This is a genomic window from Streptomyces sp. NBC_01317 (genome assembly GCF_035961655.1).
GTDB lineage: Bacteria > Actinomycetota > Actinomycetes > Streptomycetales > Streptomycetaceae > Streptomyces.
Genome location: NZ_CP108393.1, coordinates 4,658,875 through 4,716,545, shown reverse-complemented (window position 1 = coordinate 4,716,545; position 57,671 = coordinate 4,658,875). Strand labels below are relative to the sequence as shown.

Sequence of the window (57,671 nt, the reverse complement as noted above, 5' to 3'; positions counted from 1 at the left end):
AAGATCCTCGACCTCAGCGAGTACCTGGACCGCAAGCCGAAGGCGCTCTCCGGTGGTCAGCGCCAGCGTGTCGCGATGGGCCGCGCCATCGTCCGTGAGCCGCAGGTCTTCCTCATGGACGAGCCGCTGTCGAACCTCGACGCCAAGCTCCGCGTCTCCACCCGTACGCAGATCGCCTCGCTCCAGCGCCGCCTCGGCATCACCACGGTGTACGTCACCCACGACCAGGTCGAGGCCATGACCATGGGCGACCGCGTCGCGGTGCTCAAGGACGGGCTGCTCCAGCAGGTCGACTCGCCGCGCAACATGTACGACCGCCCCGCCAACCTCTTCGTCGCCGGCTTCATCGGCTCCCCCGCCATGAACCTGGTCGAGGTCCCCATCACCGACGGTGGTGTGAAGTTCGGCAACAGCGTCGTCCCCGTCTCCCGTGAGGCGCTCTCCGCCGCCACGGAGAAGGGCGACAAGACCGTCACGGTCGGCGTCCGCCCCGAGCACTTCGACCTCGCCGCCGAGGCCGAGGGCGCCAAGACCCTCTCCAAGGACGCGCCGGCCGGCCTCGCCGTCACCGTCAACGTCGTCGAGGAACTGGGCGCCGACGGGTTCGTCTACGGCACCGCCGAGGTCGGCGGCGAGACCAAGGAACTGGTCGTCCGCGTCAACGGCCGCGCCGTCCCCGACAAGGGCACCAAGCTCCACGTCGTCCCCCGCCCCGACGAGCTGCACGTCTTCTCCTCCTCCACGGGCGAGCGCCTCAGCAACTGAGGAACGAGAAGACGAGAAGACGGGAAGACGGGAAGAGCTGACGCGCCCACCTCGCGCCTCGGCCCTAATTCCTCCGCACGGCCCCGCACTCCGGTGCGGGGCCGTCCGCGTTTCCGCACAAATACCCCGGCACACACGTCATTTCGGACACGCCGCGTCAACCTCCGATTCGAAAGGACCGGTCGAACCGTCCCCCGAGTGAGTGACTAAATGTCGCCAAATCATTACTGGCCGCTACGCTCGCCTGCGTGACCCACTCTGCCCGCCGTATCGGCCGAACTCTCGCTCTCGTACTGCCCGTCGTCCTGGTGCTCTCCGGGACCCTCGCGGTCGCCCGTGTTCCGTGGGCGACCAGCACCACCGAGTCGCAGGTCCTGACCGCCGCCTCGGACACCGCCTCGGTACGGGCCAAGTCCCGCGCCCCCCAGGACGTACTCCGCGACAAGCTCCTGGTGGAACTCCAGGAGAAGGACCCGGGGATCGCCCTGACCCACCTCCAGCGCCAGGTCGAGGAGCGCCCGTCGCTCGCGAAGCACTGCATCTCGATCGCGCGGGCCCTCGGCCGAGCCGCCGTGGCGCACTACGGCCCCACCCGGGCGCAGTCCTTCTCGCGTCCCGTCTGTGACACGTCGTTCGCGTACGGGGTGTCCCAGCAGACCGCGGGGAGCTGACCGCCGCCTCCCTGACCGCCCCGCATATCGTTCACGGCATGCATACGTATCCGACGCAGGCCGTGGTCCTGGCGGGCGGCCAGGGGTCGCGGCTTCGCCCGTACACCGACGACCGTCCGAAGCCGATGGTCGAGATCCCCGGCACGGGGACCCCGATCATCGGCCATCAGCTCGCCTGGCTGGCCGCGGAGGGGGTGACCGACGCCGTCGTGTCGTGCGGTCATCTCGCCGAGGTGCTCCAGGAATGGCTGGCCTCGGCGGATCTTCCGCTGCGCGTCACCACCGTGGTCGAGCCCGAACCGCTCGGACGCGGTGGCGGCCTCAAGTACGCCGCCGCGCGGCTGCCCGAGCCCGGGCAGCCCTGGTACGCCACCAATGGCGACATCTGGACACGTTTCTCGCTGCGTGACATGGCCGCGTTCCACGCGGAGCGGGACGCCACCGCCACCCTCGCCCTGGCCAGGCCCCGGATTCCCTGGGGGGCCGTCGAGACCGACGAGTTCGGGCACGTCCTCGACTTCATCGAGTCGCCACCGTCGCCGTATCTGATCAACGCCGGTGTGTACGTGTTCTCCCCCGGCTTCGTCGCCACGCTGCCCGACCGCGGCGACCACGAACGTACGACGTTCCCGCGCCTCGCCCGCGAGCGCATACTGGCCGGCTATCCGCTGCCCAACGGCGCGTACTGGCGGGCGATCGACACCGCGAAGGACCTCACCGAGGCGGCGAAGGAGCTGGCCGCCGGGGCCGGTGCCGGCGCCGACGCGGGAACGGCTCTGGGTACGGGGACCGGTAGCGGCAGCGGTACGGGGGGCTCAGCGCCCCTGTAAGGGCCAGACCCGCCCCCGTACCCAAGAGCCCCTCCCGTACCGCCCTGAGGCGCCCCACGGCCCCTCGTGGGCCACAACCACGGGCCACAACCACGGGCCGCACCACACCAAGAGACGGTCCGGTCCGGAACTCCGCCGCCCTACAGCCGCGTTGTCCCGGACCGGACCGTCTCTTGTACGTCTCCCCCGCTGTACGTCTCTCCTGCGCGTCCCCGCGCCGGGGCCTCAGCCCAGCAGCCCCCCGATCGGGTTCCGCGCCCCCGTACCGCCCGACGACGAGCCGCCCGTCGTGGACGAGCCGCCGTCCGTGCCCCCCGTACCACCGCTGCTGCCGTCGCCCGTGCTGCCGCTCGACGACGGGCCCTGGCTGGTGGGCGGGGGCGGAGGGGCCTGCTCGGACGTGCGCGGCGGCACGGCGCCGGTGCCCTGGGTCTGGCTGGGCTGCTGCTGCCCGCTGTTCTGCCCGCTGCCCGCGCTCGCCGTCTCCCGCGCGGGCGTACGCGCCGGTGCGGACTCCTGCGCCGCCGGGGCGCTGGAGCGGGTCGCGGACGGCTCCGCCGGCTTCCCGGACGCACGGCTGCCGCCCGACGGGGTCCCCGACGCACTCGCGCGGCCGCTGGACTCGCGCGGGAGCGGGACGCCGGGCAGCTGGTTCACCGGGTCGTCGTTCGGACCCGGCACGGTGACCATGTCCGAGGACCGTACGGCTCCGCCGAGGACCGAGCCGATCAGGAACGTCAGGCCGATCACGACGGACGCCAGGACCGCGCCCCGGCGCAGCACGCGCCGCCGCAGGTCCCAGATCTCCGAGCGGGGGCCGAGCCTGCGCCAGGCCTCGCCCGCGAGGCGGCCGTCCACCGAGTAGACGGGCGCGCCCGCGATGATCAGCGGCGACCAGGCGGCGAGGTAGATGATGTCCGGCGCGTCGTACGCCGGTACGGTCCGCCAGCTGACGGTCAGCAGCAGCGCCGCCGAGAGCACCGCCCCGAAGGACGCCGCGACCCGCTGCCACAGGCCGAGGACGGTCAGGACGCCGACGACGATCTGGAGGAACGCGATGCTGAGGCCCGCGCCCACCGGGTGCGAGAGCGCGAAGTCCCTGAGCGGCTCCGCGAGCGCCCACGGGTGCAGCGAGTGCAGCCACTTGACCATCGAGCCGCGCTCGCCGCCGTCGAAGTAGACGGGGTCGCACAGCTTGCCCATGCCGGCGTAGATCGAGATGAAGCCGAGGAAGACGCGGAGCGGGAGGAGCACCACGCCCAGGTTCATCCGGCGGCCGGGGTAGTACGCGTGCCGGACGGTGTCGGCGCCGTGGCGCTGGGCGCGCGGGCGGTCGTCGTCGGGGTCGAGGGCGTCGTACAGCTCCCGCTCGGACAACTCCCGGTCGGAAAACTCCCGGTCGGAAAACTCCCGGTCGGAGAAATTGCCTTCGGACGGCGCGTCGTAGGCGCCGACCGCCTGCCGCATGGGCGGCAGGAGCGGTCCTGAACGCCCGCCGCCGGGCCGGCCTCCCGCACCTCCGCCTCTGCCCCCGCCCACGACGGGCGTCAGGGTCGTGGCGTCGTCGTCCAGGGCGATGCGGGGGATGACCTGCGTGGCGCCGGTGTCGTGCCCCTCGTACCCCCCTTCGGGTACGGATTCGTAGGTGCCGCCCACGCCGACCGCACCGCCCGCGCGCACGGCCGCGGAGGTCCTGGCCGCGGTGGAGTTCCGTACGGCCTGGAGGAGTCCGGTCGCTCCGGGGTCACCGGGCTCGGACCTGCCGCTCCACACGACGGGCGCACGACGGCGCGCGCCGCCGGCGGCGGGTGCGCCGCTCATGGCGGGGATGCGCGCGGTGTCCGTGAGGGCGCGGGCGGGGGCGGTGCGCTGGGGCGATGCGAGCTTCACCCGGAAGCTGGCGTGGTTCACGATGACCTGCGCGGGATCGGAATCCACCTTGAGCATGCTCAGCGGGGGCTGATCGTCGAACCCGGGCCGGGGCGTTCTGGTGTCCACACTCATCTAACCGAGTGACTTGTGTTTAGGACACTGCCTTGACGCGCGGGAAATGTCCGAGACCCGTCAAGATCATCGGGCGGCGGGGATCCTGGGCGGATCAAGGGCGGACAAGTCATCTGATTCGCGACTGTGGGCGGGTTCGGGCAGAGTTGAGGTCTTCTCCCGAGAGGCACGCATGAGTACCCCCAAGGTGAGTGTTGTCGTCCCCGTCTACGACCCGGGCGTCCACATCGAGGAACTGATCGCTTCCTTACTGCGACAGACCATGGCCGCCGGTGAGTTCGAGGTGATCTTCGTCGACGACGGGTCCACGGACGGCACCGGCGAGCGGCTCGACGCGCTGGCCGCCGCGCACGCGCACATCGGCGTCGTCCACATCCCCAACTCGGGCTGGCCGTCGCGCCCGCGCAACATCGGGATCGAACGCGCGCGCGGCGAGTACGTACAGTTCGCCGACAACGACGACTGGTTCGGGGACGAGGCGCTCCAGCGGCTCTACGCGTACGCCAAGGAGAACGACGCGGACGTCGTCATCGGCAAGATGGCGGGCCGGGGGCGCGGCGTCCCGAAGGAGCTGTTCCGGCGCAACCATCCGCGGGCGACGCTCGCGACGGCGCCGCTGATCGACAGCCTCACCCCGCACAAGATGTTCCGCAGGTCGTTCCTGATGGACCACGGACTGCGCTTCCCCGAGGGCAAGCGGCGCCTGGAGGACCATGTCTTCGTGACGGCGGCGTACTTCCTCGCCGAGCGGATCTCGGTCCTCTCCGACTACGTGTGCTACTTCCATGTCGCCCGCCCCGACGCGTCGAACGCGGGCTTCCGGCCCTTCGACCCGGCCGGGTACTTCGGCAACCTGCGCGAGGCGCTCGACATCGTGGACGCGCACACCGAGCCGGGCGCGCTGCGGGACCGGCTGCACCGGCGCTGGCTGCGGGTGGAGATGATCGGGCGCCTGACCGCGCCGCGCTACCTCGACGCGCCGGCCGCGTGGCGCGGCGAGTTCTTCGGGGAGGTACGGTCCGCCCTCGCCGAGCGCTTCGCACCGGGGGTGGCCGCGGGGCTCCCCGCGCCGCAGCGGGCGGTGGCCGCCCTGGTCGAGCAGGGCCGGCCCGACGCGGTACGGGAGCTGGCGCGCTGGGAGTCGGCGGTACGGGTGAAGGCGTCGGCCCGGGTGACCGGGGAGCTGGAGATCACGGCGACCGGCGAACTGATGGGCGCGGAGGGGCCGTTGACGTTCCTGCATACGGAGGGCGGGGATTCGCTGCGGCCTTCGGTGACCGGGGGGTCGCTGTCGCTGTCGCCGGAGACCCTGGACGTGACCGCGCGTCTGCGGTCGGCGCGGATGGATCTGTTGGTACGGAGGCGGGGTGGCGGGGGCGAGGAGTTCGTGCTGCCCGCCACCACGACGACGGAGCGGGTTCCGCTGGTTGCGGGTGCGCCGGGTGCGGGCGCGCCGGGTGCGGGCGCGCCGGGTGCGTTTCGGGTGGTCCATCGCACGGTGGCCCGTCTGACGCCGGAGGCGATCAACGCGGGGCGTAACGCTGGGCGTTGGGAGGTGAAGGCGCGGGTCGTGAGCTGTGGGTGGACGAAGGAGACGGAGCTTTCTCTGTCCCTGACGATCGCGGACGGCTCGCGGCCGGTGCTGCGGGAGCGGTCGGGGGCGCCTTTGCTTGTCCGCGTGAAGCGACGCGTGCGGAGGGCGTTGGCGCGGTGATGGTTGCGGCCCGGTGGTGGGCGCGGCTTCCTTCTTGTCCTCAAGCGCCGGACGGGCTTGGGTTGGCCTCTGCCCGGTGCGCGGGCGCGGGTTACTGATGTCCTCAAACGCCGGACGGGCTGGGTGTGTCGTGGTGACGGGGGCCGGGGCCTGCGGAGGTACGTATGTCCGGACTGCATGTTTTACGGCGCCTCAGGAACCCCGAACATTCACGGTAGCCACGCGCCACAAAACACGCTTTACGTCCGGACACACGCACCTCCTCCGACCCCACCCCCCTCACGCCGACGGGAGACGCAACGACCCCGCCCGCCCGGGGCACCTCACCTCCGCCCGGTGGACAGTGCCGCTTACCAACGTCCTCAAACGCCGGACAGGCTTGATTTTGGCCTCTGCCCGGTGCCGGGTGCGGCTTACGGATGTCCTCAAACGCCGGACGGGCTTGATTTGCCTTGACGCGGGCGTGGAAGGGGGACGGGCAGGGGTCGTGTCCGGAACGTAGAGCGTGTTTTGTGTCGCGTGGCTCCGGTGAACTGAACGACCCGCCGAACGCGACGTAAAACATGCAGTGCAGGACACGACCCCTGCCCGGCCCCTGGCAACAACCCGCGCATACGCAACCGGCCCGCAGCGGGCACCACCAAGCCCGTCCGGCGATTGAGGACAATCAGTAAGCCGCACCCGAGCGCACCGGGCAGACGCACGAATAAAGCCGTCCGGCGATTGAGGACAAAAGCACGGCCACCACGCCGGTCACCGACGCACGGTCACCGCGACGCACGGCGGCGCGACGCCTCGTACAGGACGACCCCCGCCGCAACCCCCGCGTTCAGCGACTCCGCGCCCCCGGGCATAGGAATCCGGACACGGAAGTCGCACGTCTCGCCGACCAGGCGCGACAGGCCCTTGCCCTCGCTCCCGACCACGATGACCACAGGGCCCCCGAGCGCCGCGAGATCCCCCACCTCCGCCTCCCCGTCCGCCGCCAGCCCCACGATCGTGAGGCCCGCCTTGCGGTACGCCTCCAGCGTGCGGGTCAGGTTCGTGCAGCGGGCAACGGGCGTACGGGCCGCCGCGCCCGCCGAGGACTTCCACGCGCCCGCGGTCATCCCGGCGGCGCGCCGCTCGGGGACCACCACGCCGTGGCCGCCGAACGCCGAGACGGAGCGGACGACCGCGCCCAGGTTCCGCGGGTCGGTGACGCCGTCGAGCGCCACGATCAGCGGGTCCTCGTGGTCGTCGAAGGCCGCCGCCGCGAGGTCGTCCGGGTGCGCGTACTCGTACGGCGGGACCTGGAGCACCATGCCCTGGTGGTTCAGGCCGTTCGTCATCCGGTCCAGCTCCGGCTTGGGCGCCTCCATCAGGTGGATGCCCCCGCGGTCCGCCGCGAGCTGGAGCGCCTCCCGGACGCGCTCGTCGTTGTCGATGAACTGCTGGACGTACAGCATCGACGCCGGTACCCCGTCGCGCAGCGCCTCGAAGACCGGGTTGCGGCCCACGACCATCTCGCTCGTGCCCTTGCCGCCCCGGCGGGCGACCTGGCGCCGCGCGGTCAGCTTGGCCTTGGCGTTGGCGCCGCGGTTCTGGACATGGCCCTTGCGCGCGGACGCGGGCGGCGTCGGTCCCTTGCCTTCCAGGCTGCGGCGTCGCTTGCCACCGCTGCCGACCTGCGCGCCCTTCTTGTTGGACGTGCGGCGGTTCCTGCGCTGGCTGTTCCCGGCCATGACCTACCTGTTTCGTTGCTTTCAGAGGTGCTCTGCGTGGTGCTTCGGACGGCGTACGCGGCGTACGCGGCATTCATATCTGTAACAGGGTACGTAAGTGTGCCGCCCGGTCGTCCCGGGCGGCACACCCATGACCCTCGTGGGGACGGGGTTCAGCGTGGCCCCAGCGTCCAGCGGGGGCCGGACGGGCCGTCCTCGATGACGAGGCCGGTCTGCTGGAGCTGGTCCCTGATGGCGTCGGCCGAGGCCCAGTCCTTACGGCCCCGGGCGGCCTCGCGCTGGTCCAGGACCAGTCGTACGAGGGTGTCGACCACGCCGTGCAGATCCTCACCGCGGTCGGTCTCCCCGCCGGACCAGTGCGGGTCTAGCGGGTCGAGGCCGAGGACGCCGAGCATGGCCCGTACCTCCGCGAGCCGGGCGACGGCCGCTTCCTTGTCGTCGGCGGCGAGGGCCGAATTGCCCTGCCGTACGGTCGTGTGGACGATCGCGAGGGCCTGCGGAACGCCCATGTCGTCGTCCATCGCCTCGGCGAAGGCCGGCGGCACCTCGGCGGCGGGCTCGACGGCCCCGCCCGCCTTCTCGACCACGCGCTGCACGAAGCCCTCGATCCGCGCGAACGCGGACTCGGCCTCGCGCAGGGCCTCCTCGCTGTACTCGATCATCGAGCGGTAGTGCGGGGTCCCGAGGTAGTAGCGCAGGACGATCGGGCGCCAGTGCTTGACCATCTCGGAGACGAGCACCGAGTTGCCGAGCGACTTCGACATCTTCTCGCCGCTCATGGTGACCCAGGCGTTGTGCACCCAGTACCGGGCGAACTCGTCGCCGTACCCCTTGGCCTGCGCGATCTCGTTCTCGTGGTGCGGGAAGATCAGGTCGAGGCCGCCGCCGTGGATGTCGAAGGCCGGGCCCAGGTACTTGTGGGCCATCGCCGAGCACTCCAGGTGCCAGCCGGGCCGGCCACGCCCCCAGGGCGTCTCCCAGCTGGGCTCGCCGGGCTTGACGGCCTTCCACATGGCGAAGTCGCGCTGGTCGCGCTTGCCGGTCTCGCCCTCGCCGGAGGGCTGGCGCAGGTCGTCCAGATCCTGGTTGGAGAGCTGGAGGTAGCCGGGGAAGGAGCGCACGTCGAAGTAGACGTTGCCGTCCGACTCGTACGCGTGACCACGCTCGATCAGACCGCGCATCATCTCGATCATCTCGGGGATGTGGCCGGTCGCGCGCGGTTCGTACGTGGGCGGCAGGCAGCCGAGGACGTCGTAGCCGGTGTTGAAGGCGCGCTCGTTCTCGTACCCGATGGCCCACCACGGGCGGCCCTGGTCGGCCGACTTCGCGATGATCTTGTCGTCGATGTCCGTGACGTTCCTGATGAAGGTCACGTCGTAGCCGCGGTAGTCGAACCAGCGGCGCATGATGTCGAAGTTCAGCCCCGACCTGATGTGGCCGATGTGCGGCGCGGCCTGCACGGTGGCGCCACAGAGGTAGATCGAGACGCAGCCCGGCAGGAGCGGGGTGAAGTCACGGATCTGCCGGGCGCCGGTGTCGTACAGCCGAATAGTCACGCGACAAGGGTAGTGCGCCTGGGGTAGTGCCCCGCGACCCTTTGGGCCGCGGGGTCACCGAAGCGTGACAATCCCGCGCGGCGGACGGCCGCCGGGCGGGCGTCGGCCGACCGCCGACCGGGCCGGTCAGATGCCGCCGACGACCTTGCGCGGCGTGATCCGTACGACCACACGCGGGGCGTCGAGGTGCGCGTTCGGGTTCTGCTCGCTGTACGGCTGGCCCGTGTACTTCACCGACAACTCGTCGATCAGCTCCTGGCCGCCCTCCTCGGTGAGGGTCGAGGTCCCGCGGATCTCCGCGTAGCTGTACGGCGCGTCGGCCGGGTGCACCAGGACGGTGACGCGGGGGTCACGGCGCAGGTTCAGCTCCTTGCGGCGGCCCAGCGTGGTCGATATGAGGAGGTCCTCGCCGTCACGCTTCACCCAGACCGGGGACACCTGGGGGCTGCCGTCGGGCTGGATGGTGGCGATGCTGACGAAGACGTTTCCGTCGAGGACCTTCTTGAGCGCGTCCGAGAGTGTCGCTGACATGGCGGGGGAGCCTCCTGGTGAACCTGCTGAGTACGTGACCGATGCTGAGGAGCATGTTGCCGCTGACGGGCGGAGCATGTCGACGTTCCCTCAACTCCGGGGAGCGCGGGCGTATTTCGGGGCCGTCGCGATCAGGCCGTACGGACGGCGAGAGACGCGCGTTCAGGTCGTACGGACCACCAGAGCCGTCGCGATCGCCGCCAGGCCCTCGCCCCGGCCGGTGAAACCGAGCCCGTCCGAGGTCGCCGCCGAGACCGACACGGGCGCGCCGACCGCCGCCGAGAGGACCTTCTGGGCCTCTTCCCTGCGCTTGCCGATCTTCGGCCGCGGCCCGACGACCTGGACGGCGACGTTCCCGATCGTGAAGCCCTCCGCGCGGACGATCCTGGCGGCCTCCGTGAGGAGCGTGACTCCGGGCGCTCCGGACCACTCGGGGCGCCCGGTGCCGAAGTGCGCGCCGAGGTCGCCGAGGCCCGCCGCGGAGAACAGCGCGTTGCAGGCCGCGTGGGCGACCACATCCGCGTCGGAGTGGCCGGCGAGCCCCGGCCCCTCGTTCTCCCAGAGCAGGCCCGCGCACCACAGCTCCCGGCCCTCCTCGAAGGCGTGGATGTCCGTCCCGATGCCGACCTGCGGCAGGAGCGGGGGTACGGGTACCTCAGAAGCCATCGTTGGCCCTCCTCCGGGCGAGAACCGCCTCGGCCAGCACCAGATCCAGCGGCCTGGTCACCTTGAACGCCTCCTCGTGGCCCGGGACGACCACCACGGGCGTGCCGAGCCGCTCGACCATACCGGCGCAGTCCGTTGCACCCTCACCCACCGCCGCCACCGTGTGGTGCGCGCGCTCCAGCGTGGCCCGGTCGAAGCCCTGCGGAGTCTGTACGGCGCGCAGGGTGGCCCGCTCGGGCGTGGCGACGACCGGCTCCGGCTCGCCCTTCTCGCGCGGCTCGACCTGCTTGACGGTGTCCGCGAGGGGCAGCGCGGGCACCACGGCCGGCGCGCCGTCCCGTACGGCCTCGATGACGGCGTCCACGGTGTCGACGGGCACCAGCGGGCGGGCCGCGTCATGGACGAGGACGGTCGTGATCCCGGGGGGCAGGGCGTCGAGGCCCAGCCGTACGGACTCCTGGCGGGTCTCGCCGCCCGGCACGACGAGGTAGTCGGTACGGGCGGGCAGCGCGTGCTCGTCCAGGAGGTGCTTGACCCCGGCGGCGCCGTCCGGCGGGGCGACCACGACCACGAGCGAGACCGCGCGGGAGGCGGCCATCGCGCGGACGGCGTGGATCAGGATGGGCGTGCCGCCCAGGGTGCGGAGCGCCTTGGGGGCGCCGGGGCCGAGCCGCACGCCCCGGCCGGCCGCTGGGATCACCGCGGCGGTGCGGTGGGGGCTGGCTTCGTCTGACATCGGTTGCACTCCGGCAGGTTTGTGTCCGCGGCCGACATGGGTATGGCCAGAGCGTGCCGGGCGCGACGCCTGACCGGCCCCTTCCGTGACACGGTCGAGGCAAGCCGCACCCGGTGCGCGGGTGTGTGACCCCTCGCGTGGGTGGGCAGGCGCGCGCCAGGACAGGTGCGGGTGTACGGGGGATGAGTACCCGGATGTCGGACGGGATGCGGGTGTACGGACATGCCGCAGCGCCCGGCGACACAGCTTCTCCATCAGAGCTGGTCAGCGGGCACCACGGCATTCACTGCTGTTGAGCACGTTGCGGCTGAGCACGTTGTGGTGGAACAGGAGCCGCACGTTCAGGACGCGAGTACCTCGTCGAGCAGAGCCTCGGCCTTGTCTTCATTCGTGTTCTCCGCGAGAGCGAGCTCGCTCACAAGAATCTGCCGCGCCTTGGCGAGCATGCGCTTCTCACCTGCGGAGAGTCCGCGCTCGCGCTCCCGACGCCACAGGTCGCGGACGACCTCGGCGACCTTGATCACATCGCCGGAGGCGAGCTTCTCGAGATTTGCCTTGTAACGACGGGACCAGTTCGTGGGCTCTTCCGCGTACGGCGCTCTGAGCACCTCGAAGACCCGGTCCAGTCCTTCCTGACCGACCACGTCACGCACGCCGACGAACTCCGCATTGTCCGCCGGGACACGTACCGTCAAGTCGCCCTGGGCGACCTTGAGCACCAAGTAGGTCTTGTCCACGCCTTTGATCTGGCGAGTTTCGATGGCCTCGATCAGCGCGGCCCCGTGATGGGGATAGACCACGGTGTCGCCTACCTTGAACGTCATGTGACAGGTACCCCTTCCGTGGCTATCCAGGATAACACGAGAATGGCTCCTTCTGAATGGTGTTTTCGCAGGTCAGGGCGCATCTCGGGGCTTGACAACAGCGCCAGGGACGTGCTGCGGACGGCTTCCGGAACCGGGTATTCGCAGGTCGGAGCGGCTGCGCGGGCGTGCGGAAACGCGCCCGTTACCGACCGCGCGACACCCCCCAGCGGGTACTAACGTCCCGATTTGCCTGATTCAAGACGGTGAAGTTCCGGTACTCCGTTCGGCTGCCGATCACCTGTGCGGCGGATTCTGAATTTGATCACCACGGCTCCGGGACGGTATTCCGGAGAATGTGCGGCGGCCCGGCCTGAATTGATCACCGGCGTTATGTGAACAGCGCGGAAACCATGTGATCAGCGGTGGGAACGGAGCGTCATGGACACGCCGATCGAATGGGGGCGCGGGGAGCCGTCCCCGTACCGGTACGGGGAGCTGTCTCCGTACCCGTGCCCCCAGGAGGCGGGTCGGGTGCGGGGCGGTGTCGGCGCCTCGGTAACCTAAGCGCGCTGATACACCTTGAGCCGTCCTCGCCCCTCCGTCCCAACACGTCCTAGGAGTTGCCGCCGCCGTGAGCCGCAGCCTTCGACGCGGCACGTTCGCCGCTTCCGCCCTCGTGTTGTCGCTTGCCTCGCTCACCGCGTGTGGCGCGGGCAACAACGCCCAGACGCTCGGCGTCAAGCCGGACAGCGCCGCCACCTCCATCGGCGACATCACCATCCAGGCCGCCACCCTGGTCACCCAGCCCGAGCTCGACGCGACGGGCCCCGCGGTCGTGACCGGCACGGTCTTCAACAACGGCCGCACCGCGCAGACCCTCGACTCCATCACGCTGCCGGGCACCGGCGCGACGGTGAAGCTCTCCCCCGCCAAGGGCAAGGGCCCGGTCACCGTGCCGCCCAACGGCGGCTGGGTGCGGCTCGGGGGCGAGGGCAACGCCTCCGCGGTGATCGAGGACGGCCGCGAGGCCGCCAAGGACGGGAACGCCCAGCCGGTCGTCTTCTCGTTCAGCGACACCGGTGACGTGGGCCTGCGCGCCCTCGTCGTCCCCGCCAAGAGCTACTTCGAGGGCGTCGGCCCGAGCACGCCGCCGTCCCCGACCGCCTCGCCGTCGGCGTCGGAGTCGCCGGCCGCCGACGCGTCCGAATCCCCGTCCGGTACGGAGTCGGGCTCCGCCTCCGAGTCCGGTCAGCCGGAGTCGGGGCAGCCCTCGGACTCGGCGTCCGCGTCGAGCACGGCCGGCTAGGGCGTGTCCGCAAAGTGGGGCCTGGCTCGCGGGGTCTGGCACGCGCGCTCGCGGCGTTGTCGGACCCACCCCGTACATCCAGTACGGGGTGGGTCCTCCGCCTTGCGATCGCACGCACCAGACCCCGCGAGCCCCGCCCTCCGGGCGAACGACCCCACTTTGCGGACACGCCCTAGGCCCGTACGTGGCGCACAGCTGTCCCGTACGCACTACCCAGCTGTGGGCATAGCTGTGGCGCCCCACCCAGGACGGGTGGAGCGCCGCAGTGCACCGTTGACGGCTGGGCCTCGCGACCCGGGGCGGTCTACGGCTCGAACTTATAGCCGAGGCCTCGGACCGTCACCAGGTATCTGGGCGCGCCCGGGTCCGGCTCGATCTTGGCGCGCAGCCGCTTGACGTGCACGTCGAGGGTCTTGGTGTCCCCGACGTAGTCCGCTCCCCAGACGCGGTCGATCAGCTGCATCCGGGTCAGGACCCGGCCCGCGTTGCGCAGGAGCATCTCCAGCAGGTCGAACTCCTTGAGCGGGAGGTCGACCTTGCCGCCGGAGACGGTGACGACGTGGCGGTCCACGTCCATCCGGACCGGGCCGGCCTCCAGGGCCGCCGGCGTGACCTCCTCCGGCTCTCCCCTGCGGCGCAGCACCGCGCGGATGCGGGCCACCAGCTCCCGCGAGGAGAAGGGCTTGGTCACGTAGTCGTCGGCCCCTATTTCCAGGCCGACGACCTTGTCGATCTCACTGTCCTTGGCGGTGACCATGATCACCGGGACGTTTGACCTGCCGCGCAGCTGGCGGCAGACCTCGGTGCCCGGCAGGCCGGGCAGCATCAGGTCGAGGAGGACGAGGTCGGCGCCGTTGCGTTCGAACTCGTCGAGCCCCGCGGGCCCGGTGGTCGCGATCGCGACCTCGAAGCCTTCCTTGCGGAGCATGTAGGAAAGAGCGTCGCTGAAGGATTCCTCATCCTCGACGACGAGCACTCGGGTCACGGAAGGACCTCCGGGGCAGGAATCACGGTGGGTGAATCAAGGGCGAGACTGGTGTCGGTGTCGGTGTCGTAGGGCGCCTGGTCGTCATCGTCGTCCGTGGCGGTCTTTCTGTGGTCCCGTACGGTGCCCGCCTCGGGCAGCCTCAGGGTGAAGGTGGAGCCCTGACCCTCGGAGCTCCAGACCGTGACCTCTCCGCCGTGCGAGGCGGCCACATGTTTGACGATGGCGAGGCCGAGCCCCGTACCACCGGTGGCGCGGGAGCGTGCCGGGTCGACGCGGTAGAACCGCTCGAAGACCCGCTCGCGATCCTTCTCGGAGATGCCTATGCCCTGGTCGGTCACGGCTATCTCGATCAGGTCCCCGCCGGGAGCGCTCACCCTCTGCGCGGCGATGCCGACGCGGGTGCGGGCCGGGGAGTAGTTGACGGCGTTCTCGACGAGATTGCCCAGGGCCGCGGCGAGCTGGCCGCGATTGCCCCATACGTGCAGATCGACAGTACCTCCTGCGGCCATCGTGATCTGCTTCGTGGACGCCGCGTGCCGGGACCGGTCGATGGCCTCGGCGACGAGTTCGTCCACCCGTACCGGCTCCGCGTCCTCCAGCGGGTCGTCGTTCTGCACCCGGGAGAGGTCGATGAGTTCCTGTACGAGATTGGTGAGCCGGGTCGCCTCGATCTGCATCCGCCCGGCGAAGCGGGTGACCGCCTCGGGGTCGTCCGAAGCGTCCATGACAGCCTCGGAGAGCAGGGAGAGCGCGCCGGTGGGGGTCTTCAGCTCGTGGCTGACGTTGGCGACGAAGTCGCGCCGTACCGCTTCGATACGGCGGGCTTCTGTGAGGTCCTCGACCAGGAGCAGCACCAGCCGGGAGCCGAGCGGGGCCACCCGGGCGGAGACGGCGAGCGCCTCGCCCCGGCCCGTACCGCGCCGGGGGAGATCCAGCTCCACCTGCCGTATCTCACCGTCCCTGCGGGTGTCCCTGGCCATGTGGAGCATCGGCTCGACCGCGAGCTTGCCGCCCCTGACCAGGCCCAGCGCGTACGCCGCCGAGCTGGCCTTGACCACGGAGTCGCTCTCGTCGAGGACCACCGCGGAGGAGCGGAGCACGGACAGGACCGTGTCGACCCCGGGGGGCAGGACGGCGTCCGTGTGCAGCGAGGTGCGGGTGGGTCTGGCCTGGTCGCGTTCGCTCCAGCGAAACGCCAGCATGGCGATCACGCCGGTGCACACCCCGGCGATCGCTGCCAATGCGGCGACTGCCGCGTTCACGTCCATGCGTCCCAGGTTATGCGCGGGTACGGACACTCTCCCAGCCGTCGAGGTGTCTCCTCCAACACTCGTCGCCCAGAGTTCACCGAGGGGATAGTGCCGGTTCACTTGGGAGGGAGGCGCCCGACGCGTAACGGACAGAACGTGGGACCGTGGGGCCCCCGGCCCCGGCCCCCGGCGGCGCGTGCGTGAGCACGTACGGACCCAGAGCACGTACAAGAGAGGGACTACCCCATGCGGGACGCGTACCACGAGGAACTGGACTCGATAGGCGAAGACCTCGTCGAGATGGCCCGGCTGGTCGGTTCCGCCATAGGGCGGGCCACCACGGCCATGCTGGACGCCGACCTGCGGCTCGCCGAGAGCGTGATCGCCGCGGACGAGAAGGTCGACACGCTCCAGCACGACCTGGAGGCCAGGGCGATCGCCCTGCTGGCCCGGCAGCAGCCGGTCGCGACGGACCTGCGCATCGTGGTGACGTCGCTGCGCATGAGCGCCGACCTGGAGCGGGCGGGCGACCTGGCCCAGCACGTGGCCAAGCAGGCGCGCCTGCGTTTCCCGCAGTCGCCGGTGCCGCACGACCTGCACACCACGCTGCTGGAGATGGGGCAGCTGGCGCAGCGGCTGATGGCGAAGGCCGCCGAGGTCATCATCACGAAGGACGTCGAGCTGGCGCTGGAGCTGGAGCAGGACGACGACGAGATGGACCTGCTGCACCGGACGCTGTTCCAGCACCTGATGGACGACCGGTGGAAGCACGGCATCGAGACGGCGGTGGACGTGACGCTGCTGGGCCGGTACTACGAGCGGTTCGCGGACCACGCGGTGTCGGTGGCGAAGCGGGTCGTCTACCTGGTGACGGGTGAGCACGCGGACGAGATCCAGACGGCGGAGGCGCCCGTCGAGGGCGCGTAGCGCTCTTGCCGCGTGCGATGACCCGGGGGCGTGGCCTTCGGCCACAGCGTGTCCTCAATCGCCGGACGGGCTTGTGACCCGTCCGGCGATTGGCTTCCTGGGGCCTCTCCGGGGCGCCCTCGGGCGTCCCCCGGACGGACCGGCGCACGCGGGAGGTTCGAGCACTTGCGCGCGTATGCGCCGTTGATGCGCCCGCCGGGGTGGGCATGCAATGGGAAGAGGCGGCATCCAGCACGCCTTTGAGGAGGATCCCATGGCCGATTCCCCCATCACCGACCCGCAGCAGGACGCGCCACCGGTTCCCAGGGCCCCCCACGAGGGGGTCGTGCACCTGCCGCTGCTCGGCGCGTGCGGCTGCGGCTCAGGCTGCGGCTGCGGCTGTCAGCAGGGCGCGCCGTGCCAGTGCGGCGGCTGAGGCTGTTTCTCTAGTCGGTCCGTGTGTCTCGCGTGTCTCGTGCGTCTCACTTGTCTCGCTTGTCTCGCTCGTCTCGTTCGTCCAGGGGGCGTACCACCTCGTCGGGGTGGTACGCCCCCTCGGCCGTCAGGGGCAGCGCCATCAGCACGCGGTCCCCGTCGGGGCCGAAGTAGTCGTCGCGGTGGGCGATACGGGTGAAGCCCAGGGACACGTACAGCTTGATGGCCCGGGTGTTGGCGGGTTCGACGGTGAGCCAGACCTCGCCGACCCCCTCCGCGCGCAGCCGGCGCAGGGCCTCGCCCATCAGCCGGCGGCCGAGGCCGAGGCCCTGCCACTGCTGGTGGATGGCCAGGCCCAGCACCCAACTGCGGCTCTTGTCGGGCTTGGTGCCCGCGAGGACGTAGCCGTGGAAGGCGGTGCCGTCGTCGAGCACGAAGAGTTCGTCGCGGTAGAGGTCGTAGAACTGCCGCAGGACGAAGTACGGGTAGGCCTGCTCCCGGAATATCTCCTTGTCCAGGCGGTGCAGTTCGGGCAGATCCTCCTCGGTGACCGCTCTCAGCCGCAGGGGCCGGCCGTCGGGGCCGGCGAGGCGCGTCGCGCCGGGGGTGGTGCGGGGAAAACCGGGGACGGTGCGGGGCAGAGAGGTCATGCCGCTCCCTCATGGCACTCGTACGGGTGACAACCGGACCAGCATCACCCGCCCGATCTGACCGTTCAAGGCGGGATCCGGACCGAAATGCGCGCATGCCGCGGCGCGCCCCTCGTGCGCCCTCGTTGACGTGCCGTCACCCTGGAGTTGACGTGACGTCACCCCGGAGGACCCGCGGCGGGGGACACGGAGGGAGCTGTGGCCCTACCATTGAATGATGGATCCGAGGTCGCCCGACGTCCCCGAAGTCACGGACGGGAAATCAGCAGAGGCAGCGCGGGAAGCCCGGCAAGAGGCCGAACAAGAGCTGAATGCCGAGGCTTCCTGGGACTTGTTCGACTCCGCCGCCTATGTTGATCACAATTATCGCTTTCTACGGTCCGACGACGCGCAGATTCTGCACCTCGTCCGGGATCATTTCAGCGATTACTTCCGTTCCTTCCGTGAGAAATCCAGCGGCCCTGTTCCCGGGACCGGCGGCCCTGTTCCCGGGACCGGCGGCCCTGTTCTCGGGATCGACGTCGGCGCGGGTGCCAACCTCTACCCCGCGCTCTCGATGCTCCCGTGGTGCGACACCATCACCCTCTTCGAGCGCTCCGCCGCCAACATCGCGTATCTGGAGGGCCAGCGGCCCCACTACGACACGCACTGGGACGAGTTCTGGGACGTGCTGCGCGGCCGGGCCGCGTACCGCGAGCTGGCGGAGAGTGACGACCCGCGGGTCGTGTTCCGCAAGACCGTCGAGGTGGCACAGGGCGACCTCTTCTCGCTCGACCGGTTCCTGGGGCGGTGGTCCATGGGGACGATGTTCTTCGTCGCCGAGTCGATGTCGACGTCCCATCGGGAATTCGAGACCGGCGTGGAGCGCTTCCTGCGCGCCCTGGCGCCGGGCGCGCCCTTCGCCGCCGCCTTCATGGAGGGCTCGCAAGGCTACAAGGTGGGCGAACGGTTCTTCCCCGCGTGCAGTGTCACCGGTACGGAGATCAGGGCCGCCCTCGCCCCGTACGCGGAGGAGGATGTCACGATCACCCCCATCGGCATGCCGGGCGGCGCGCTGCGGCCCGGGTACGAAGGAATGATCGTGGCGTGCGGCCGGCGTAATTCCGTTCACTGAATTCCTGATCGCTTCCCGGTTGATGGTGCGGGGACCTGTACGAGGGATATGGGATGCAGATCAAGCCACGCCAGCATCTGCTGGACATCTGGCAGGCCATCGCGCGCCATTCGTTCGAGGACGGTGAATGGGAGTGGGGCGAATGGGGCGGGAGAAGCAGTGTCGCGGATGCCGAACGGCTGCTCTGCCTCATGTATCCGGCCACCGAGATCCCGGCGTTCCGGCTCGATGACCCGGACACGACGGAACGGGACGTCCAGGCCGCGCTGAAGAGCGTCGGAGGGCGTCTGGAGCTGCCGGGCAAGCTCGTCACGGTCCTCGCCGAGTTCATGCGGACCCACGCGGCGGAGGACAAGAGGCCCAGTTTCTCGGGGGGTTACTACTTCATCTCCGGCGATCCCGAGCAGGACCTCACCGAGGAGCAGCGCGAACTGGGCGTCGTGGACGCCTTCTCCATGTCCATCACCCTCTCCCTCGCCACCCTCGGCTTCCTCAAGGTGTACGAGACGCGGACGCGCCGCGCCGAAGTACGGGCCCTGATCGACGAGTTGAAGGCAGCCACCGAGGTCCGGCTCACCGCGGCGATGGTCAGCCTGCTGCGCTCGTTCACCGTCAACGTCTTCGACCCGGAGGAGGCGCAGGGCCGTACGCTCGGCAAGCTCCTCGGTCAGGGCCAGGTCTCGGAGCGGGTGGTCCTCCAGCAGTTCCAACGCCGTTTCAAGGCGTTGCGCGCCACCGTCAGCGAGAGCTTCACCCTCGGTGTCGATGTCGCCGACCGCCTCAAGGACGACAACCAGCTCTTCGAGATCGGCTGGGCCTGGAGCCTGGTGAAGGACGCCCCGCCGGTGGAGACCGTCGAGCCGATCGGCCCGCAGCCGGACGGGGTCGCGGACCCCATCCCGTACCTCTACTTCACGGTGGTCGCCCTCGACGGCATCCAGGACCTGTTCTCCGACCGCACCCTCACGCTGGGGCTGCTCAACACCGAACAGCAGCGGCTGGCCGAGGCGTTACGGCTGCGCTGGGAGGTCACCCAGCAGTACTGGTCGGGCATCGCCCGCTTCGGCGAGGGCAGTTGGCCGCTGGAGGACATCCCCTGGCGAACGACGGGACAGCGGCTGGAGTCCGAGTACTTCTCGCTGTCCGTCGCCGCCATCCTCGTCCAGGACCTGGTGCGCCGGCGCGCGACGGACGACGACCTCACCCGGACCGTCGGCATCATGGAGCGCCTCGCCGAACGGGGCCGTATCACCAGCCGCATGACCCAGAACGACACCGCCATCGGGCTGCACCGGCCCGGTGTCCGGCTGCCGCTCCAGGGCAGCCAGCGCGTCGGGCCGCCGATGGAGTGGACGATGGGCGACTTCTCGGCGCAGCTGCTCAAGCGGAGCATCCAACTCTGCGCGCTGTCACGGAACATATCGGCGCACGACCGGCTGCTGCGCCTCGCCGAGCGGATCTTCGACCACGTGTGGACGCGGCGGATCAGGACCGGCGACGGCGCCGGCCTGTGGGACCACATCCAGGCGGTGTATCCCGAAGCGCCGCCCGACGACGGCCCGTTGTCGTGGAACATCACCGAACGCGTCACCGAGTGCATGGTCGCGGCGCGCCAGCTCTACACCCAGCCGCCGATCCGCAGCTCCGAACTGGCCACCCTGGCCGCCGCGTTGCTCAGCGAGGCCACCCACCTGCTCGGCAACGAACAGCTGGAACCGACCTCGCTCGCGGACGGCTCCCACGGCATCGCGCTCAAGAGCGTCGAGGTCAAACTCCGCCGCGCCCGGGTCATCCTCGACGACCAGCCCGGCACGGCCGTCGCGCTGACCCTGGACGTGCTGGGCGAACTCGACACCCTGGCCCTGGCCAGGCATACCGCCTCCCGGGGAGTGTGAACGGTGCTCGTCTTCGCCGCCTCCGACAAGGGAGGCACCGGGCGTTCCGTCACCAGCGCCAACGTCGCCTACCGCAAGGCGCTCGCCGGGGACGACGTCTGCTACCTGGACTTCGACTTCGGCTCCCCCACGGCCGCCGCGGTCTTCGACGTGCCGGGCGCGCTGCGCGGCATCGAGCGGGGCGGGCTCCACTCGTACCTCCTGGGCAAGGCCACCGAGCCGGTACGGATCGACGTGTGGGCCGACACCGAGCACGAGGTGCTGCGCCACCGGCCCACCGGCTCGGGCGGTCTGGTACTGCTGCCCGGGGACCGCAGCGGGGGCGAATTCGCCGTCGGCAAGGACGCGTTGAACCGGTGTGTGGACCTCTTCCTGCGGCTCAACAGCGAGTTCGACCTGGTGGTGGTCGACCTGAGCGCGGGCCGCAGTTACGCGACGGACATGGTCCTCGAAGCCACCTCCCGGCCGGAGTTGAGCGGCGTCGACGCCCGCTGGCTCGTCTACCACCGCTGGACGCGGCAGCATGTGATCGCCGCCGCCGGGCTGGTGTTCGGTACGCGCGGCATCGTGGCGGGCGGTGTGGCGCGGGGGCACGACGAGGACCGGCTGCGGGGCAACATCCGGTTCGTACGTGCAGCCGTGCCGGACCCCGAGTCGGCGCTTTGGTCGCAGGTGCCGCCGGCCCAGTCGGCGTGGATGCGCAAGTGCGACCAGGACCTCAACAAGCTGGCGGCGGAGCTGGACATCGGGTTCAGCCGGGTGCTGGGGGCGGTGCCGCTGGAGCCGGTGCTCCAGTGGCGGGAGCAGCTGATCACGGACGAGGACGTGCTGGCGAGCCGGGTGGCCAACATGGAGACGCGGCAGGCGCTGGAGGATCTGGCGGCGCGGCTGACGGACGACGACGCGTGGGGGCAGACGTGAGGGGGCAGACGTGAGGGACGGCGGGGTGGAGTCGGTTCCCGCGGTGGCTTCGGGCGCGGTCTTCCGGGAGACCGCCGCGGAACCCCGTACCCAATCCGTACCGCTCGCCCATGTCTCCCTGGAACTGGGCCACTTGTACATGGAGGACTTCGAGGCCGGTCCCGAGCGGCTGCGTGAGCACTTCGCGCGGGTACGGCCCTGGGCCGACGCGGTCCGCGCGTCGGCCGCGGTGGGGGGCCGGCGCCCCCGGATCAGTACGTGTTTCCTCATCGACGACTACTTCACCCGCTTCTCCTCCCCCGCCGAACTCATCCCGGTCCTCCTCGCGGAGGCCGGGGACGCGGGGCTGACGATCGACTACCTGGCCCGTGAGTCCGGTTGCGCGGTCGCGGACGGGGTCGCGGTCGCCGAGGCCGTGGAACACCGCCTCGTGGAGTCGCCGCCCGCCGGGAGCGACGGTTCCCGGCCGCCCGCCGGCGAGAGCGGCTGGCTCGCGAACGGCGAACGCGGGCCGGACACCGGGACGTTGGAGGCCATGGCCCAGGTCCCGTCCTGGACGCCGCCCACCGAGACCGCGGCCCGCCGCCACTCCGTTTTCGTGGACGTCGAGATGTGGGACAACCGCGACAACCGCCGTACGTGGTCCTGTCCGTTTCTCGCCGCCGTCTGGCAGCTGGCGCGGCTCGGGCTGCTGCGGCACCACGGCGAAGCCGTACTGCGGCCCCGGGCATGGTCGGACGGCGAGGCGTTCCCGCGCCGCTGGGACGACCTGCCGCCGCTCGTCCAGCTCAACGCCTCGGCGGCGCCCTTCTCCGCGTACCGCACCGCCTCCGTACTCCCGTCGCGGTTCCTGCCCGTCGAGCACGCGGTGCGGGTCATCCTCGACCAGGTCGACGCGGACCGGGGCGCGCTGCGCCAGGTAGCCGAGCGCTCCGCGCGCGAGGGCCTGGCGGTCCCGGACGAGATCGCCGACCGCGCCTCCTACGTCTTCTACGCGGGACCCTGACATGGCCGCCCCCGGGGACGCCGTGGAGTGGGTGGTGATGTGCGGGGAGGTACGGACGGCCCTGCTCCAGCACGCCCAGTCCCTGCCCGGCGCCGCGGCCGCCGACCTGCTCCAACTGCGCGGCGACGAAAGGGTCCTGATCTCCGAACGCCCCAACGCCTACGCCCTGTCGCCGGACGTACTCACCGGTGTGGACTGCCGGCTGCCCACCTCCTCCGGGGCGAAGGTCAGGGGAGTCGGAACCGTCGCGGCCCGCGCCGTACTCACCGGGGGCCGCGTCCTCCAGGCAGGCGCGGTCTTCCACTCCCCACCCTCCGGCCCCGGCCAACGGCAGCCGTGGGGCCACTACTTGGCCCGGCCGGGCGTGGTCGAACCGTTCGGAAAGCTCTCCGAGCGATCCGTGGCGGAGGGATTCCTCCTCCCCGACCGCCGGCCGGGCGAACTGGATGTCGGTGCGATCTCGGAACGGTTGCTCAGCAGGCTCCTCAGGCATCAACTGCTCGACCAACGGGCACCCTTCAAGTCCCGGCGCACTCGGCTGCGCTGGGTCGCACTGCTGGCCCCCGACGGTGAGGGCCCTTCGATCGAACGCTTCACCCTTGCCGAGGACGGGCTGCGCACCGTGGAGCTGCGGCTGCCGGCGGGTACGGGATCCGCCGCCGCGAGTCTCTGCGAGGACCTGGCCCTGCACGACTGGCTGCTCACGACTCTCGTAGGGATGGTCGAACGCAGCCGCCTCGGATCGGCCGACGGACGCGACGCGGTCACGGCACTGCGTCCGGCCGTCGACCACCTGCTGCACCTGTGGATGCCGAAGGCTCGTGCGGACCGGGCGCTGGGCCCGCTGTGGGAGGTGTTGGAACGAGAACCAGGCTTCACCCGGCAGTGGCAGACCCTGGTCCAGCGGATCAGGGACCAACTGGCCCTACAGGCCATTCCGTTGCGGCGCGACCCCGCCCTGACCATCAGCTGAGGGCCGGACGCGCACCGCACGATCCCACGGGGGGACTCGCACACATGGTCGTACAGACGGACGGATCGTCGAGAAGGCAGGGCTCGGGAAGCACCCCCGCGCCGGGGCCGCTGGGCATCCCGCCGTTCCTGCTGAAGTCGCTGATCACGGCGTTCATCGGCGGGACGGCGTACTTACTCACGAACATCACCGATCAGCCGGAGGTGTGGAAGCTGACCGCTTCCATCTTCCTGGGGGGCGCGTCGCTGATCATCCAGTACATGATCGACTTCGAGCGGCGGCTGGGCGGGGTGGAGAACACGCTCACCGAGCACAACGCGGAGATGACGCGACTGGTCGCGCGCGGCTTCGCCCGCATAAACGAAGTCACGGAACTCTTCGGCCTAGTGGACCGCTCAGCGCTCCCTCCCGACGGGGTCACGCGCCTGGTCCGGAGCGCGACACAGGTCGGTTCGAGCGCCCCCGCGATCATGCAGGCGTTCGCGCGGGAGGAGATCAGCCGCCTCACGACGCTGATGGAGAACCTCAACCAGAAGCTGGTGGACTACGAGGGCGAGGACCACGACTGGATCGTGAGCCTGACGCACTGCGCGGCCCAGACGATCGACGCGACGAGCACGTCGGTGGACCGGGACTTCTGGCCGAGCGAACTGGGCCAACGCTACCTACGAGCCCAACGGGACGCGGTCAAGGAACGCCAGGTCCGCATCCGCCGCCTGTTCATAGTAGAAACGCCGGACCACAACACCCCAGAACTCCAACAGTTCTGCGACAACCAACAAAGCCTGGGCATCGAGGTCCGCATCCTGGCCCTGTCGGAACTCTCCCCGATCGCCCGCATGGACGAGACGAACGACTTCATCGTCTTCGACGAGTCCCTGTCGTACGAGATCGGCTTCGACCTAAGAGGCGTCAACACCAAGACAATCATGGACCTGAGAGCAGACAGAGTCGCCAAACGAGTACGGCGCTTCAGGGCCCTGTGGGAGGCAGGCGAGTAACGGCACGCGCCCGCCCGCTCAATAAGGCCGATCGGGCCGTCCGCGGCTATCGACATGCGACCCGAGAGGGCCGGGGAACTACCCGGGGAACGACCATCCCCACCCGACCTACGCCGCTAGACGCCCCCTCGAATCACCCAAAACACTGCAATCCGCCTCAGATGAGCCACAGGACCACCATCCCCGTAAACGGATCTGAGTCGAGTAGCCACAAGCTCAGGTGCGAGCGGTATGCCTGGCGCTCAGCTTGGCTTGAAACTGCACCACCGATCACCACAAGTGCAAGACAGATGAGACCAGTTGATGCATAATCGTCACACTTGGCACCAGTGCCGGGCTCCCTGCATCCACCGCCCCCAGGGGCACGACTCGAGGGAGTCCGTAATGGAACCGATTTCACTGATGCTTATCGGAATTATTTTGATGATTGCGAGAGCACGGGGCTAGTCGAACAGCCAAGGGATGGGGGCCCGATATCGGGCCCCCATTTTCATTTTCCGAGAACGTCGCTGAGGCCTGACATTATGGCACCGATCGCGGCAAGGATAGCAACAGGTACCCCAACTACTGCAATTCTTTCACTGACGGAAAGGCGGAACCACCAACCCCCTCCAGGGATTTCCGAGTCGACCCGAAGCTGCGCCCTGAGTGCCCTTCGTTTCAACATTGGAACAATGGCACCAGCAAGCCCAAGCGTCATCAGGAATCCCATGAGGGAGTTAACTATCCAGGAATTCTCCTGCGCCTCGTGGAACTTCCTGACGCACTCAGAAACCGTATCTTCACCCGAGTCGACAAAGAAGAAAAAGTACCCGAGAAGCAAGAAGAAGGAAACGAAGAGCAGTGACACCTTGGCTTCGTACTTCGGGGATTGTGTTACAGCCCCTCTCTTTGTGAGGAAGTTGTCAAGTCGCGCTGATTGACCGTATGCCCAAACTGCATCGGATCCTGAAACGTTAAACTCAGTCCTCTCAATGTCGATGGTTATTGATACGTGCCGCTCTCCTCCCGATGTCTTTGCTTCAAGACTGAGATTCGACCATTCGTCGCCAGGTTCTGCTGCTTGCACCTGAACTACCGCGACCAGATCTGCAAGGGTCGAATTCCAGAAGCGCGTACTACCAGAAACTGTCGAGATCTTTACGTCGGGCGACTCGATACCTTCGCATGCCATAACAAACATGCGCTCGAGGTCGTCGCGACCCAGTCGGCACTGGTAAAACACCTTACGCAGGTCAGTCTGCTGGTTAGGAGTAACTGTCATGGTTGGATGATGCCGTGTCAGAGGTCGACTTCGTCTGGTTTCGGTTAAGTCGACACAAACCGCACCCTGTTCGTGACGCCTCAGACGATGTAGCGACGACAGATCTTGCTTCCAGGTTGTGCCACGACAGGCACTACGCCCCTTACTGAGTCAGCAGCCTTCTCCAGTCAGGACCCGTATTCACGCAATAGATTGATCATGTTGCGAATCTTCTGGATGGCGTCGTCCGGAAGAGGATCTGGATTGAAATGCATCAGGTCGTTCCTGATAATTCGAATTTCCCCCAGACGCTTCCCGAATATCCTCCGATCGAGCGGCCAGCCGAGCAGATTCCACAACGCAGGATTTTCCAGAACTCTCTGGTAATCACCGATCGACAAATCATCGAATGAACTAATTCCCCGCTGACCTTGCGGGTCGCAATTTTGCTGAACATCGGACAGTTCGAACGTTCGCATCACAACTCGGCGAAGGCGTTGATCGAGTTCGCCAACCAGGAAGAATGGACTCGCAAGCGAACCATAAGCGGCTGCCACGTCACTGGCTGTGACGATACCGGCGATTCTCTGCGTCTGATCCCTAACAAGAACGAATTCAGAATCTGCGAGAGCAGGAAGAATGTCGATCAGGTCATGGTCGTAAGAGACTTCGCGGACGGTAATGATCGCATCGGAGAATGTCGCGTCAGGTTTGGCATGACGGGCTCGGGCGATCGACTTCCAGGTAACTGCACCTCGAACACTCCTTCCACTGATAACAGGCAGTTGCGAATAGTCGTTTATAACCATGAGCGTAATTGCCTGCTCGTATGTTGCATCGGGCGGGATGCTGGTGACTTCAGAGAGCGCGGACGGAAGGTTGCCAACCGTCAATCCTGTCTCCGGCTCGTCTTCGTCATCAAGATCAAGAGTTGGCCCGTCAGCAACCAGGGTGCTCGTCGGGACAACCTCATCTGCGTCGCCCCCCGACTCCTGAGCGGTAGTGGCCAGTTGAACCGTCGAGTCGAAGTGCACTTTTTCGAAATCCGGAATGGTAGTAAGGCTGTGGTTGGCTAGCTCCGCATCGATCTGCTTGGTGATCAAGTATCCGCGCCGCATAGCGCCCCACCATCCGACGAGTTCACGAACAGTGAGAGACAGTGGCTTCGCTGCATCTGCCAGCTGACGAGCACGCTTAAGCTGCTCGTGCCGCTTGGCAGGAGTAAACAGCTCATTCCCGGTCTCTACTTCGTCCGGTGTCTCTGAGACTTCCTCGGCGGCTTCGTCAAGTAGCTGCTGGCGTAGTTCGTCCAGAGTCTTGCCATCATCGAGTACCCAAGCGTGCCAGCCGTCAAATGAGCCCCCTCCAACGGCTGCAACGGCAGCTCGCGATGGAGACCGAAAAAGTTGACCGTCAGACAGCTGCAACTTCCCACCCGTCGCCACCGCTGCCTGGTGCTTCTCGCCCCTGCGGGGACGTTGGAACGTCAGCTTGGTGCCTACATCGAGATAATGCGCCTCCAACAGGTCGCCAACTGTTACCCGGCGGCCTTCCAGGAGATACGACTCCCGCCCCATCTGCCCCGCCTCACCCTAAGACCTCGACATACCTTGCGTGTGACCCATCATCGCGCATGTGTGGCTGATGCGCTCAGAGTTGGCATCATCGAGAGACTACGATTGACGACGCCGACTCACGCCGCGTTGCGCAGTCATGCGGGCCGCGGAAGCGTTCCCTTCCGCAGAGGGGTCAACCGCGTCACGGTGAACTCTTCACCGATAAGCAACGGCTCTTCACGTCCCAGAGTCGGAGCGGCTCTGCCGGAGGCATTGTCTGGACACGAGCGTCCGGCAGCGCGACCCACCGAGGTCCCCCGTCTACCCGAGGGTTCAGGCGCGCCCGAGCTGGAGCGAGGCGCAGACAGGAGCGCAGCCCTGGTCGACGAGCCGCACCCGCCGCCCCTGCGCGGCGGGTGCCTTGCACCGGTAGGGACGGTTGCAACCCAGTCGGACGCGTGAGGGTTGAGGTCGTTGGCGTCAGCTCGGAATTCGGTTCCTTGAAGCTGTGCGAACGGCTGAAAGATCACCAGGTGAAAGGGTGATGACGTGGGTGACCGCGACCGTGCAGGGCTCTCCATACTGGTCCGCAGTGGGAATCCATCTGCAGGCCTGGGAAGCGGGTACACATCAATGGCCGTCTGAAGCGCCGGCAGCCACTGCTGTTCTGTGAAGTCCTGGGTCCAGCACTCGCCAGGGCCGCGTGGCGGACATGTCTGGCGCAGGCGTCCCAACTAGGAGATGTACGAGCGAGCCCTCTTCAAGGCCAGGGTGATCCCCGATGTTCAGGGCTCCATGCGTAAGAGGGCTCGTCGCGTGTCGATGCGGCCGTCGTAGAGCCAGGCCCAGGCCTCGTCGGAGGCGTCAGGGTCGAGTGCCGGTGAGATCGTGCGCAAGGCGACCGCCACCCATCTGTCAGCCTGCGGTGCCGAGTACGCGTCGAAGGATGCCCGGAGTGCCCGCGACCCTGTCTCATCGTTGACGTCTTGCGTCCAGCACTCGCACCAAAAGCCCCGCTGGGGCTTGTCCATCAGCCCGGGTTTCCTCCCGGCTGAGTGTCCGTGAAGAGTTCGGCGGTGACGGTGCAACCGCTGTGGCTGCCGTGGACGACGACCTGGTGTGCGATAACGCTGACCATGCCCAAGCCGCGGCCGTGTACCGCGTCCATGCTCGGCTGCTCGACCTTCGGGGCCGTGCCCGTGCCTCCCTCGTCGGTGATCGACAGGGCGACCACCTTGGGGGAGACCGCGAGGGCCAGGTGGAAGTTGCCTACCCCACCGCTCGCCGTGTGGAGGATCGCGTTCGCGCCAGAGCGGGTCTTCGCCGTCTGGGCCGGCTACCCGACCGGTATCAAGCCATGGTCGACCTGGGCGGCGGCTGGGGTCTCCGCCAAGGGGAGATCCTTGGCATCGCCGTCGACGCAATCGACTTTGCGGCGGGCACGCTCCACGTGGTCCAGCAGCTCAAGCTGACCGCAGCAAGCCCGTGTTCGCCCCGCCCAAGGGTGGCAAGCTGCGGGACGTGCCGCTGCCCGGTCCGGTCGCTGATGCCCTCCGGGACCACATGAAGCGGTTCCCGCCGGTGGGGATCACCTTGCCGTGGAAGGTGGCGGACGGGCCTCCGGTGACCAAGCGTCTAATCTTCACCGGCCCGCGTGGCGGTCATGTCTGGCGGACGTCGCTCAACGAGGAAGTGTGGAAGCGGGCACTCGCCTCGGCCGGGCTGATCCCCGAGCGCAAGCCCGGGCGAGTCTTACGCCGAGTCCCGCGAGAACGGCATGCACGCCCTCCGCCACTTCTACGCCTCGGTGCTCTTGGACGCCGGGGAGAACATCAAGGCCTTGGCCGAGTACCTCGGCCACTCGGACCCGGGCCTGACGGCGTGTACGCGCACCTCATGCCGTCCAGCCAGGAGCGCACCCGCAAGGCGATTGCGGCCGCCTTCGCTTGACCTGCAGACCCCTGCGTCTCGAATCTCCATCTGTGAACACTAGTCCGTGAACTTTGGTCCGGCTCGGCAAAGTTGCGCCACACAATTCGCGGACCACAGCATTTGGATTCACCATCCGTGAACATTGGTCCGGCTCGGCAAAGTTGCGCCACACAATTCGCGGACCACAGCATTTGGATTCACCATCCGTGAACATTGGTCCGGCTCGGCAAAGTTGCGCCACACAATTCGCGGCCGCGCCCGCCCGGCCGGGTGGGTGGCCACCCACCTGCCCTCCCGCCCGGTCGGCCGCCCGGCCGACCACCCGCCTGGTCGAGTGCCTGGCTACCTCTACAGCCCGGCGTAGGGGACCGGATTAAGGAAACAGGACACGTGGGAAACAAGGTTCAACATAAGGCTCGACGGCTTAAGCTTATCGACCGACCAGACACCGATACGGAGGCGTCAGTTCCGCAACTGTGCAGGGATTTGCACGACATGACAGCGGTGCAATATCGTCCAGATCGCTGGCGGGGAAGCGAGAAGGCCACCCAGGGCAATGGGTGGCCTTCGATCTCCATTAGTGCCTTTTCGTTGCGACAACTAGGAGGAACCCATGGAGAACACCATGGTGCCACGCTTCGGCGTAACCATCGACATCACCCCCCGCGAACCTTCGTTCGCGTTGATCGGGGGCGCGGGCAGTTCCCTCGGCATCTGGGTGGGAGCTCCCGAGTGGGCCGTCGCCATCGGGGCATTCCTCGTCACATTCCGAGTGAGCGTCCGCGTCTGGAAGAGGCGGAGCATCTAGCGTCACGGCCCCACCACGGCCCAGACACGGCATCAGGCCTCTTAGCAGCGGAGAAATCCCTGGTAGGAGGCCTGATGCATCAGGCTTATTTTTTCTTGCCCTGGTTCTTTACGGCTTCGATCGCTGCCGCTGCCGCGTCCGCGTCCAGGTACGTGCCGCCCGGGTTGGTCGGGTGGAAGTCTGCGTCCAGGTCGTAGACCAGGGGGATGCCTGTGGGGATGTTCAGGCTCGCGATGTCGGCGTCTGAGATTCCGTCCAGGTGCTTGACCAGGCCGCGGAGGCTGTTGCCGTGGGCCGCTACCAGGACCGTGCGGCCGGTGAGGAGGTCGGGGACGATGCCGTCGTACCAGTACGGGAGCATGCGCTCCACCACGTCCTTGAGGCACTCCGTACGCGGGCGCAGTTCGCTCGGGATCGTCGCGTAGCGCGGGTCGGCGCTCTGGGAGAACTCCGTGCCGTCCTCCAGGGCCGGCGGCGGGGTGTCGTACGAGCGGCGCCAGAGCATGAACTGCTCCTCGCCGAACTCGGCGAGCGTCTGCGCCTTGTCCTTGCCCTGGAGGGCGCCGTAGTGGCGCTCGTTCAGGCGCCAGGAGCGCTGTACGGGGATCCAGGAGCGGTCCGCCGACTCCAGCGCGAGCTGGGCGGTGCGGATGGCGCGCTTCTGGAGGGAGGTGTGCAGTACGTCGGGCAGCAGGCCGGCGTCCTTGAGCAGCTCACCGCCGCGCACCGCCTCCTCCTCGCCCTTCTCCGTGAGGTTGACGTCCACCCAGCCGGTGAACAGGTTCTTGGCGTTCCATTCGCTCTCGCCGTGGCGGAGGAGGATCAGTTTGTACGGTGCGTCGGCCATGTGGCAGAGCCTAATGGCAGAGTCCGATCGACCGCCTGGAGGGGCATTCGGAGACGTCTTGTTCGGGTGCTGCTGGGTATTGGGTGGCGTCTCGCTGTCCGGCGTCTGTAAGTTGCCTGGGGGTGATGAGACGCTTACCCGGTTGGGGGCCGGTCGCGCTCGTACCTCCCGTACCACCTGCCTCTTCGCCGCCCCTGGGGGATGTCCATGCCAGTCACCGGTCCCACCGCGATCGTGTCCGGGCTGCGGCGTGCCACCAGGGAGACCGTCTCGGGGCTGCCCCGGGAGTTCTGGTGGCTGTGGACGAGCACCCTCGTCAACCGGCTCGGCGCCTTCGTCGCCACCTTCATGGCCCTCTACCTCACGATGGACCGCGGCTACTCGGCCTCGTACGCCGGCCTCGTCGTCTCCCTCCACGGCCTCGGCGGAGTGGTCTCCTCACTCGTCGCCGGGGTGATGACCGACCGGCTCGGGCGGCGGCCGACGATGCTGATCGCGCAGACCTCGACAGCGGCGTCGGTCGCGCTGCTGGGCTTCATGCACGATCCGCTGGCCATCGCGGGCGTCGCGTTCCTGGTCGGGATGACGTCCAACGCGTCCCGGCCGGCCGTCCAGGCGATGATGGCGGACATCGTCCGCCCCGAGGACCGCGTCCGGGCCTTCTCGCTCAACTACTGGGCGATCAACCTCGGCTTCGCCATCTCCTCCGCCGGCGCCGGCTTTGTCGCCGAGTACAGCTATCTCGCCGGATTCCTCGGGGAGGCTCTGCTGACGTTCGCGTGTGCGGTGGTCGTCTTTCTGAAGCTGCCCGAGTCCCGGCCGGTACGGGCGAAGAGTGCGGCGCAGACGTCCGTGGCTCCGGATGTCGGTATGGGGGCCGTGCTGCGCGACGGGCGGTTCATGAGCGTCGTCGGGCTGTCTTTTCTCGTCTCGCTCATCTTCATGCAGGGGTACGTGGCCCTCCCCGTGGCCATGGGAACGGACGGGTTCACCAGCGCCGACTACGGCCTGGCCATCGCCGTCAACGGCGTCCTGATCGTCGTGATGCAGATCCCGGTCACCCGCTTCATCGAACACCGCGACCCACGACGCCTGCTGATCCTGTCCTCCCTGCTCGCGGGGTACGGCTTCGGCCTGACGGCCTTCGCGGACTCGATCGCCGTCTACGCCCTGACCGTCTGCGTCTGGAGCATGGCCGAGATCGTCAACGCGCCCACCCAGACCGGCCTGGTGGTACGGCTCTCCCCGGTACACGGCCGAGGCCGCTACCAGGGCATGTACACACTGTCCTGGGCCGCGTCCGCCCTCGTCGCCCCGTTGGTGGGCGGCTTCGTGATCGACCACTTCGGTGCGGTGTGGTTGTGGGGGACGTGTGCGGTGCTGGGGACGGTGGCCGGGTTGGGGTACTGGCTGCTGATGCGGGGGTTGGGCGAGGAGAAGGGGGAGGACGAGGTGGTTGTGGGGGCTGGGGTGGAGGAGCGCGTGGAGGTGGAACCGGCGTCGCCGGCAGTGCCTTCGGCGATCAGCCCTTCGCTTGGCGACTAGTCGCCAAGTACTGGCGCGCCTCGACATTTCTTTCGATGATCGGAGGTAGACGGCCTGACCAACCGTCTGCCCCCATCGCGCCGGCCCGACCCCGAGGGCCGGGTCGGCGCGGTGTTCTGTTCTCTGTTCTCTGTTCTCTGTTCTGTTCTTTCTGGGCCGAGTTGTACGAGGGGTCACGTACGGGGATCCGGTCGGTCGTCCGGGACCGGGACCGGGGCCGGGGCCGGGGCCGGGGCCGGGGCCTGCTCCCGTTCTGGCTTCGGCGTGAGGACCAAGCCCGCTGCTGTCACCCCCAGCGTGACCGCTATGAAGACGAAGTCCCAGCACGGACCGCCGTCGGACGCCGTCATGCGGAAGCGGATTTTGTCAGGGTGAACCAGACCTCCTTGGTCGTGGGCGAGCGGTTGCGGTTGGTGCCGTTCGGCCCGAGTTTTGCTTGTCGTTCGTTGAGGGCGGGTGCGGGTTCGGACCGAGGGGTAGTCGGGGGTGGGCAGCACCCAACAAGGCGGGTGGGGCCGCCCCTTGCGGTTGAGTGTCGCGGGTCCGGTCCGGGCGTCAAGGGCGCTCCTGCGGAGCGTCGGCTCCGCCGATTGCGCTTCGCTCCACCCTTGACCCCCGGCCCGGACCCGCAAGTGAAGGCAGAGGGGGGCGGCCCGGGGGAAGGTTCCCCCGGGGGCCAGTCCGTGCTTCCTGTTTCGTCGCGGACCTCGACTCTCGGCGGGGATTTGCGCACCACTTGAATGGGGCGGTCGGTCTCGGTTCGGCGGCTGGACGGCCGTCTGTTGGCCAGCGCACAAGCACCGTGTCTGGACTGAGTGGGTGGTGGGGCGGAGGTGGTGGGGTTGAGGCGGCTGTCCGGCCCGTTTCGGTGGGTGGTGTGCTCTGAGAGCCCGTTAACGAAACACAGGACACAAGGCCGGTGAGGAGAGGCCCTCAGGAGCCCTCAAAGCTAGGTCGAATGGGACATATGACCTGCCGGGGGTGTGGTGATGAACGGCCTCACCGGCCGACCCTCGCTCACCGGCTCTCATGCAGGCGTCAAGTCGGAGCCGAGTGGACGGTGGGGCGGACGTGAGTGTCGAGACGGCCATCCAGCCCCCCTCCGTGGGGTGTGTGCTGCCAGAGCCCCTAAACGAAACACAGGACGCAAGACCAGGCGGAAGAGGCCCCCAACGGGCCTCAAAGTCTGCGCGAATGGGGCATATCGGCCACCAGGATGGGCGGGAACCCTGCCCGGCCCCCCGCAGCTGATCACGAATCTCAGACACGGTGCTTGCACGCCTGCCAACAGACGGTGGTTGGCCGCCGAGACGGCCGCCACCGCCCCATTCAAGTGGTGCGGAAACCCCCGCCGAGAGCCGAGGTCCGCGACGAAACAGGAAGCACGGACTGGCCCCCGGGGGAACCTTCCCCCGGGCCGCCCCCCTCTGCCTTCCGTTGCGGTTTCGGGGCTGGGGTCAAGGGTGACCGCAGGTCATCGCGAAGCGACGCGACGCAGGAGCGCCCTTGACGCCCGCCCCGAAACCGCGACACTCAACCGCAAGGGGCGGCCCCACCCGCCTCATTCATGCCGGGCGCCCCCTACTACCCCTCGGCCCGAACCCGCACCGCCTGTCCAACCCCAACCCCAAGCAGTCACCGGCGACCGGCTCGTCAGCGCGGTTCCGTACAAGCGTGACGCGTCGTCCCTCGTGGGGATGAACACGCGTGATTCCGTCCGGCGTGCAGGAAGGCCGTAGGTACGGTGTCCAGCTCGGTGGTCACCGTACCCACGAGGAGATTCATACCCCGCGCGTCAACCAACCTGGCTGAGTACTGGGACTCCTACAAGCCGCACCGTGGGGAGGGAACAGGCCGCTCCTGCGGCTGACTGTTTTGAGTGGACCCAGTACGAAGGGCACGGGCCCGGGCCGGAGTTCATGGGGAGTCCTCGGACCGTGCTGGAGCTGGGGTCCGCCGAGGGGAAGGAAGCCGTTCACGCGCCTCTCTCCTGGCGGGTGCATGGCCTTTTCCCAAGCCGAGGCGATCCAGGGCTACTACGGCCCGCAGCCCATGTACGGCAATGGCCTCGCCGGGCGCAAGCTCACCCTCCTGCGGTGGTCCTATACCCCTGACTGGTGGGTCGATCTCCTCGAACGCCATGGCTTCCGCGACATCGACGCCGAAGTGCTCGCCGCGCCGGACCCGGTGAATGTGGGCACCCTCATGGTGCGGGCCCGTATCCCCGCGTAGGCAGCGTCGGCGCGCCAATCGTCAGCGCACCAGGGGTAGGAACACCGTATCCACGATCTCTTCCAGGACCTCGTCCGGCACCGGCGCGAATGTCGTCAGGACCTCATGTCGCAGGAGGTCGAAGGGGAGTGCCTTGACGCGTGGGGTGAGGCGCTCCCGTGTGATCTCGCCCCGGGCCACCGCCCGTTCGAAGAGCACGCCCACCGGGTTCTCACCCCCCGCCGCGAGCAGTTCGCCGGGGCTGGTCCCCGTCCCCTGGTAGTAGCCGGCCAGGTGCACGCTCATGACGGTGATGAGCTGGACCCGGGTCGCGTTGATCTCCCGCATGAGGGTGAGGACGTCCTCCCGCAGGCTCCCCGTGTCGGGCACGCCGAGGCGGGACTCCGCCAGGGTGTGGACGATGGTCGCCCGGACCAGTTCGTCGCGGTCGGACCAGCGCCGGTAGAGCACGGACGGGCTGGTGCCGGCCCGCTGGACGACGGCGTCCATGGTGAACCTGGCGTAGCCGTGCTCCGTGAGCTCTTCCCACGCCGCGTCGAGCAGCGCCTTCTCCAGTGCCGCTCCGCGCCGCCGCTCGGGCATCCGTACCTCCGCCTGGTTGATTAGAAAGACTTGCCTATCTTATTTCGGCGCCGTACCGTGGGCCTCGTAAGATACGACTCTATATCTTAGGTGGCTGTTCGTGAGCACGCGTTCCGACCCCGCAGACCCCACCCCCATGGACCCCGCCGTCCGCCGCCTCGCCCTCACCGTCATCGTCGGCGCCCTCGCCGTCGTCTTCGACACCACCATCGTCAGCGTCGCCCTCAACGACCTGGCGCGGGAACTCCACGCCTCCCTCTCCACGATCCAGTGGGTCAGCACCGCCTACCTGCTGGCCCTGTTCGTCACCATCCCGATCGCCGGCTGGGCCCAGTCCCGCCTCGGTGGCAAACGTCTGTGGATCGCGGCCCTGAGTACGTTCCTGCTCGGCTCCGTCCTGTGCGCGCTCGCGTGGAACGCGGGCAGCCTGATCGCCTTCCGCATCGTCCAAGGGGTCGGCGGCGGCATCATGATGCCGCTCGTCGTCACCCTGGTGATGCAGGCCGCCAAGGGCCGCAACCCCGGCAAGGTCATGGCCGCCGTCACCCTGCCCACCGCGCTCGGCCCGATCCTCGGCCCGGTCCTGGGCGGTGTCATCCTCGAACTGGCCGACTGGCGCTGGCTGTTCGTCGTCAACATCCCCTTCTGCCTCGTCGGGATCTGGCTCGCCCACCGCAACCTGCCCGACGACCGCCCCGCCCCCGACAGCCCCCGTCCCCGACTGGACGTCACCGGCCTGCTCCTGCTGTCGCCCGGCGTCGCCGCCGTCATCTACGGCCTTTCGCGGGTCGAAGGCGGTACGGGCTTCGCGGGCGTGGAGGTCCTCGTCCCGCTGCTCGGCGGACTCGCCCTGCTCGGCGCCTTCACCGCCCGGTCGCTGACCCGTACCACGGCCCGTACCACGGCCAGTAAGACCGGAGGGGCCCTGGTCAACCTTCGCCTCTTCCGCCACCGCGCGCTGGCCTCCTCCGCCGCCCTCGGCTTCCTGGCGGGCATCACGCTGTACGGGGCGATGTTCCTGCTCCCCCTCTACTTCCAGCAGGTCCGCGGCGAGGACGCCCTCGGCGCCGGACTCCTCCTCATCCCACAGGGCGTCGGCCTGCTCCTCGCCCGTACCGTGGCGGGCACCTACACCGACCGCCTCGGCCCCCGCCGGGTCGCCCTCGCCGGATTCGCCGTCGTCGCGGCGGCCACCGTGCCGTTCGCCCTGGTCACCGCCGACACCAGCCCGTACCTCCTCATGGCCGCACTGCTCGTCCGCGGCTTCGGCATGGGCACCGCCACGATCCCGCTCACCGGAGCCGCCTACGCGGGCCTGGCGCACCACGAGATCCCCGACGCCAGCATCATCACCCGCGTCGCCCAGCAGGTCGGCGGCTCGGTGGGCATCGCCGTCCTCGCCGTCGTCCTCCAGCACACCGCCGCCGGCGCCCACACCCCGACCGCGCTGGCCGACGGCTTCGGCGAGGCCTTCTGGTGGTCGGTGGCCGTGACCGCCGTCGCCGTACCACTGTGCCTGCTGCTGCCGGGGCGGCCGGGGCCGCAGGCCGCCCCCGACGCCACGGACAGGACCCGAGCCGCCGCGGTTAACCAGTCAGCGCGTTGAGCCCTGCTAAGGCGTGCGCAGCCCGTCGACGAGGACCGCGACCATGCGTTGGTTGTACTCGGGCCCCTGACCGGGCACGGGAACGCACAGGTTGGCGATGGCGTGGATCAGGTCGAGAGCGCTGACGTCGTCCCGTACGACTCCGGCCGCCGACGCCGCGTCCAGCAGGGCCGCGAGAGCGGGGCCGACCTTCTCCAGGAAGTAGCCGGGCAGGGCCGCGTAGGCGGGGTCGCCCGAGTGGAGGGCCGGGGCCAGCCCTCGCTTCGTACCCAGGAACTCGGTGAACCGGCGCAGCCACTCCGTAAGCGCCTCCCACGGCTCGTGTACGGCGCTGAGCTGCGGCCCCGCCGCCGCGCAGGCGTCGATGCCGGTCTCCACCACCGCCTTGACCAGGTCCGAACGCAGCGGGAAGTGCCGGTAGAGGGTCCCGACGCCGACGCCGGCCAGGTCGCCGATCTCCTTGGCGGGCGCGTCGACGCCGGACGTGTCGAAGACGGTCCTCGCGGCGTTGAGCAGGGCGTCCACGTTGCGCTGCGCGTCGGCGCGGATGCGGCGGGGCGGCGCGGGGTTCTCGGGTACGGCCCTCTCCCGTGCGGCCCTCTCCCGTGCGGCCCTCTCGCGTGCAGCCCTCTCCCGTGCGGCCTTCTCGGGTACGGCCTTCTCGCTCACAGTCCTCGGTCCCTCCGGTTGCATAACCGGAAAGCCTTTCCGTATAGTTCCGTTCTGGAAAGGCTTTCCGTTTAGCTACAGAGTACAGCGTACAGATGGCAGGGCACCCGGCGCCGGACACCCGCCGGTGCTCCTCCACGACCCAGGAGGGTCCCCATGCAGTACCGCACGCTGGGCCGCACCGGCATCAAGGTCAGCCCGTACGCCCTCGGCACCCTGATGTTCGCCTCGGCCATCGGCAACGCCGACCACGAGGACTCGATCCGCGTCATCCACAAGGCGCTGGACGCGGGCATCAACTTCGTCGACACCGCCGACGCGTACGGCGACTCCGAGGAAGTGGTCGGCAAGGCGCTCAAGGGCCGACGCGACCACGTCGTACTGACCACCAAGGTGAGCCGCCCGATGGGCCAGGACCCCAACCAGCAGGGCACATCGCGGCGTTGGATCACCACCGCGGTCGAGAACTCGCTGCGCCGGCTCCGGACCGACTACATCGACCTCTACCAGATCCACCGTGTCGACCCCACGACCGACGTCGAGGAGACCCTCTCCGCGCTCACGGACCTGATCCGCAGCGGAAAGGTACGCGCCATCGGTTCCTCCAACACCCCGGCCTCCGGCATCGTCGAGGCGCAGTGGGTGGCGGAACGCCGGAACCTGGAGCGCTTCCGCACCGAGCAGCCGGCCTACTCCCTCCTCAACCGCGGTATCGAGCGCGAGGTGCTGCCCGTGGTGCAGCGGTACGGCATGGGCGCGCTGGTGTGGGGGCCGCTCGCCCAGGGGCTGCTCACCGGCCGCGTGCGCAAGAACGAGGAGAACGGCCTGCGCCGCGCGGGCCTCTTCAAGCACCTCACCGACGAGCGCCGCATCGACGTCGTGGAGCAGCTCATTCCCGTGGCCGAGGAAGCGGGCATGCCGCTGACCCACCTGGCCACGGCGTTCGCCATCGCCCACCCCGGCGTCACCAGCGCCATCATCGGCCCCCGGACGACGGCCCACCTGGACGATCTGCTCGCCGGCCTGGACGTCACCCTCACCGACGACATCCTGGACCGGATCGACGCCATCGTCCCGCCGGGCACGGATGTCGGAGCACTGGACCAGGCGTACGTACCCCCGGCCCTGGAAACCGCGACCCTGCGCCGCCGCGCCCTCACCGACCGGATGGCGGCCTGACACCCGGATCGAATCAAGCGCGCCGCAGCGTACGTCGGGCGGACTTCGGGCAGTGACGAGGACGCGCGGCGGAAACTCACCGCGCTGCCACTCGACTACTCTCCGGGACGCGGGTACCCGCGTCGTATGACCGTTTACGGATTTCACGCCTCGCACGAACAGGTGCCTCCCGGCGACCTGTTGACCGCAGTGGTGCACGCGGAGGAGGCGGGTTTCACCGCCGCCATGTGCTCGGACCACTTCTCCCCCTGGAGCGCCCGGCAGGGCGAATCCGGCTTCGCCTGGTCGTGGTTGGGCGCGGCCCTCCAGGCCACCGGACGCGTACCGTTCGGCGTCGTCAACGCCCCCGGCCAGCGCTACCACCCCGCTGTCATCGCCCAGGCCATCGGCAGTCTCGGCGCGATGTTCCCCGGCCGGTTCTGGGCCGCGCTGGGCAGCGGCGAAGCCTCCAACGAGCACATCACCGGGGACCGTTGGCCCCGCAAGGACCTGCGCAACGCGCGGCTGCGCGAGTGCGTCGACATCATCCGGGCGCTGCTGCGCGGCGAGGAGGTGAGCCACGACGGGCTGGTGACCGTGGACCGGGCCAAGCTGTGGACCCGCCCCGAGAGCGTCCCGCCGCTGTTCGGCGCGGCGTGCAGCGAGGCCACCGCCGCCTGGTGCGCGGACTGGGCCGACGGCCTGATCACCGTGAACGCCCCGCACGAACAGCTGCGGCGGATCGCCGACGCGTACCGCTCGGCCGGGGGAGCCGGACCGCTGTACCTCCAGGCGCACCTGAGCTGGGCCCCGTCCGACGACGAGGCCCGCGCGCTCGCCCACGACCAGTGGCGTACGAACGTGCATGGCCCGCCCGCCAGTTGGGACCTGGACACCGCTGAGCTGTTCGACGTCGTCAGCGAGCACGTGAGCGACGAACAGGTGGCCCGTTCGGTACGGGTCTCCGCGGACCTCGGCCAACACGCCGCCTGGCTCCAGGAGTACGCCGACCTCGGATTCGACGCGGTGATGCTGCACCACGTCGGCCAGGAACAGGAGGCGTTCATCGACGCGTTCGGCGCGAAGGTGCTGCCGAGGCTGGATGTGACGGAGCCGCCGCCGGCGGTCGCGGAGACGAACCCGCCCGCCACCGGGACCGCCCTGAAGGAGGCTTCGCGATGAGGCTCACCCGTACCTCCGACCTGTGGTGGAAGGACGCGGTCGTCTACTGCCTGGACGTCGAGACGTACCAGGACAGCGACGGCGACGGCTGCGGCGACTTCGCCGGACTCACCCAGCGCATCGACCACTTGGACCGGCTCGGGGTGACCTGCGTCTGGCTGATGCCGTTCTATCCGACGCGCGAGCGCGACGACGGTTACGACATCACCGACTTCTACGGCGTGGACCCGAGGCTCGGCACACTCGGGGACTTCACCGAGTTCGTCCGTACCGCGCGCGACCGTGGCATCCGCGTCATCGCCGACCTGGTCGTCAACCACACCTCGGAGCACCACCCTTGGTTCGAGGACGCCCGGTCGAGCCGTGACTCCGCTTACCGCGACTGGTACGTCTGGCGCGACGAGCCCCCCGAGGACGGCCCGCACGATGTCGTCTTCCCGGACGCCGAGACGAGCGTCTGGGAGTACGACGAGGGCACCGAGCAGTACTACATGCACCGCTTCTACAAGCAGCAGCCGGACCTCAACGTCGCCAACCCGGAGGTACGGGACGAGATCGCCCGCATCATGGGCTTCTGGACCCAACTCGGCCTGTCCGGCTTCCGGGTGGACGCCGTGCCGTTCCTGCTGGAGACCGACGGACAGCCCGACGAACTGCCCGACCCGCACGAGTACCTCGCCGACCTGCGGGCCTTCCTCGGCCGCCGGGACGGTGAGTCGATCCTGCTGGGCGAGGTGAACCTGCCGTACGAGGACACCGCGCGCTTCTTCGGTGAGCCGGGCACCTCGCGCGGCGACGAACTCACCATGTGCTTCGACTTCATCGGCATGCAGCAGATGTACCTGTCGATGGCGCGCGGCGACGCGACCCCGCTGGCGCGAGCACTGCGGGACCGGCCCGAGCCTCCGAGGGACGCCCACTGGGCGACGTTCGTCCGCAACCACGACGAACTGACCCTCGACAAGCTCTCGGACGACGAACGGGCGGAAGTCTTCGCCGCGTTTGGACCCGAGAAGGACATGCAGCTGTACGACCGGGGTCTGCGCCGCAGGCTCCCGCCGATGGTCGACGGCGACCGCCGCCGTACGGAGTTGGCGTACAGCCTGCTCTTCAGCCTCCCCGGCACGCCGGTCCTCTTCTACGGTGAGGAGATCGGCATGGGCGAGAACCTCGCCGCCGAGGGCCGGCAGGCGGTCCGTACCCCCATGCAGTGGACGGCGGACGACAAGGCCGGCTTCTCCACGGCGGAACCGGCCGACTACCCCAACCCGCTGGTGGAGGGGGAGTTCGGGCCGGCGAAGGTCAATGTGCACGACCAGCGCCAGGACTCCGGCTCCCAACTGGCCTGCGTGCGGCGGCTGGTGGAGTGCTACCGCGAGAGCCCCGAACTGGCCTGGGGCGCCCACGAGATACTCGCGGCGGGTGACGACGCGGTACTGGCACATCTCTCCACCACCGGGGACGGGGCGGTCCTGGCCCTGCACAACTTCGCTGACCGCCGGGTGAAGGTGGTGACCGAGGCATCGCGCCTGGCGGCCGGGACACTCCTCACCGATCTGCTCGGGGAGGACGACGTCACGGTGGGCGAGGAGGACGGGAAGGTCAGGGTCGAGCTGGAACCGTACGGCTACCGGTGGCTGCGGGTGAGCACGCCGCTGGATGATCCGGCGCGGGCCACGGCGGACTGAGGCTGAGGGCGGGCGGCGCCCGGGTGGACGGGTTTCAGCCCGCTTGGCGGCTGCGGTAGGCGCGGGTCTTGTTCCGGTTGCCGCACGCCTTCATCGTGCACCAGCGACCGCCGCCGTTGCGTGAGGTGTCGTAGAAGGCCCGGCGGCAGTCCGCCGAGGAGCACAGTTTCATACGGCTCCAGCCGCCCCCGGCCACACTCGACGCCACCGTCTCGACGATGGCGTCGAGCCCGGCCACGCCGCTGGCGGCGGCGATGCGCAGCCGGCCGGTGGACGGGTCGGGGGCCAGGCGGAGGGGGAAGGCGGCGAGGGCCTGGGCGACCGCCGTACCGTCGCCGCCGTCACCGTCGCCGTTGCTGCCGTTGCCGTCGCCGTCGCCGTTGCTGCCGTCGGTGATCGTCTCTCGCAGAGCATCACGCAGGGTGACGGCGGCGGTGAGGTCGGACGGGCGGAGTTCCTGCCCGGCGGTGGCCAGGCCGCGGGCCTCCAGCCACGCGGACAGAGCGTCGACCGAGGTCAGAGCGTCGCTGGGGACAAATTTCTCCCCGTGCCAGCTGAAGGTCCTCCGGTCGAGCGTGTTGAGGAACTGTTCGACCACACCCAGATCTACGACGACATCATCCACGACACTACTGTAACGGAAAGCCGGTGTTGACGGCCATCGACACCAGCTATAGCTTTTAAGGGTGTCGAACTCACAGAAGACCCCAAGAACAGATGCCGATCCCCTGCTGAAGGTGTCGGACGCCGACCTCGCCGACCTGCGAGCCCGTCTGCGCGCGACGAGGTGGGCGAGGCCGTGGCCGGTCGCCGGCTGGCAGGCGGGCACCGACGCGGGGGAGCTGAGGCGGCTGGTCGACTACTGGGCGTCGGGCTACGACTGGCGCCGATACGAGGCCGCCATCAACGCGCTGCCGTCGCGGTTCGCCGATGTGGACGGCACGCGCGTGCACTACCTGCGCTTCGACGCGGAGCGGGAGGGAGCGCTGCCGCTGGTCCTGACCAATGGCTGGCCGAGCACGTTCTACGAGCTGGTCGACCTGGCGCGACGGCTCTCGACACCGTCGCGGTACGGCGGTGACCCGCAGGACGCGTTCACGGTGATCGTGCCGTCGATACCTGGGTTCACCTTCTCCCCCAAGTTCCCGAGCCTGGACCCGCCGCCCCAGACGCACGAACTGTGGCACCGGCTCATGCACGACGAACTGGGCTTTGAACGGTACGGCGCACACGGTGGCGATCTCGGCGCGGGGATCACGGCCCTGCTGGCCCAGGCGCACCCCGAGTCGGTGGTCGGCATCCACCTCCTGGACGTGGTGACCACACCACCCGACCCGGGCGAGGAGCTGACGGACGAGGAGCGCGCGTACCTGACCGCCTTCGGCGCCTGGGGCCAGGCGGAGGGCGCATTCGCCCACCAGCAGCGGACTCGCCCGCTCACCCTGGCCCAGGGCCTGAGCGACTCACCTTCGGGCCTGCTCGCGTGGATGCTGGAGAAGTACCGGGCCTGGAGCGACTGCGGCGGGGACCTGTCCACTCGCTTCAGCGACGACTACCTGCTGACGCAGGCGTCGCTGTACTGGTTCACGAACACGATCTCGACGTCGTTCACGCCGTACTACGAGCGAGGCCAGGGCATGGTCCCCAAGCTGGAGCGGGTGGAAGTGCCGACGGCACTGGCGCTGTTCCCGGCGGACCTGGGCGTGGTCGCACCACGCGCGTTCGTGGAACGCAAATACCACCTGACCCGGTATACGCACCTGCCGCGAGGCGGCCATTTCCCGGCGCACGAGGAACCGGAACTGCTGGCGGGGGACATTGCGGCGTTCTTCGGGGAGGTGGAGTAGGTCTTCCAGCGCGGGTTCGGACCGAGGGGTAGTCGGGGGCACCCGGCATGAACAAGGCGGGTGGGGCCGCCCCTTGCGGTTGAGTGTCGCGGGTCCGATCCGGGCGTCAAGGGCGCTCCTGCGGAGCGTCGGCTGCGCCGATTGCGCTGCGCTTAACCCTTGACCCCCGGCCCGGACCCGCAAGTGAAGGCAGAGGGGGGCGGCCCGGGGGAAGGTCCCCGACAACCCCCAGATGCGGTTGGGGTTTCGTCGCGGACCTCGGCTCTCGGCGGGGGTTTCCGCACCACTTGAATGGGGCGGTGACGAGCCGTCTCGGCGACTGACGACCGTCTGTTTGCCGGTGCACAAGCACCGTGTCTGTGGTGAGTGGGTGGTGGGGCAAAGGCGGTGGGGCGAGGCGGTTGGTCTGGCCCGTTTCGGTGGTTGGTGTGCTCTGAGAGCCCGTTAACGCAACACAGGACACAAGACCGGGTGGGGGCCCTCGGGAGGCCTCAAAGCCAGGGCAAATGGGGCGAATTGCTTGCCGGGGTGGGATGGTAGGCAGTCTCGGCGGCCAACCACCGCCCATCGTAGTTTCGGGGGGTGTGTGCTCTAAGAGCCGCTTAACGCAGCACAGGATGCAAGATGCTTCGGCTCGGTCGGGGGAAGTAGGTCCTTCGGCTCAGGCGCGGTTCGCGCCTGCTGGCTAGCGTCCGTTCTCATGGAAACCTCGGGAATCGTTCGTCGTCAGACAGCGGAGCGGGTGCGCGACACTCTGGCGCGGCTCGTTGCCGAGCGGGATGTTTGGGTGTCGACAGCTCACCCTGATCACGGGCCGCACCAGGTGCCGTTGTGGTTCCTGTGGGATGGGCGAGCGGTGTGGATGTGCACTAGCGCCACCTCCGCAACTGCTCGGAACATCCGCACAGAGCCGCGCGTGCGTCTTGCGCTGGCTGACACCTTCGATGTCGTACTCCTCCAGGGCGAGGCCGAGTGCTTCCCCGACCACGAGATACCCGCGAGCGCGGCAGAAGCGTTCGCTGGCAAGTTCGTGTGGGATCCGCGCGCGGAGAAGGATTCCTTTCTGTACGTACGTGTCGTCCCGAGGACCGTGCGCGCTTGGCGTGGCGAGCCGGAACTGCGCGGGAGAGTCGTCATGCGCGACGGAGTGTGGCTGGAGTAGGCGGCTGCCCCTTGATGGCGAATGGGCCGTTGCCCCACCCCGCAGCCGACCTCGGATCTCAGACACGGTGCTTGTGCGTCGGCCAACAGACGGTCGTCAGCCGCCGAGACGGCTCGCCACCGCCCCATTCAAGTCGTGCGCAACACCCCGCCGAGACGCGCGGACCGCGACGAAACACCAGGCACAGACGTGCCCTCCGGGGACCCCTCCCCCCGGGCCGCCCCCCCAGCCTTCCCCAGCGGGGCCGGGGTGGGCGTCAAGGGTGGAACGCAGTGGAATCGGCGAAGCCGACGCTCCGCAGGAGCGCCCTTGACGCCCACCCCGGCCCCGCGACAATCAACAACAAGGGGCGGCCCCACCCGCCACATCAAATGCCGGGCGCCCCCGACTACCCCTCGGCCCGAACCCGCACCCAATCACTCACCCGAAGCCGAACCCAAACCCGCACCCCCACCGGCACCCCCACCCGCATCCGCCCCCAGCCATCTCAACTCGGCTGCCTCCCGCCGGAGTAGCTCTCAGCCCCGGCCTTCGCCCTCTCCCATGATTCGGTTTTGCTTCCTGTCGGGCCCGCGTCCCCCACCTGCAGTGATGAACTCTTTACCTCCACAAGACCATTGACCGACCAACTGGGTCGTGTTATTTACATCTGGTCGCGCATTGGACTAGACCTGATCTACCACCTACCGCGACGCCTTCACCCCCCACCACTCCGAGTGCTGAAGGATCGATCCCCACATGAAGCTACGTTCCCGACTCCTCGCGCTGGCCACCGCCGGCGGTATCGCCGCCACGCTCAGCATCCTGGGCAGTGGCAGCGCCAGCGCCGCCAACCCGGCCGTCGCGCCCGGTGGCAACTTCAACCTGTCGGTGTGGCAGCTCCAGGAGCCGGTGGGTTCGCCCGGTTCGCCGACCACCATCTCGTCGTCCCGTCTCCAGGGCGCCAACGGCTACCAGGACTCGTACTTCTACACCGACACCCGCGACGGCGCGATGACGTTCTGGGCTCCGGAGAAGGGCGTCACCACGCCCAACTCCAACTACGCCCGCTCCGAGCTGCGTGAGATGAACTCCAACGGCAGCGCCGCCGACTGGTCCCTCAGCGGCAGCCACAAGCTGAGCGCGACCCTGCGCGTCGTGTCGGTCACCTCGAACGTCGCCGTCGGGCAGATCCACCTCGGGTCAGGCGGTACGTCCACCAAGCCGCTCGTCGAGCTGTACTACCGGTCGAGCGGCGACATCGTCGCCGGTATCGAGAACTCCCCGGACGGCGGCCAGACCCCCCACACCGTGGGCCACGTGTCGATCGGCAAGACCTGGACGTACTCGATCGCCGTCTCCGGCGGCAACACGATCGACCTGACGGTCAACGGCAGCACGACGCACTACCCGATCCCGTCGTCCTTCAAGCCGTACAAGCAGTACTTCAAGGCCGGCTCGTACAACCAGTCGTCCTCCGACAGCACCACGAAGGGTGCCCGTGTCGCCTTCTACGGGCTGACGGTCTCCCACAGCTGACCGACCGCCCTCCCCCGCCGAGCGCTCCCCCGCCCGGCGGTCGAAAGGCCCGAAAGGCCCGGCGCCCGGTGGCGGATCCACCGGGTGTCGGGCCTTTCGGGTACCTCGGCTCACTTCGCTGCTTCTGCGACCTTCCGCCTGTTCGGTGCCCGGCTCGAACCGCCCGCCCACAGCAGTCCCCCTCCCAGCAGCACGCCTCCCCCCACCAACCACGCCGCCGGACCCCTCGGCAGCGCGCTGATCACCAAACCCGTCAGCGCCGCCACCAGTTGGAGCGCCAGCGACTGGACCGACAACGCGGTGGCGCGGCCCGTGCCCGTGACGCGGCGGTGCAGCAGGTCGTTCTCGTTCGGGCCCGCCGCGCCCAGTCCCAGGTAGACCAGGCCGAAACCCGTCGCCCCGCCCACCAGCGCCACCGGGCCCGCGCCCGTCGCCGTGGCCCCCAGCAGGAGCAGTCCCGCCGCGCCGGATCCGAGGCTCAGCAGGACCGCGCGTTCGCCGCCGCCCGCCGCGCGGGCCGCGAGCGGGGCGAGGTGGTTGCCCAGGGCCGAGCAGACGAAGCCGGCGCAGGCCAGGCCCGCGAAGACCACCGCACCCGACTCCGCCGCGCCGGTGAGGCCGGCGGCCCGGCCGGGGGTGAGCAGTTCGAGTACGGCCAGCGCGGCGCCCGCCGCCCCCGCGCTCAGGAGGATCCGCCGGACCACGGAGTCCCTGCCGCCCAGCCGCAGCCCGTCCACGACCGTGACGGGTATGCCGCGCAGGACGGCGCGCAGGGTGGCGCGTGGCCGGGGGGGTTCCGGCAGGGCCGTCAGGACGTACACCACAAAGACGATCTCCAGGACGGCGGCCAGCAACGGCGGTACGGAGAGCGGGAGTACGAGGCCCGAGGTGGCCTCGCTCAGCCTCGCCCCGAGGTCAGGGCCCGGGCCGGGGCCCAGGCCGGGGCCCAGGCCGAGCAGCCACGGCAGGCCGCCGCCGAGGAGGGTGCCGGCGGCGAGCGCGGCGGAGGTCGCCGTACCGGCGCGGGCGAGGCCGGTACGGAGTTCCGCCTCGGGACCCGAGTGCGCCTGGACGGTGTCGACGTACCAGGCCTCGGCCGGTCCGCTCGACAACGCGCGGCCCGCGCCCATCAGCGCCATGCCGAGCGCGAGCACCCAGGCGGTGGTGCCCAGCCCTTGCAGGGTGAAGGCGGCCAGGCCCAGCAGGCCGGCGGCGGCCAGGACCGTACGGCGGCCGATGACATCGGACAGTCCGCCGGTGGGCAGTTCGAGGGCGGCGGCGGTGAGCGAGTGCGCGGCGAAGAAGCCGGCGATGGCGGTGAGGGCCATGCCGCGCTCGGTGAAAAGAAGGATCAGCGGGGCGATGGTCAGGCCCACCGGCAGCCAGTAGAGCACCGAGACGGTGACGAAGCGGCGGCGGGCGGTGTGGGGTGGGACGGGTATGTGGGGCGGGGAGGGCGCGGGTGTACGGGGCGCCGTCACCGCGCTTCCCCCTCCCCCTTCGCCGCCAGCGGCAGCGCCGCCATCACCAGGACGACCTGTTCGGCGCGCGGGTCCCCCTCGTCGCGGGCGGCCAGCTCGTCCAGCGTGCGGTGGAACACCGCCCACAACTCCCCTGCCGATTCGGGCGTCAGACGAGGCATCAGGTCGACCAGGCCCGACGGCTCCAGCCACTCCTCACCCAGCCGCCCCTCCGCGATGTCCGCCTCGTGCCGGTCGACGGAGACCTCCAGGTGCTCGATCTGGCGCCTGCGGGAGAAGTTGACGAAGGCCCGGCTGTCCGGGGACGCCGTCATCGCCTTGTTGTTCCACGAGGTCACGGAGTGCACCGCCCGCCAGCGCCGCTCCCGCCCGTCGCGGTGCGCGGCCTCCGCGACGAAGTCGTACTTCGCGAGGACCCGCAGGTGGTAGCTGGTGGAGGCGGACGACTCCCCTGTCTTGACCGCGAGTTCGCTCGCGGTGGCCGGACCGTCCTGCCGCAGCAGGCCGAGGAGCCTGATCCGGAGGGGGTGGGTGAGGGCCTTGAGGGCCGCCGCGTCCTGTTCGGGGTCGAGGACCCGCCGCTGCTCGTCGCTGACCATGCGGCGAGCGTAGAGCGGCACGGGCATTCTGCAAAAGTATTTTTGCAGAATTTCTTTGGGGAAGCGCGGAGGCCTGTCCGACGGAGGCTTGTCCGGTGGATGGGTCAGGCGTTCCGACCGCCGTAGCGCGCCCTGTACCAGGCCACCCGCTCGGCACTCATCGACGACGAGACGGCGTACACGTCACCGGCATGTGCACCGCCACGCCGCCGTTGCCCCCTCTCGGGCGACCGGCAGACCATGACGGACGCCTGGGAGGCAGGCTGCCAGTGCAGGCTGTGGCCCGGAGCGTTGGAATCCGGGACGTCCTCCAGGCGAACGCCGCGCGTGGCCAACAGCCGCTCAAGAACTCGACCATTCCGTAGTCGCGCCACATGCTCCGGTCATCAAAGGAGTTCTCGGCGAAACCGGAACCCAGGATCGCGGTGACCTGGTCGGGACTGTCCGTCGGTTTGGCGCCGAGGACCGTCCCGGACGCGATCACGCCCATGTAGAACGCGAGTGAATGCGGCGTCAACTGATCTTTCCTTGAAGAGTTGAGGTGGCCGGGGCCGCCTCAGCATAGGTGGGGCCGGTACGTCACGAAGATCCACCGGACCCGGTCCGGAGATCCTTCTTGCCGGATCCCGGCACCCCCTCCCCCGTCACCCGCGTCCCCGGATGGAACTGCGCGCACACGAACGCCACCGCCAGCGCTCCCGCCATCCCGTAGAACACCACCCTGTTCGCCTCCGCGAAGTCCAGCCTGATCGCGCCGATCGCGTCCCGCGCCGCCTGGGCGGCCGGGCCGGTGCCCGCCGGTGCGCGGGAGTCTGCGGCGCCCGTGACGGATTCCGCGATGGTGTGACCCGCTGTGTGCGCGGCGTTGTGCGAGACCCCCCGCGCCTGGAGGGTGTCCGCCACGCGGTCCGTCGTCACGTGGGTGAGGATCGTGCCGAACACCGCCAGGCCCACGCTGGCCGCGTAGTTGCGCAGGGTCTGGAGTACGCCGGTGACCTCGCCGTACGACGCGCCGATCGAGCGGTTCACCGCGTCGGTCGAGGCCGGGGAGAGCAGGAAGCCGATGCCGGCGCCGGCGAGGGCTACGTACGGCCACTGGTCGTGCATCGAGAGGTCGGTCAACTTGCTTGCCCACAAGGCGAATCCGACCGTGCCCAGAAGGGTTCCGATCTTGATCGCCGGGCGCGCGCCCCGGTGGTCCAGGATCCGGCCGCCCCATTGGGAGGCGAGGGCGAAGCCGATGAAGAAGTAGAGGAGGTAGAGGCCGGCCTGGTTCGGTGAGGCGCTCAGCGAGACCTGCGCGTACACAGAAGCGAAGAAGAAGACGGGGACAAACGCGATCATCGCGAAGAACAGCACCACCGCGTCGACGGTGAACGCCCGGTCCTTGAAGACCTGGAGCTTCACGAGCGGGTCGGGGATCCGCGGCTGGTAGAGGCAGAACACCACCAGGATCGCCAGCCCGCCCACGATGCAGCCCCAGGTCGCCCCGGAACCCCAGCCCCACGTGGCCGCCTGCTGGAGACCCGCCACGCTCAGGCCCATGCCGGCCGCGACCAGCACCGCGCCCGGTACGTCGAGGGGCTCCCTGCGGCCGGTACGGGGGATGTGGGCGCGCGCCGCCAGGGCGAGGGCGATCACGGCGACCGGGACGTTGATCCAGAAGATCGCCCGCCACGTCCAGTCGGTGAGCGCGCCGCCGAGGATCGGGCCGATGGCGGTGAGGCCGCCCGACAGGCCGAAGAACACCGCGAGGGCCCTGCCGCGCCGTTCCACCGGGAACACCGTGATGACCACGGCGAGGGCGGCGGGGAAGAGCAGCGCCGCGCCCGCGCCCTGGGTGGCACGGAAGATGATCAGCCACTCCTCCGCGAAGTCCCCCTTGGGGACGGCGCCGCAGAGGATGGAGGAGATCACGAAGACGAGGGTGCCGATCACCATGATCCGGCGGTGGCCGAAGATGTCGGCGAGCCGCCCGCCGAGGGCGAAGAACGCGGCGAGGGTGAGCAGGTAGGCGTTGATCACCCACTGCATGCCGGAGGCGGTGAGTCCCAGTTCGTGGATGATGTCGGGCGCGGCGATGGCCACGATCGTCTGGTCGATGAACGTCATCGAGACGGCGAAGAGCATCGCGGCCAGGGCGAGGGTTTGGCGGGGGGCCTGGTGGGACGCCTGGTGGGGGGTGCCACCGTCGGAGCCGGGGCCCGTAGTCGAGTCGCCGCCGGGGCCTGTGGTCGAGTCCCCGCCGGGGCCCGTGTCTCCCGCGCCACCTGGAGAGATATCCCCTTTGTCGTTCATGCGAGAATCTTGCCTGTGGCGGCCCGTCACGCGTGTGCGTGCAGGCCGCCCGGCGCGTCCCGCGCCTGAGGGCCGTCACCTCACCCCAGGTACCGCTGCGCCTCGTACAGGTTGCGCGGCCTCAGCTCCTCCGGCGTCCCGTACGCCTCCAGCCGCGCGTGCAGTTCGCCCGTGAAGTCCGGTACGTCGATCTGGTCGAACTCCCGCACCTCGCTGATCCCCGCCGTCACGCTGTACGGAGCGATCTCGTCGATCTTGACGAGGCCCGCGCGCCCGTTGGTGACGGTGACGTTCCAGTGCGCGAAGCGCGCCCCGTACAGCGGGCCCGCGATCGCGTCGCCGCCGTGCCGGCCGTTGTTCTCGACCGTGATCTCGGTCCGTACGCTCGCGAAGGGCATCCCCCGGTGCGTGTCGAACGTGCCCATCTCCATCAGGCCGCGCGACCAGACGTTGTAGCTCGACAGGCCCTCGGTGTTGATGCCGTGCAGCTGCGTGCCCGCGGGCGCCGGGACCGTACGCCGCTCGATCACGAAGTCCTCGATGAGGTTGTCGTGCGAACCCTCGCGGCAGAAGTACGGGTGGTGGGAGCCGCGCCCCGCGACGCGCGTACGGCGCAGGGTGCACGCCGACGCGGCGACGAGGCCGAAGCCGTTGTCGACGTGGCGTACGACGATGTCGTCGGCCCAGCAGTCGTAAGCGCACTGGAACGCAACGCCGTTGTACCCCTTGTCGAGCAGGTGCGGGGACTGCGGGGTCTCCACGGCTTCCAAAGTCAGGCCCTCCACACCGGAGTTGGTGAGCGGGGTGACGAGCGTGGTGAACTTCGGGTCCCACTCGGGGCGTACGTCGAGCGGCAACGGCCTTTCCAGGGTGAGCCGGTGGCCCCGTACGGAGACGATCCGTACCGGCCACTCGTACGGCACGTACGACGTCAGCTTGGTCATCGCGGGCCAGTCGTAGGCCGCCGGTCCCGGTCCGCCGCCCGCCATGTGCTGGAGGAGCGAGTGGTCGGTGTCGTCGGCGAGTTGGAGCAGGACCAGCTGCCCGCGTTCGAAGGCCGACGCGTCCTCGACGGTCACCGTCCGGTCGCCGCGCCGGGCGGGGGCGACGGCAGTGAGGGTGCGCCACTCGTCGCGCTTGTTGCCGGTCCAGCCCTCGAAGGGCCACGCCTGCGCCTTGATCGCAGCGGTGAGGGAGGCCCAACGCTCCTGCGGGCACAGCCAGATGAGGCCGCCGGCCCACGACCAGCTGGACTTGTCGCCGCCGTACCGGCTGCCGTACCTGCCGATGATCTCGGTGAGGTTCCGGGTCGCGAGGAGTTTCGTACGGCCGCTGCCGGCGCCGCGCAGGACCACGCCGCTGTGGCCGATCCGGATGACGTCGTCGATGCGGTACGTGCCGGGCGGGATGGTGACCGTGCCCCCGCCACGCGCTCCGGCAGCGGCGAGGGCACGGTTGATCGCGGGGGCGTCGTCCACGGAGCCGTCGCCCCGGGCGCCGTACTTCTTCACGTCGGCCACGACGGGGAGGCGGGGGAGCCGGGTGGCGCCGGCGCGGCGGCCGGCCTTCCCGACGTACGGGATCTGCGGGTGGGTGTACGGCGACCTGGTGAACTCCCGCCAGAGCGGGGAGGTGCGGGGCGTGGGCGGCCTGCGCCCAGCGGCCGCCGCGGTGCCGAGGCCGGCGCCGGTCGCCGTCACTCCGGCGGCGACAACGACGGCGCTCCTGAGCAGCGCCCTTCTGCCGAGGGCGCCTTGACCGGCCTGGCCACCCCGACCGTCCCGTCCACCCTGACCGTCCTGGCCGTCCTTCATGAGATCCGCCTCCACATACGTGAACGATGTTCAGGTGTACACATGAAGTTGTGAGCATGACATGGCGTTGTGACGGCAGGGAAGGGTCAGGAAGGCAGTTGCTCACGCTTGCCGATGCTTCCCGACGCTTGCTGGCGCTTGCTGGCGCTTGCTGGCGCTTGCTCTTATCGCTCGGTCAGATGGGTGAACGCGTCCAGGTTCCGCGTGGACTCCCCCCGCGACACCCGCCACGCGTACTCCTTGCGGATCGCGCTCGCGAAACCCAGCTCCAGCAGGGTGTTGAACGAGCCGTCCGCCGCCTCCAGGACCGACCCGAGCAGCCGGTCGATCTCGTCCTCGGTGACCGCCGCGAGCGGGATCTTCCCGGCCAGGTAGATGTCGCCGAGGCTGTCGATCGCGTAACTCACCCCGTACAGCTTGAGATTGCGCTCCAGCAGCCAGCGGTGGACCGCCTCGTCGTTCTCGTCCGGGTGCCGGATCACAAAGGCGTTGACGGAGAGGGCGTGCCGGCCGACGCGCAGGGAGCAGGTGGTGGAGAGCTTCCGGGTGCCGGGGAGGGTGACGACGTACGTCCCGGGCTCGGGGCGCTCCCACGCCAGGTCCGCGCCTCCGAGCAGCTGCTCGATGACCTGGGAGGCGTGGGTCTCGGACGGGGTCCGCGGTGCGTCAGCCATGGTGCGAATGTACGTCAGCGTGGAGGCCGCAGACGGCTTCGGCGGGCCTCAGCCGTGATGCGCGTGCCCCCGCCGCCGGTGGCTCGCCACCGCCGCTGTGTACACCTCCGCCGTCGCCGACGCCGCCGTGTCCCAGCCGAAGCACTGCGCGTGCCGGGTCGCCGCCGCGCCCATCCGGTCCACCAGCTGCGGGTGGTCCACGAAGTCGCGCAGCACGCGCGCGTACGCCGCCGGATCGTGCCCGGGTACGAGGAAGCCGGTCGACCCGTCCCGTACCGCCACCGGAAGACCGCCCACGGCCGCCGCCACCACCGGCGTTCCCGCCGCCTGGGCCTCTATGGCGACCAGGCCGAAGGACTCGCTGTACGAGGGCATGACCAGCACGGACGCCGCGCGGAACCAGTCCGCCAGCTGCTCCTGCCCGACCGGCGGCCGGAACCGCACCACATCGGCGATTCCGAGGCGCGCGGCGAGCTTCTGGAGCCCCTCCGGCTTGGCCAGGCCCGTACCGCTGGGTCCCCCGACGACCGGTACGACCAGTCGCGTACGGAGGGAGGGGTCCTGGTCCAGGAGGACGGCGACGGCGCGCAACAGCACGTCAGGGGCCTTGAGCGGCTGGATCCGGCCGGCGAAGAGCGGGATGAACGCGTCCTGCGGCAGCCCGAGGCGCGCGCGGGCGGCGGCGCGGCCGTCGGCGGGCGAGAAACAGTCGAGATTCACACCGGGGTGCACGACGGCGGCCTTCGCGGGGTCCGCGTCGTAGAAGCGGACGAGGTCGTCGGCCTCCTCCTGCGTGTTGGCGATCAGCCGGTCGGCGGCGCGCACGATCTGCGTCTCGCCGATGACCCGGGCCGCGGGCTCGGGTGTGTCGCCCTCCGCGAGCGCGGCGTTCTTGACCTTGGCCATGGTGTGCATGGCGTGGACGAGGGGGACGCCCCAGCGTTCGGAGGCGAGCCAGCCGACGTGTCCCGACAGCCAGTAGTGGGAGTGGACGAGGTCGTAGTAGCCGGGGCGCTGGCCGGCCCAGGCCTGCATCACGCCGTGGGTGAAGGCGCAGAGCTGCGCGGGCAGTTCCTCCTTGGCCAGGCCCTCGTAGGGGCCCGCGTCCACGTGCCGTACGAGCACGCCGGGCGCCAGCTCCACGGCGGGCGGCAGGGCGCCGGTGGTGGCGCGCGTGAAGATCTCCACCTCGATGTCGAGGGTGGCCAGGCGCTTCGCCAGCTCGACGATGTAGACGTTCATCCCGCCCGCGTCGCCCGTCCCCGGCTGGTGCAGCGGGGAGGTGTGGACGCTCAGCATGGCGATGCGCCGGGGCCTGCGCGACTGACCGGGAATGCGCGGTCTGGGCGGGGACGCCATCATGCCGGCGATGCGGGAGACGGACTGGCTCACGTCTACGGTCCTCTCGCTCGGAGCACGACGAAGAGAGGGCGTGCGGCACCCTCCGACCTCGGACAACAGCGGAATGCGTCCTTGCATTTCCCTCTTTGCCAAATCGTTGCCAGGGGACGCTGAACCCTGGGACGAATCCTGGGGTCGTCCGGCCTTCGTTACGCTCCTTTCCATGGCCGCGCGCTCGACCCCTTCGTCCCCTTCCTCCTCCGTTCCCCGCCCTGTGGGCACGGTCACACGCGGCACCACCCACCAGAACCGGCTGCGGCGCATGGACCGCTGGATCGCCGCCGCGCACGGGCCGGCCCTGCGGCGCTCGGCCGATCCCGTGGTGGTGGACCTGGGGTACGGGGCGGCGCCCTGGACGGCCGTCGAGCTGCTGCGCCGGCTGCGGGCGGCGGAGCCGCGTACCGAGGTCGTCGGGATCGAGATCGACCCGGCGCGGGTCGCGGCGGCGCTGCCGTACGAGGAGGACGGGCTGCGCTTCCGGCACGGCGGCTTCGAGATACCGCTGCCCGCGGACCGGCGGCCGGGCGTCGGGACACCGCTGCCGGGCTTCGCGACGCCGCTGTCGGCAACCCGGCGGCCGGTGCTCGTCCGGGCCGCCAATGTGCTGCGGCAGTACGAGGAGGGCGAGGTCGCCGCGGTCTGGGCGCGGCTGTGCGCGCGCCTGGCGCCGGACGGGCTGCTGGTGGAGGGGACGTGCGACGAGATCGGGCGGCGGCACGTCTGGGTCGCGCTCGGGCCCGAGGGGCCGCGTACGGTCACCTTCGCGACGCGGCTCGGCTCGCTGGGCCGGCCGTCCGACCTGGCGGAGCGGCTGCCGAAGGCGCTGATCCATCACAACGTCCCGGGCGAACCGGTCCACGCGTTCCTGCGGGACTTCGACCGGGCGTGGGCGGCGGCGGCGCCGTATGCCTCGTTCGGCGCGCGGCAGCGGTGGGTCAGGGCCGTACGGGATCTGTCGGCCGACTGGCCGGTGGGGTCCGATGCGCGGCGGTGGCGGCAGGGAGAGGTGACGGTGGAGTGGGCGGCGCTGGCGCCCGGTGGGGCGCGGTGAGGCTCGGTGACGGTCGGTGAGCCCGGTGAGGCCCGGTGAGGAGTCAACCACCCAGTCGCCCCTGTCGCTTTGACCGAGGGCGTGGCACGATTCCCGACGGTGCGTGAAGTGCTGAGCGAGGGGCGCATCAGTTCGGTGTCCGGCTCGGTGTTCAGCTCGGTGTTCAGCCGGACGACATCTCGCGGATGCCGTTCGCCCGTGCTCTTCGCCGATGCTGTTCCCAGATGTTGTTCGCCGATGATGTGGGGGAGTTCGTGGGCCGACGACGCAGTGCCGCCGCCGCGATCACGCTGGTCTGCGCTCTCGCCGCGCTGGCGTCGCCGCAGGCGATGAGCGGCGCGTACGCGGCCCCCGCGCCGCCCGGTCCCTCGTTCTCCCCGTCCGCCGTGCCGCCGCCGCCCGTCGAACTCCCCCCGGGGGCCGGGCAGTCGGGCACCCCCGGCAAGAAGTCGCTGGACGACATACGGATCGAGCTGGACGCCCTCTACGAGAAGGCCGCGTCCGCGACCGACACGTACAACCTCGCCGACGAGCAGTACCAGAAGCTGTCGGCGGAGGTGTCGACGCTGACGCAGGACCTCGTCCGGGGCCAGGCGCGTATCGACGAGCTGAACAAGACCGCGGGGGCCGCCGCGCGGGCGCAGTACCGGGGCGGCGGGCTGCCGCCCGAGGCGCAGTTGGTGCTCACCGACGACCCCGGCCTCTTCCTGGACGGGGTGGGGCGGCTCCAGGAGAGCCAGCGCGCCACGCACCGCCTGATCGCCGAACTGACGCGGGCGCAGGAGGACTTGAAGACGTACGCGCAGGACGCCGGTACGGAGTGGGCGAAGCTGGAGGTCAGCCGGGCCAAGAAGGAGAAGGCCAAGGAGGAGATCACCCAGCAGATCGCCGCGGCGGAGAAGATAGAGGCCGGCCTGGAGAAGGAAGACCTCGCGCGGCTGGCGAGGCTCCAGGACGACGCGGCCCTCAAGGCGCAGTCGGCGTGGCTCGGGTCCGGGGCGCTCAAGGACATCAACCGCGGGGCGAGCGCCCAGGGCAAGCAGGCGATCGCGTTCGCGACGGCGCAGATCGGGAAGCCGTACGTGTGGGGGGCCGAGGGACCGTCCTCGTACGACTGCTCGGGGCTGACCTCGGAGGCGTGGTCGGCGGCCGGGCGGCCCATCCCCCGTACGTCCCAGGAGCAGTGGCGGCAGCTGCCGCGGGTCCCGGTCGCGGACATGCGGCCCGGCGATCTGATCATCTACTTCGAGGACGCGAGCCATGTGGGGATGTACGTGGGCGACGGCACGATCGTGCACGCGCCGCGGCCGGGGCGGAATGTGACGCTGGCGGGGGCGGGCACGATGCGGATCCTCGGGGTCGTACGGCCGGACAAGTAGCGCGCGGCTACGTGGCTTGTATGTGACGCGAGCCACGGCGGAGAGGCCGGACCTCCCGCCCGTACGTGATGTTTGTCATGACCGGATATGCCGAAATCTGCCGGATGTGTTACCGCCGGGGGCATATGACGGTGGCTCTTCCTTCGCACACCATTCCGTTTCGGTGCCGGCTACCGCTATCGTCCCCGTCTGGTGGAGCGCAGATCGTCCTCCGCCGCCCTCGGGGGGAGGGAAGGAAACCAAGAACGATGTCCGTACCCGCTCCCGTACCGAGGCAGCGCACGAGTTCGCCGACCGCGCCGGCGATCGCCTCACCGGCGACGCATCCGGCGACGAATCCGGCGGCGAATCGGACCGCGCTTCCTTCGGCGCTCCCCGAGGAGCGTCGGTATCCGGCCAGCGAGAACGCCAAGAGCGGCGACCTGGTGCTGCTGGTGATCGAGGACGACCCGCGGCGTACCTTCACCGCCCCCGAGCACCCCGAGGGCGCGGGCGTCCGGGTCCGGGTCCGTACCGCCCGCAACCTCACCGAGGCCGAGCGGCTGCTCACGGACGACATCCACTGCATCCTGGTGGACCTCGCCCTGCCCGGTTCCGACGACAGTGACGACCTGGCCCTGCTCAAGCACGTCCTGCGGCTGGCTCCCCGCCACGCCGTACTGGCGCTGGCGGCGGAGGGCGACGGCGAGCGGGCGGCGGCGGCCGTACGGGTCGGGGCGCAGGACTTCCTCTTCCGCGACGAACTGGACGGGCGGCTGCTGAGCCGGGCGATCCGGTACGCGGTCGAACGCAAGCGCGCCGACATCGCGCAGCGCCAGCTCACCGAGTCGCGGCTGCGCGCCCAGGAGAACGCCCGGCTGGAGCGCGGGCTGCTCCCCACTCCCCTGCTCCAGGGCTCCGACCTGCGCTTCGCGGCCCACTACCGGCCCGGCAGATCGCGGGCGCTGCTGG

48 protein-coding genes and 3 pseudogenes (2 of these 51 only partly in view) are annotated in these 57,671 nt (G+C 69.5%); 27 read left to right on the top strand and 24 right to left on the bottom strand.

Going from position 1 to position 57,671, the window contains the following annotated elements; translation table 11 throughout:
• The 3 genes from OG349_RS20375 to OG349_RS20365 form a co-directional block, all read left to right on the top strand.
• Positions 1-765, top strand: the 3' portion of a protein-coding gene (locus OG349_RS20375) for an ABC transporter ATP-binding protein (protein WP_327235961.1). It extends 360 nt beyond the left edge of the window; only the last 765 of its 1,125 coding nucleotides appear in the window; the start codon falls outside the window, past its left edge; it ends in the stop codon at positions 763-765.
• Positions 766-1,013: 248 nt separating this feature from the next.
• Positions 1,014-1,436 carry a hypothetical protein gene (locus tag OG349_RS20370; RefSeq protein WP_161311567.1) on the top strand — a complete coding sequence of 141 codons (423 nt, stop codon included), beginning with the start codon at positions 1,014-1,016 and terminating at the stop codon, positions 1,434-1,436.
• Between the two features lie 38 nt (positions 1,437-1,474).
• On the top strand, positions 1,475-2,266 hold the full coding sequence (locus OG349_RS20365) for a nucleotidyltransferase family protein (RefSeq protein WP_327235960.1): 792 nt from the start codon (positions 1,475-1,477) through the stop codon (positions 2,264-2,266).
• Between the two features lie 225 nt (positions 2,267-2,491).
• On the opposite strand, the gene OG349_RS20360 is transcribed toward OG349_RS20365, so the two are convergent.
• Entirely contained in the window at positions 2,492-4,270 is a 1,779-nt protein-coding gene (locus OG349_RS20360) for a DoxX family protein (RefSeq protein ID WP_327235959.1), read from the bottom strand.
• A gap of 172 nt (positions 4,271-4,442) precedes the next feature.
• On the opposite strand from OG349_RS20360, the gene OG349_RS20355 reads away from it, so the two are divergent.
• Entirely contained in the window at positions 4,443-5,984 is a 1,542-nt protein-coding gene (locus tag OG349_RS20355) for a glycosyltransferase family 2 protein (protein WP_327235958.1), read from the top strand.
• Between the two features lie 767 nt (positions 5,985-6,751).
• Here OG349_RS20355 and rlmB read toward each other — a convergent pair.
• From rlmB to OG349_RS20325, 6 genes are all read right to left on the bottom strand, one after another.
• Complete coding sequence (gene rlmB / locus OG349_RS20350) at positions 6,752-7,708, bottom strand: 23S rRNA (guanosine(2251)-2'-O)-methyltransferase RlmB (RefSeq protein ID WP_327235957.1); 957 nt, start codon at positions 7,706-7,708, stop codon at positions 6,752-6,754.
• Positions 7,709-7,860: 152 nt separating this feature from the next.
• Complete coding sequence (cysS, locus tag OG349_RS20345) at positions 7,861-9,264, bottom strand: cysteine--tRNA ligase (protein ID WP_327235956.1); 1,404 nt, start codon at positions 9,262-9,264, stop codon at positions 7,861-7,863.
• Between the two features lie 126 nt (positions 9,265-9,390).
• On the bottom strand, positions 9,391-9,795 hold the full coding sequence (locus OG349_RS20340; protein WP_327235955.1) for a PPOX class F420-dependent oxidoreductase: 405 nt from the start codon (positions 9,793-9,795) through the stop codon (positions 9,391-9,393).
• 162 nt (positions 9,796-9,957) lie between these two features.
• On the bottom strand, positions 9,958-10,461 hold the full coding sequence (gene ispF, locus OG349_RS20335) for a 2-C-methyl-D-erythritol 2,4-cyclodiphosphate synthase (protein WP_327235954.1): 504 nt from the start codon (positions 10,459-10,461) through the stop codon (positions 9,958-9,960).
• Positions 10,451-11,197, bottom strand: coding sequence for a 2-C-methyl-D-erythritol 4-phosphate cytidylyltransferase (gene ispD / locus OG349_RS20330; RefSeq protein ID WP_161309252.1), 747 nt, complete (start codon positions 11,195-11,197; stop codon positions 10,451-10,453). The genes ispF and ispD overlap by 11 nt, the downstream gene beginning before the upstream one ends.
• 341 nt (positions 11,198-11,538) lie before the next feature.
• Positions 11,539-12,021 (bottom strand): CarD family transcriptional regulator, encoded by a 483-nt coding sequence (locus OG349_RS20325; RefSeq protein ID WP_006380568.1) that lies wholly within the window; start codon positions 12,019-12,021, stop codon positions 11,539-11,541.
• Positions 12,022-12,634: 613 nt separating this feature from the next.
• Between OG349_RS20325 and OG349_RS20320 the strand changes: the two genes are divergently transcribed.
• Complete coding sequence (locus OG349_RS20320) at positions 12,635-13,309, top strand: DUF461 domain-containing protein (RefSeq protein ID WP_327235953.1); 675 nt, start codon at positions 12,635-12,637, stop codon at positions 13,307-13,309.
• 304 nt (positions 13,310-13,613) lie between these two features.
• Here the strand turns inward: OG349_RS20320 and OG349_RS20315 are convergent, their stop codons facing one another.
• Both OG349_RS20315 and OG349_RS20310 read right to left on the bottom strand, forming a co-directional pair.
• Positions 13,614-14,294 (bottom strand): response regulator transcription factor, encoded by a 681-nt coding sequence (locus tag OG349_RS20315; RefSeq protein ID WP_046498012.1) that lies wholly within the window; start codon positions 14,292-14,294, stop codon positions 13,614-13,616.
• Entirely contained in the window at positions 14,291-15,565 is a 1,275-nt protein-coding gene (locus tag OG349_RS20310) for a sensor histidine kinase (RefSeq protein WP_327235952.1), read from the bottom strand. The genes OG349_RS20315 and OG349_RS20310 overlap by 4 nt, the downstream gene beginning before the upstream one ends.
• 228 nt (positions 15,566-15,793) lie before the next feature.
• On the opposite strand from OG349_RS20310, the gene phoU reads away from it, so the two are divergent.
• Both phoU and OG349_RS20300 read left to right on the top strand, forming a co-directional pair.
• The gene (gene phoU, locus OG349_RS20305) at positions 15,794-16,474 is read left to right on the top strand and encodes a phosphate signaling complex protein PhoU (protein WP_327235951.1); all 681 of its coding nucleotides are present in this window, start codon (positions 15,794-15,796) and stop codon (positions 16,472-16,474) included.
• 253 nt (positions 16,475-16,727) lie between these two features.
• Positions 16,728-16,889, top strand: a complete 162-nt coding sequence (locus OG349_RS20300; protein ID WP_327235950.1) for a hypothetical protein — start codon at positions 16,728-16,730, stop codon at positions 16,887-16,889.
• 46 nt (positions 16,890-16,935) lie between these two features.
• On the opposite strand, the gene OG349_RS20295 is transcribed toward OG349_RS20300, so the two are convergent.
• Entirely contained in the window at positions 16,936-17,538 is a 603-nt protein-coding gene (locus OG349_RS20295) for a GNAT family N-acetyltransferase (protein ID WP_327235949.1), read from the bottom strand.
• Positions 17,539-17,845: 307 nt separating this feature from the next.
• Here OG349_RS20295 and OG349_RS20290 point away from each other — a divergent pair, with 307 nt between their 5' ends.
• The 6 genes from OG349_RS20290 to OG349_RS20265 are packed head-to-tail and all read left to right on the top strand — an operon-like array spanning position 17,846 to position 24,448.
• Positions 17,846-18,652 carry an SCO2525 family SAM-dependent methyltransferase gene (locus tag OG349_RS20290; protein ID WP_327238639.1) on the top strand — a complete coding sequence of 269 codons (807 nt, stop codon included), beginning with the start codon at positions 17,846-17,848 and terminating at the stop codon, positions 18,650-18,652.
• 53 nt (positions 18,653-18,705) lie between these two features.
• The gene (locus OG349_RS20285) at positions 18,706-20,547 is read left to right on the top strand and encodes an SCO2524 family protein (RefSeq protein ID WP_327235948.1); all 1,842 of its coding nucleotides are present in this window, start codon (positions 18,706-18,708) and stop codon (positions 20,545-20,547) included.
• Between the two features lie 3 nt (positions 20,548-20,550).
• Positions 20,551-21,468 carry an SCO2523 family variant P-loop protein gene (locus tag OG349_RS20280; RefSeq protein WP_327235947.1) on the top strand — a complete coding sequence of 306 codons (918 nt, stop codon included), beginning with the start codon at positions 20,551-20,553 and terminating at the stop codon, positions 21,466-21,468.
• A gap of 10 nt (positions 21,469-21,478) precedes the next feature.
• Complete coding sequence (locus OG349_RS20275; RefSeq protein ID WP_327235946.1) at positions 21,479-22,474, top strand: SCO2522 family protein; 996 nt, start codon at positions 21,479-21,481, stop codon at positions 22,472-22,474.
• Position 22,475: 1 nt separating this feature from the next.
• Positions 22,476-23,447 (top strand): SCO2521 family protein, encoded by a 972-nt coding sequence (locus OG349_RS20270; RefSeq protein WP_327235945.1) that lies wholly within the window; start codon positions 22,476-22,478, stop codon positions 23,445-23,447.
• 44 nt (positions 23,448-23,491) lie between these two features.
• Positions 23,492-24,448: a DUF6879 family protein gene (locus OG349_RS20265; protein WP_327235944.1), complete on the top strand. Its 957-nt coding sequence runs from the start codon at positions 23,492-23,494 to the stop codon at positions 24,446-24,448.
• A 490-nt stretch (positions 24,449-24,938) separates the two neighbouring features.
• On the opposite strand, the gene OG349_RS20260 is transcribed toward OG349_RS20265, so the two are convergent.
• From OG349_RS20260 to OG349_RS20245, 4 genes and pseudogenes are all read right to left on the bottom strand, one after another.
• Positions 24,939-25,712 (bottom strand): hypothetical protein, encoded by a 774-nt coding sequence (locus OG349_RS20260; RefSeq protein ID WP_327235943.1) that lies wholly within the window; start codon positions 25,710-25,712, stop codon positions 24,939-24,941.
• Positions 25,713-25,879: 167 nt separating this feature from the next.
• Complete coding sequence (locus OG349_RS20255; protein WP_327235942.1) at positions 25,880-27,268, bottom strand: CBS domain-containing protein; 1,389 nt, start codon at positions 27,266-27,268, stop codon at positions 25,880-25,882.
• A 767-nt stretch (positions 27,269-28,035) separates the two neighbouring features.
• Positions 28,036-28,278, bottom strand: a pseudogene (locus tag OG349_RS20250) (hypothetical protein); the annotation flags it as partial.
• Positions 28,278-28,556, bottom strand: a pseudogene (locus tag OG349_RS20245) (ATP-binding protein); the annotation flags it as partial. The pseudogenes OG349_RS20250 and OG349_RS20245, both read right to left, overlap by 1 nt.
• On the opposite strand from OG349_RS20245, the pseudogene OG349_RS20240 reads away from it, so the two are divergent.
• Positions 28,555-29,197: pseudogene (locus tag OG349_RS20240) on the top strand (tyrosine-type recombinase/integrase); the annotation flags it as partial. The pseudogenes OG349_RS20245 and OG349_RS20240 sit on opposite strands and share 2 nt — an antisense overlap.
• 595 nt (positions 29,198-29,792) lie before the next feature.
• A complete protein-coding gene (locus tag OG349_RS20235; protein WP_189702326.1) occupies positions 29,793-29,987 on the top strand; it encodes a hypothetical protein in 195 nt (64 codons plus the stop codon).
• An 85-nt stretch (positions 29,988-30,072) separates the two neighbouring features.
• On the opposite strand, the gene OG349_RS20230 is transcribed toward OG349_RS20235, so the two are convergent.
• Positions 30,073-30,834, bottom strand: coding sequence for a phosphoglyceromutase (locus OG349_RS20230; RefSeq protein WP_327235941.1), 762 nt, complete (start codon positions 30,832-30,834; stop codon positions 30,073-30,075).
• Positions 30,835-31,041: 207 nt separating this feature from the next.
• Here OG349_RS20230 and OG349_RS20225 point away from each other — a divergent pair, with 207 nt between their 5' ends.
• Entirely contained in the window at positions 31,042-32,379 is a 1,338-nt protein-coding gene (locus OG349_RS20225) for an MDR family MFS transporter (protein WP_327235940.1), read from the top strand.
• A gap of 2,001 nt (positions 32,380-34,380) precedes the next feature.
• Positions 34,381-34,611, top strand: a complete 231-nt coding sequence (locus OG349_RS20220) for a hypothetical protein (protein ID WP_327235939.1) — start codon at positions 34,381-34,383, stop codon at positions 34,609-34,611.
• Positions 34,612-34,632: 21 nt separating this feature from the next.
• Here the strand turns inward: OG349_RS20220 and OG349_RS20215 are convergent, their stop codons facing one another.
• Positions 34,633-35,193 (bottom strand): TetR/AcrR family transcriptional regulator, encoded by a 561-nt coding sequence (locus OG349_RS20215; RefSeq protein WP_327235938.1) that lies wholly within the window; start codon positions 35,191-35,193, stop codon positions 34,633-34,635.
• 136 nt (positions 35,194-35,329) lie between these two features.
• Here OG349_RS20215 and OG349_RS20210 point away from each other — a divergent pair, with 136 nt between their 5' ends.
• On the top strand, positions 35,330-36,799 hold the full coding sequence (locus OG349_RS20210; RefSeq protein ID WP_327238638.1) for an MDR family MFS transporter: 1,470 nt from the start codon (positions 35,330-35,332) through the stop codon (positions 36,797-36,799).
• Positions 36,800-36,805: 6 nt separating this feature from the next.
• Here the strand turns inward: OG349_RS20210 and OG349_RS20205 are convergent, their stop codons facing one another.
• The gene (locus OG349_RS20205; protein WP_327238637.1) at positions 36,806-37,348 is read right to left on the bottom strand and encodes a TetR/AcrR family transcriptional regulator; all 543 of its coding nucleotides are present in this window, start codon (positions 37,346-37,348) and stop codon (positions 36,806-36,808) included.
• 276 nt (positions 37,349-37,624) lie between these two features.
• On the opposite strand from OG349_RS20205, the gene OG349_RS20200 reads away from it, so the two are divergent.
• The 3 genes from OG349_RS20200 (at position 37,625) to OG349_RS20190 (ending at position 41,496) form a co-directional block, all read left to right on the top strand.
• Positions 37,625-38,647: an aldo/keto reductase gene (locus OG349_RS20200; protein ID WP_327235937.1), complete on the top strand. Its 1,023-nt coding sequence runs from the start codon at positions 37,625-37,627 to the stop codon at positions 38,645-38,647.
• 126 nt (positions 38,648-38,773) lie between these two features.
• A complete protein-coding gene (locus OG349_RS20195) occupies positions 38,774-39,808 on the top strand; it encodes a TIGR03885 family FMN-dependent LLM class oxidoreductase (protein ID WP_327235936.1) in 1,035 nt (344 codons plus the stop codon).
• The gene (locus OG349_RS20190) at positions 39,805-41,496 is read left to right on the top strand and encodes an alpha-amylase family protein (protein ID WP_327235935.1); all 1,692 of its coding nucleotides are present in this window, start codon (positions 39,805-39,807) and stop codon (positions 41,494-41,496) included. Before OG349_RS20195 ends, OG349_RS20190 begins: the two co-directional genes overlap by 4 nt.
• A gap of 34 nt (positions 41,497-41,530) precedes the next feature.
• Here the strand turns inward: OG349_RS20190 and OG349_RS20185 are convergent, their stop codons facing one another.
• Complete coding sequence (locus tag OG349_RS20185; RefSeq protein WP_327235934.1) at positions 41,531-42,121, bottom strand: CGNR zinc finger domain-containing protein; 591 nt, start codon at positions 42,119-42,121, stop codon at positions 41,531-41,533.
• Between the two features lie 61 nt (positions 42,122-42,182).
• Between OG349_RS20185 and OG349_RS20180 the strand changes: the two genes are divergently transcribed.
• From OG349_RS20180 to OG349_RS20170, 3 genes are all read left to right on the top strand, one after another.
• Complete coding sequence (locus OG349_RS20180; RefSeq protein ID WP_327235933.1) at positions 42,183-43,343, top strand: epoxide hydrolase family protein; 1,161 nt, start codon at positions 42,183-42,185, stop codon at positions 43,341-43,343.
• Positions 43,344-44,043: 700 nt separating this feature from the next.
• Positions 44,044-44,505, top strand: coding sequence for a pyridoxamine 5'-phosphate oxidase family protein (locus tag OG349_RS20175; RefSeq protein WP_327235932.1), 462 nt, complete (start codon positions 44,044-44,046; stop codon positions 44,503-44,505).
• Between the two features lie 738 nt (positions 44,506-45,243).
• Complete coding sequence (locus tag OG349_RS20170; RefSeq protein ID WP_327235931.1) at positions 45,244-46,023, top strand: polysaccharide lyase family 7 protein; 780 nt, start codon at positions 45,244-45,246, stop codon at positions 46,021-46,023.
• 110 nt (positions 46,024-46,133) lie between these two features.
• Here OG349_RS20170 and OG349_RS20165 read toward each other — a convergent pair whose 3' ends face one another.
• The 6 genes from OG349_RS20165 to mshA form a co-directional block, all read right to left on the bottom strand.
• Positions 46,134-47,504, bottom strand: coding sequence for an MFS transporter (locus OG349_RS20165; RefSeq protein ID WP_327235930.1), 1,371 nt, complete (start codon positions 47,502-47,504; stop codon positions 46,134-46,136).
• Complete coding sequence (locus tag OG349_RS20160; RefSeq protein ID WP_327235929.1) at positions 47,501-48,103, bottom strand: ArsR/SmtB family transcription factor; 603 nt, start codon at positions 48,101-48,103, stop codon at positions 47,501-47,503. The genes OG349_RS20165 and OG349_RS20160 overlap by 4 nt, the downstream gene beginning before the upstream one ends.
• A gap of 579 nt (positions 48,104-48,682) precedes the next feature.
• Positions 48,683-50,401 (bottom strand): MFS transporter, encoded by a 1,719-nt coding sequence (locus OG349_RS20155; protein WP_327235928.1) that lies wholly within the window; start codon positions 50,399-50,401, stop codon positions 48,683-48,685.
• A gap of 80 nt (positions 50,402-50,481) precedes the next feature.
• Positions 50,482-52,215, bottom strand: a complete 1,734-nt coding sequence (locus OG349_RS20150) for a glycosyl hydrolase family 28-related protein (RefSeq protein WP_327235927.1) — start codon at positions 52,213-52,215, stop codon at positions 50,482-50,484.
• Positions 52,216-52,379: 164 nt separating this feature from the next.
• A complete protein-coding gene (locus OG349_RS20145; RefSeq protein WP_327235926.1) occupies positions 52,380-52,889 on the bottom strand; it encodes a YbjN domain-containing protein in 510 nt (169 codons plus the stop codon).
• 48 nt (positions 52,890-52,937) lie between these two features.
• A complete protein-coding gene (gene mshA / locus OG349_RS20140; RefSeq protein ID WP_327235925.1) occupies positions 52,938-54,281 on the bottom strand; it encodes a D-inositol-3-phosphate glycosyltransferase in 1,344 nt (447 codons plus the stop codon).
• Between the two features lie 172 nt (positions 54,282-54,453).
• Here mshA and OG349_RS20135 point away from each other — a divergent pair, with 172 nt between their 5' ends.
• The 3 genes from OG349_RS20135 to OG349_RS20125 all read left to right on the top strand — a co-directional run.
• Entirely contained in the window at positions 54,454-55,341 is an 888-nt protein-coding gene (locus tag OG349_RS20135; RefSeq protein ID WP_327235924.1) for a class I SAM-dependent methyltransferase, read from the top strand.
• Between the two features lie 254 nt (positions 55,342-55,595).
• Positions 55,596-56,720: an NlpC/P60 family protein gene (locus tag OG349_RS20130; protein WP_442806403.1), complete on the top strand. Its 1,125-nt coding sequence runs from the start codon at positions 55,596-55,598 to the stop codon at positions 56,718-56,720.
• A gap of 248 nt (positions 56,721-56,968) precedes the next feature.
• On the top strand, positions 56,969-57,671 hold the 5' portion of the coding sequence (locus tag OG349_RS20125; protein WP_327235922.1) for a PP2C family protein-serine/threonine phosphatase. Its footprint extends 629 nt past the window's final position; only the first 703 of its 1,332 coding nucleotides appear in the window; its start codon is at positions 56,969-56,971; the stop codon falls past the right edge of the window.

Excerpts from the sequence above, each read along its gene's own strand:
- OG349_RS20365 (WP_327235960.1), top strand. The coding sequence starts at position 1,475 with ATGCATACGTATCCGACGCAGGCCGTGGTCCTGGCGGGCGGCCAGGGG.
- OG349_RS20360 (WP_327235959.1), bottom strand. The coding sequence starts at position 4,270 with ATGAGTGTGGACACCAGAACGCCCCGGCCCGGGTTCGACGATCAGCCC.
- OG349_RS20355 (WP_327235958.1), top strand. The coding sequence starts at position 4,443 with ATGAGTACCCCCAAGGTGAGTGTTGTCGTCCCCGTCTACGACCCGGGC.
- rlmB (WP_327235957.1), bottom strand. The coding sequence starts at position 7,708 with ATGGCCGGGAACAGCCAGCGCAGGAACCGCCGCACGTCCAACAAGAAG.
- OG349_RS20340 (WP_327235955.1), bottom strand. The coding sequence starts at position 9,795 with ATGTCAGCGACACTCTCGGACGCGCTCAAGAAGGTCCTCGACGGAAAC.
- ispF (WP_327235954.1), bottom strand. The coding sequence starts at position 10,461 with ATGGCTTCTGAGGTACCCGTACCCCCGCTCCTGCCGCAGGTCGGCATC.
- ispD (WP_161309252.1), bottom strand. The coding sequence starts at position 11,197 with ATGTCAGACGAAGCCAGCCCCCACCGCACCGCCGCGGTGATCCCAGCG.
- OG349_RS20325 (WP_006380568.1), bottom strand. The coding sequence starts at position 12,021 with ATGACGTTCAAGGTAGGCGACACCGTGGTCTATCCCCATCACGGGGCC.
- OG349_RS20310 (WP_327235952.1), bottom strand. The coding sequence starts at position 15,565 with ATGGACGTGAACGCGGCAGTCGCCGCATTGGCAGCGATCGCCGGGGTG.
- phoU (WP_327235951.1), top strand. The coding sequence starts at position 15,794 with ATGCGGGACGCGTACCACGAGGAACTGGACTCGATAGGCGAAGACCTC.
- OG349_RS20300 (WP_327235950.1), top strand. The coding sequence starts at position 16,728 with ATGGCCGATTCCCCCATCACCGACCCGCAGCAGGACGCGCCACCGGTT.
- OG349_RS20295 (WP_327235949.1), bottom strand. The coding sequence starts at position 17,538 with ATGACCTCTCTGCCCCGCACCGTCCCCGGTTTTCCCCGCACCACCCCC.
- OG349_RS20285 (WP_327235948.1), top strand. The coding sequence starts at position 18,706 with ATGCAGATCAAGCCACGCCAGCATCTGCTGGACATCTGGCAGGCCATC.
- OG349_RS20270 (WP_327235945.1), top strand. The coding sequence starts at position 22,476 with ATGGCCGCCCCCGGGGACGCCGTGGAGTGGGTGGTGATGTGCGGGGAG.
- OG349_RS20265 (WP_327235944.1), top strand. The coding sequence starts at position 23,492 with ATGGTCGTACAGACGGACGGATCGTCGAGAAGGCAGGGCTCGGGAAGC.
- OG349_RS20260 (WP_327235943.1), bottom strand. The coding sequence starts at position 25,712 with ATGACAGTTACTCCTAACCAGCAGACTGACCTGCGTAAGGTGTTTTAC.
- OG349_RS20255 (WP_327235942.1), bottom strand. The coding sequence starts at position 27,268 with ATGGGGCGGGAGTCGTATCTCCTGGAAGGCCGCCGGGTAACAGTTGGC.
- OG349_RS20235 (WP_189702326.1), top strand. The coding sequence starts at position 29,793 with ATGGAGAACACCATGGTGCCACGCTTCGGCGTAACCATCGACATCACC.
- OG349_RS20230 (WP_327235941.1), bottom strand. The coding sequence starts at position 30,834 with ATGGCCGACGCACCGTACAAACTGATCCTCCTCCGCCACGGCGAGAGC.
- OG349_RS20225 (WP_327235940.1), top strand. The coding sequence starts at position 31,042 with ATGCCAGTCACCGGTCCCACCGCGATCGTGTCCGGGCTGCGGCGTGCC.
- OG349_RS20220 (WP_327235939.1), top strand. The coding sequence starts at position 34,381 with ATGGCCTTTTCCCAAGCCGAGGCGATCCAGGGCTACTACGGCCCGCAG.
- OG349_RS20215 (WP_327235938.1), bottom strand. The coding sequence starts at position 35,193 with ATGCCCGAGCGGCGGCGCGGAGCGGCACTGGAGAAGGCGCTGCTCGAC.
- OG349_RS20210 (WP_327238638.1), top strand. The coding sequence starts at position 35,330 with ATGGACCCCGCCGTCCGCCGCCTCGCCCTCACCGTCATCGTCGGCGCC.
- OG349_RS20200 (WP_327235937.1), top strand. The coding sequence starts at position 37,625 with ATGCAGTACCGCACGCTGGGCCGCACCGGCATCAAGGTCAGCCCGTAC.
- OG349_RS20195 (WP_327235936.1), top strand. The coding sequence starts at position 38,774 with ATGACCGTTTACGGATTTCACGCCTCGCACGAACAGGTGCCTCCCGGC.
- OG349_RS20190 (WP_327235935.1), top strand. The coding sequence starts at position 39,805 with ATGAGGCTCACCCGTACCTCCGACCTGTGGTGGAAGGACGCGGTCGTC.
- OG349_RS20175 (WP_327235932.1), top strand. The coding sequence starts at position 44,044 with ATGGAAACCTCGGGAATCGTTCGTCGTCAGACAGCGGAGCGGGTGCGC.
- OG349_RS20170 (WP_327235931.1), top strand. The coding sequence starts at position 45,244 with ATGAAGCTACGTTCCCGACTCCTCGCGCTGGCCACCGCCGGCGGTATC.
- OG349_RS20160 (WP_327235929.1), bottom strand. The coding sequence starts at position 48,103 with ATGGTCAGCGACGAGCAGCGGCGGGTCCTCGACCCCGAACAGGACGCG.
- OG349_RS20155 (WP_327235928.1), bottom strand. The coding sequence starts at position 50,401 with ATGAACGACAAAGGGGATATCTCTCCAGGTGGCGCGGGAGACACGGGC.
- OG349_RS20150 (WP_327235927.1), bottom strand. The coding sequence starts at position 52,215 with ATGAAGGACGGCCAGGACGGTCAGGGTGGACGGGACGGTCGGGGTGGC.
- OG349_RS20145 (WP_327235926.1), bottom strand. The coding sequence starts at position 52,889 with ATGGCTGACGCACCGCGGACCCCGTCCGAGACCCACGCCTCCCAGGTC.
- OG349_RS20135 (WP_327235924.1), top strand. The coding sequence starts at position 54,454 with ATGGCCGCGCGCTCGACCCCTTCGTCCCCTTCCTCCTCCGTTCCCCGC.